Raw genomic sequence first — 57,671 nt, forward strand, 5'->3', positions numbered from 1 at the left:
ACTACAAAGAGCTGCAGCAGATATTTCTGTAGCTGAGATTATTTATGCCTTAGAAGGACAGGAAATGGGTTTAACTGAATGTAGTATTCATCCTAATGAATGTTCTTTACAAGGTGTATGTCATATTCAGGGTAATTGGCAATTAATAAGTCGAGCAATCAATACAGCGTTAGATAGTGTAAGTTTAGAAATGCTAGCCAAGCCTTCTTTACAACCTATTGAAATTGATAGAATTAGGCAGCTGGCAAGTGGAGTACATCGTGGCTAAAAGTAATGAGCAAATAAATACCCTTCTGGAAAGGGACTATCAGCATGGCTTTGTAACAGAGATTGAAGCTGAGACATTTGCGCCCGGATTAAATGAAGACGTGGTTCGTCGTTTATCGGCAATTAAGGGAGAGCCTCCATTTATTTTAGAATGGCGCCTTAAAGCCTTAGAATATTGGAAAACAATGCCTGAGCCTAAGTGGGCTAGCGTACATTATCCCCCTATTGATTATCAGGCCCTTTCTTATTACTCAGCGCCTAAACAAGCTAAAGATGCACCTAAAAGTTTAGAAGAGGTTGATCCAGAATTACTACGGACTTATGAAAAATTAGGTATTCCTTTAAGAGAACAAGAGCTATTAGCGGGTGTTGCCGTTGATGCAGTATTTGATAGTGTCTCAGTAGCGACAACGTTTAAAGCAAAATTAGCGGAAGTTGGCGTTATATTTTGTTCTTTTTCGGAAGCAGTTCATAATTACCCGGATTTAATTCGTCAGTATTTAGGTTCTGTTGTACCTTACCGTGATAACTTTTATGCTGCTTTAAACTCAGCAGTATTTAGTGATGGCTCCTTTGTTTATATTCCTAAGGGTGTACGCTGTCCTATGGAATTATCCACTTATTTTCGAATTAATGCGGCTTCAACAGGACAATTTGAGCGAACTTTAATTATCGCAGACTGTGATAGTTATGTTTCCTATTTAGAAGGTTGTACAGCGCCTATGCGTGATGAAAATCAATTGCATGCTGCCGTAGTAGAATTAGTGGCACTAGATGGAGCTCAAATTAAGTATTCTACAGTACAAAATTGGTATCCTGGGGATAAAGAAGGAAAGGGTGGTATTTATAATTTTGTAACTAAGCGTGGTGCTTGTCGAGGTAAGCGCTCTAAGATTTCCTGGACACAAATCGAAACAGGTTCAGCCATCACCTGGAAATATCCAAGTGTTATTTTACAAGGTGATGATTCAGTAGGGGAATTTTATTCAGTTGCTTTAACGAATAATTTTCAACAGGCTGATACGGGCACTAAAATGATTCACCTAGGTAAAAATACACGTTCAACGATTATATCTAAGGGTATAAGTGCTGGCCGCTCGCATAATGCTTATCGTGGTTTAGTTAGAATTGCGCCAACTGCAACCAATGCTCGTAACTTTACTCAGTGTGATTCATTGCTCATGGGCGATGAATGTGCTGCACTCACTTTCCCCTACATAGAGGTTAAAAATGCAACGGCTCAGCTTGAGCATGAAGCAACAACATCAAAAATTAGTGAAGAGCAACTTTTTTATTGTCAACAGCGTGGCATTGATACGGAAGATGCTGTATCCATGATCGTGAATGGTTTTTGTAAGCAAGTTTTAAAAGAGCTCCCTATGGAATTTGCAGTAGAGGCAACAAAATTATTAGGTATTAGTTTGGAAGGGGCAGTAGGTTAAATATGTTAAAAATTAAACAACTAAATGTAGCTATTAATGGACAACCTATTTTAAAAGGCATTGATCTTAACGTAAATGCAGGCGAAGTCCATGCTATTATGGGCCCTAATGGTTCAGGAAAAAGTACGTTATCTAAAGTATTGGCAGGTCATCCTGCTTATGCCGTAACAAGTGGTGAGATTAATTATTTAGGGCAAGATTTATTGCCTCTTTCTGCCGAAGAACGTGCTCGCGCAGGCATTTTTATGTCGTTTCAATATCCAGTGGAAATTCCCGGTGTAACTAATATTAATTTTCTTAAAGCATCCGTTAATGCTGTACGTAAAGGACAAGGGAAAAATCCTTTGGATGCTATCGAGTTCTTAAGCTTTATCCGTAAGCTATGTCAATTATTAGATATGGATGAAAGCTTCTTATATCGCAGTATTAATGAGGGCTTTTCAGGCGGGGAAAAGAAACGCAATGAAATTTTACAACTTCTTGCACTTGAACCTCAGTTAGCTATTTTAGATGAAACTGATTCAGGTTTAGATATTGATGCTTTAAGAATTATTTCACAAGGCGTTAATGCGATGCGCTCGGCTGAAAGAGCCATTATTTTAGTAACACATTACCAACGTTTATTAGATTACATTGAACCTGATTTTATTCATGTGTTAGCTAATGGCCGCATTATTAAATCAGGTGATAAGTCACTAGCATTAGAATTAGAAAAGAAAGGCTATAGCTGGCTTGAGGAGAAAGAGCAGGCATGAGTGAAATCTTTGAGTTTTACCAAGAGCAAGCAAAAGCAAGCAGTTTACCTGAGCCTTGGTTAGCATCCTTGCAAAGGGAAGCTTTAAATGATTTTAGCCATTACGGGTTTCCCAGTCGCAAAAATGAGGAGTGGAAATACACCTCATTGGATCCTTTTATGCAACAGCGATTTTATAATTCTTTAAAGTCAGGTTCTGGAAGTCAAAATAAGGCACAAGATTTATTACCATTAGGTCACCAGTTAGTAATCTGTGATGGCCAAATAATTAACAACCTTCATGAGTTTGAGCAGCAGTTACCGAAGGGTATGCTAGTATTGCCTTTACTTGAGGCCGTGAATCAACATGCTGACAAAGTAAAGCCCTATCTTGCTCAATTATTAAAACATGAGCATGGTTTTCATGCGTTAAATACAGCCATATTGCAAACAGGAGTATTTATTTACTTGCCAAAAGGTGTGTGTTTAACAGAACCTTTAGTTTTAGCTCATTGGCAAAGTAAGCAAGAGCAAGCTGTCTATCCGCGTCACTTAATTGTGGCTGAGCCAGAAAGTGAAGCTACTATAATAGAAACGTTTAATGGCCAGGAAAACTTAAATTATCTGACTAATGTCATAACAGAAATTGCTTTAGCTCAAAAAGCTAAATTGGTTCATTATAAAATTCAAAATGAAAGCAAAGCAGCCTTGCATATTGGTCATTTAGCAGTAAAGCAGGCCAAACAAAGTCATTTTGAAAGTCATTCTATTAGTGTAGGTGGGCGTTTAGTTCGCAGTGATATTTCCATTTCACTAGAAGAAGAACAAGCTCAGTGTTTAATGAATGGACTTTATTTGCCTAGGGATAATCAACATATGGATCATCATACAACGGTTTCTCATCATGTCCCTAGTTGTCAAAGTAACCAAGATTATAAAGGGGTATTAGCAGGTCGCTCACGTGCTGTTTTTAATGGTAAAGTGATTGTTGCAAAGGATGCTCAACATTCTGAAGCACGCCAGCAAAATAAAAATCTATTGTTATCAGCACAAGCGGAAGTAGACACTAAACCTCAATTAGAAATCTTTGCTAATGACGTTATTTGTACACATGGCGCTACTGTTGGGCAGTTAGATGAAGATGCATTATTTTATATGGCTAGTCGGGGTATCTCATGTGAACAAGCTAACCGCTACCTAATACAAGCTTTTGTTACTGAAAATTTAAATCGGATACCGCATTCTAAAATGAGAGAATGGATAGCCAATTTAATTAACACGCAGTTGGAGTGAAGTATGAATTCAGCAATTTTAAATACTAGCTTCGATGTTAATGCTATTCGCAAAGATTTTCCTATATTACAGCAAAAGGTTAATAACCATCCTTTAATCTATTTTGATAATGCTGCAACAACACAAAAGCCCAAAGCCGTTATTGAGGCAATAAGCAATTACTATATGCAGGATAATGCTAATGTTCATCGCGGTGTACATGCATTAAGTGCTCGAGCAACACTTCAATTTGAACGTGTTAGAAATAAAGTACAACGATTTATTAATGCTCAATCAGTTAATGAGTGTGTCTTTGTACGTGGTACCACAGAGGCAATTAATTTAGTTGCTCAAAGTTTTGTAGCACCTCGTATTAAGCCTAATGAAGAAATCCTTATAACCCATATGGAGCATCATTCTAATATTGTGCCTTGGCAGATGGTTTGTAAAAAAACAGGTGCAAAATTAGTAGTAGCCCCAATTTCTTATTCTGGTGAAGTATTGCTCGATGAGTTTGAAAAAAAATTAAATGAAAATACAAAATTTGTAGCCATTACTTATGCGTCGAATGCATTGGGTACAGTAAATCCTATTAAGCAAATGATTGAAATGGCCCATGCTTATGGCGCTGTTGTTTTAGTAGATGGTGCTCAGGCAACGGCCCATTATCCTGTTGATGTACAGGATTTAGGTTGTGACTTTTATGCATTTTCTAGCCATAAAATGTATGGACCAACTGGTATCGGTGTTTTATGGGGTAAAACACATTTATTAGAGGATATGTCACCTTATCAAGGTGGTGGAGAAATGATTAATTTCGTTACTTTTGATGCGACTGAATATGCGCCTATACCTTACAAATTTGAAGCCGGTACACCTAATATTGCTGGAGTTATGGGGCTAGGAGCGACCTTAGATTATTTGGCAACTTTAGATATGGAAGCGGTTTCTGCTTACGAAGACTATCTCTTGCAATATACAACAGATGCGCTACTTGCTGTCAAAGGTTACAACATTATCGGTACAGCCAAACAAAAAGTCCCTATTATTTCATTTGTACATGGTAAAATACATGCGCACGATATTGGTACTATTTTAGATAATGAAGGTATTGCGATTCGCAGTGGCCATCATTGTGCAATGCCCGTGATGGATTTTTTTGATGTTGCAGCAACAACCCGGATTTCACTAGCATTTTATAATACGACCTCTGAAATTGATTCTTGTATGAAGGTCTTGCAAAAAGTAAAAGAGGTGTTTGCATGAGCATGGAATTACGTGAGTTATATCAGGAAATCATCATTGATCATAATCGTAATCCGCGTAACCATTACAAAATGGAAGGAGCGACGGCTCAAGCAAATGGTTATAATCCTTTGTGCGGCGATAAATTAACAGTTTATCTACAGATAAAGGATAATATGGTTGAAAATGTAAGTTTTGTTGGCTGTGGTTGTGCTATCTCACAAGCTTCTGCTTCTTTAATGACTGAAGCTTTGAAAGGAAAAACGATTGCAGAAGCAAAAAATATTTTTGAAGGATTCCATCACATGTTAACGAGTGATGAAGAAAGTGATTGGGTAACTAGTGATAAGTTATCCGTATTAGCAGGCGTTAAAGCATTTCCAGCTCGCGTTAAATGTGCAACGCTCGCTTGGCATACCTTTAATGCAGCCATTAATAATAACCAAAATCCAGTCAGTACGGAGTAGTGTTATGTTTGGCTTAAAAAAGAAATCCAATGAAGAGGCGTTAAAAGAACTGGTTATTGCTGCCCTAAAAACTGTCTATGATCCAGAAATACCGGTTAATATTTATGATTTAGGTTTAATTTACGATATCAATGTCGATGAAAAAAGTCACGTTCACATTCAAATGACATTAACAAGCCCTGGTTGTCCTGTTGCTCAAACTTTTCCAGGTACGGTAGAGCAGGCTGTCAATCAAGTTGAAGGGGTCAGTGATTGCACAGTAGAATTAGTTTGGGAACCCATTTGGACGCAAGATCGCATGTCAGAAATCGCAAAACTTGAATTAGGAATTTTTTATTAATGTCTTGGCAGCCTTCCGCAACTATCCCTACATTACGTCAACGTGCTGAACTTATTGCACAAATCCGCGATTTTTTTAATAAACGTGGTTACCTTGAGGTTGACACACCTTCTATGGCACGTTTCGGTATTACTGATGTTTATTTAAGTAATATTAAAGCAATCTTTCGTGAAAAAACTTATTATCTACAAACTTCTCCCGAATACCACATGAAAAGACTACTGGCCGCAGGGAGCGGCCCTATTTTTCAATTGGCGCGGAGTTTTCGTGATGATGAATTAGGACGCTGGCATAATCCTGAATTTACCATGCTTGAATGGTATCAATTAAATATTGATCATCATGGATTAATGACCGAGATAGATGAGCTGCTACAATTAATTTTATCTTGTCCTCCTTTAATTAAGAAAACCTATCAACGAGCCTTTATAGAAATTTGTGATCTAGATCCATTCATTGCTTCAATTAAAGATTTAAAATCGTGTCTTAAAAATTATGATTTAGATAATGTTTTAGCTAGCGATGAAGAGGATAAGGATCAATATCTATTTTTATTAATGAGTCACATAATAGAGCCTGGATTTGCTCATTTAAATGCGCCTGTCGCCATTTATAATTTCCCGCCCTCTCAAGCGGCTCTTGCGCAAGTGCATAATGGTGTTGCTGAGCGTTTTGAAATCTACTTTAAAGGCATTGAGCTTGCTAATGGTTTTCATGAGTTAACCGACGCTAAGATGCAAAGAGAACGCTTTGAAACAGACAACGTGCTCCGCCAAACTAAATCCTTAGAAAGGGCGGAAGTGGATGAATATCTCTTAAGTGCTCTAGAAGCAGGGCTGCCACCTTGTAGTGGTGTGGCTTTAGGCATAGATCGATTAATTACTTTAGCCCTCGACAAAACAGCTATAAGCTCCGTGTTAGCTTTTAATTTTATAAAAGCTTAGTAAGCAGAAATATAAGAATGATTTAGTAGAGTAGTAAGCCTTTAAGTTCGCATGATTTATATGATATGCAAAAAGTAAATATATCTTTAGCATAAGCCATTAAGGCTTAAATTAATAAATTTTAATTATTAAAATAGATACCGCTGAAGTTAAAAGAAAACTAAAGAGGCGTTGGCGAGCTATTAATTTCCAAAATTTCATCAGAGCTGTAACGATAATCTGGAGGCCATAAAGAGTTACTCCAGTTGAAATTAAATGTAGTAGTATTTTTATAATGCTTATTTGCCATTGCAAATATTTCACGAATATCAGAAGGTGAAAATTTACAGTCCATTAGTATCCATGGACAAGAAAGATGAGAGGCGTTTATAACGCACTGACCCAGGTTTTTATAAAGTTCAGCTTCAGATAAATTAGAGGATAGGTGAGAGCTTGGAATAATTATATGTACTATAAGCTGCGGAGCATGGATTTTATGTTCATTTATAATTTGAATTATTGCTTCTTCGCTAAAACCAACCGGGATAGGTCCTGATTTGCTTAATTTATTTAAACATTTTATAAAGTAATCTAAATTAATTGAGGGAAGTTTATTAGGTAGGTTGATAGTATCATAATGAAAAAGTGCGGCAGATTTTTGCTCATCAAAAGGCAAGCTAATATAGCAATTGATTATTTCAACAGGTTTTTTTTTGAAAAAATTAAGCTGTTCATTTGTTCTTGTAAGGGATTTGTTAAAATTAAAAACAAAATAATATCTATTTAATTTTTCTTGTGTATCCAACTTATTAAATACGAAGTTTAGCTCGTTAATTTCTTTATTGAAATCTTTGTCTAAATTGTCTTCATACTTTAGATGAGTAAATAGAATTTGTTTAAAATAAGCTTTATTTATCTTTTCTAATTCTGTAGTGGGCTCTATTTTTAATAGATCAAAAAAATTTAATAAATCTTTCATTTTGTTATAAGTCTTTCAGAGAGTGCTAATATTCTCACTTTGAGGCGAATGTTTCAATTATCTTTGATTAAAACAAAAATCTTAAAATTGCTATTCAATTTATTTGTAATCATTTTCATGTCTGATTGTGTATTTTTTTAATATCTAACTTTAGACGCATATTTTTAATAGTTATATTTACATGTTTTTATTTGGTTTTTCTAAGCACTTTATTGAGAATATTAGCAATAAAGCTTATAGTGACTATTTTTAAAAGTTGCTCTAATAAGCTTATTTTCAGGGATTTTCATGTTGAAGCACTTTAATTTATCTTCTCAAGCCAGTACGCCTAAACAATTGAATCAGAAAAAAGCTTTAATTATTTTTACTTATAGCCTCTTACTAATTAGTTTAATTTATTTTTTTTATTGGTTATTTTACGGACGTTATTTTGAAGTTACAGATAATGCTTACGTGGCTGGCAATATCATTCCTATTTCTACTCAAGTTATAGGTAATGTTACTAAGTTAAATGCAGAGGACACTCAATTTGTTCCTGAAGGGCAAAGTCTGATTGAATTAGATCCAACCGATAGCTTAGTAAATCTTGAACAAGCTAAAGCTAATTTAGCACTCGCTTTAAGGCAAACCCAACAATATTTTATTAACAATAGTCAATTACAAGCACTTGTTCAATCAAGACAATCAGATTTACAAAAGACTAAAATTGATTTACAACGACGGCAAACCGCAATTCGCCGAGGGGCAATTTCACAAGAAGAATTAACTCATGCTCAAGATAATTACAATGTAGCCAATGCAGCCCTTTTACAATCGCAAGCTCAGTGGGAAGCTAATATTGCGCTTACCCACAAAACCAGCATTATTAATCATCCTCATGTTAAACAAGCCATGGCTGCGCTAAGAAAAGCTTACCTTGATTATATCCGCAATACTGTTCGCGCACCTTTATCAGGTTATATTGCGAGGAGAGCGGTACAGATAGGCCAGCGTATTACACCAGGGCAAGTATTATTAGCCATTGTTCCCTTAAACCAAATTTGGGTTGACGCTAATTTTAAAGAAAAGCAATTGAGTAAAATTCAAGTTGGACAATCTGTGGTATTAACTGCTGATATCTATGGGAAAAAAATAAAATATCATGGCTATATTAGCGGTTTTTCAGCAGGTACAGGTAGTGCTTTTGCTTTGCTGCCACCACAAAATGCTACGGGTAATTGGATTAAAGTGGTACAGCGCTTACCTGTTCGTATTCTTGTTGATGAAAAAGAATTAAAAGCACATCCTTTACGTATTGGCTTATCAATGAAAGTAACTGTTGATACCTATCGACAACCCAAAAAACTAAACACATTAACTCGGCAGTCTTTTTATGAAACTACTATTTTTAATAATTTAATGGCGCAAGCAGACCATATTATTAATGAAGTTGTACAAGAAAATGTTCTTAAAACAACCGATTTAAAGGTTGCGGGTAAAGAGCCATTTATTAATATTAAAGCTATAAATAACCATGCAAAATTCTAATACGGTTAGTTATCCACCTTTAGAAGGTGGTAAGTTAGTTATAGCAACTATTGCTGTCGCTTTAGCGACTTTTATGATTGTGCTTGACTCTTCAATTGCAAATGTAGCAATTCCAACCATTGCCGGATCTTTAGGGGTTTCAATCGATGAAGGAACTTGGGTTATAACGCTTTTCGCGGCAGCAAACGCCGTTTCAATACCTTTAACTGGCTGGCTCACTCAACGATTAGGGCAAGTTAAGTTGTTTATTATAGCCATTGCACTCTTTGTTTTTGCCTCATTTTGTTGTGGTATTGCAACTAATCTTACTATGTTATTAGCAGCCCGTGTTTTACAAGGTTTGGCAGCGGGTCCCCTTATTCCTCTTTCGCAAGCCATTCTCTTAAGCTCTTACCCTAAAGAAAAAAGTTCGATTGCCTTAGCACTATGGGGAATGACTGCTACTGTGGGGCCTATTGCGGGGCCCGCGTTAGGCGGCTGGATAACTGATAGTTACAGTTGGTCATGGATTTTTTATATTAATTTACCTATTGGCTTTTTCGCCGGTATTGTAACTTGGATTATGTATCGCAAGCGAGAAACACCAACTTTACAATTACCTGTAGATAAAATAGGCCTATTTTTACTTATTCTTTGGGTTGGTGCTTTTCAGATTATGCTCGATAAAGGCAAAGATTTAGATTGGTTTAACTCTACAACTATTATCCTTTTAGGATTAATCACCATCATTAGTTTTGGTTATTTTTTAATTTGGGAACTAACAATTAAAAATCCCATTGTTGATCTACGCTTATTTAAACGGCGCAATTTTACTGGCGGAACAATTGCTATTTCAGTTGCTTATGGTGTTTTCTTTGGTACTTTTGTTTTATTACCTCAATGGATACAGCAAGATTTAGGTTACCCGTCTTTGCATGCGGGGCTAGTCATGGCGCCTTTAGGTATTTTTGCCGTTATTTTATCACCTTTGCTTGGTAAAATTTTACCAAAAACTGATGCTCGTATCATTGTAACCTTAGCTTTTATCCTATTTGGCGCTGTCTTTTATATGCGTTCCATGTATGTATCAACCATTGATATTAGCCATTTAATATGGCCTACTCTTTTGCAGGGTATCCCAACCGTTATGTTTTTTATTCCGCTAACTACTATTATACTTTCAGGTCTTAGTCCTGATAAAGTACCTGCAGCAGCAGGGCTATCTAATTTCGTCCGTATTTTTGCAGGTGCAATTGGTACCTCAATTACCAATACGCTTTGGAGTCATCGTGCTATTGTGCATCATGCAGACCTGACCGAACAAGCGTCATCGTATACCTTTATCTTTACAGATTTCTTAGCTCAACTAAGAGACATTGCTGGCCTTAATCAGGAACAACAATATGCTGTTTTTAATTATATGGTAAATAATCAATCTAATATGCTTGGGCTTAATGATATATTTAGAGTATCTGCATTTATCTTTATTACTTTAATTCCTTTAGTTTGGATTACTAAACCTAATAAAGCTAAATTTAATGACTTAAGTTCTGCGGCTCATTAAAACATGATTAAATCAAACGCCTATAATTTTTAGCACATTACCAAAAAATTAACTATAAAAATTAAAGTTATACTCAGGTAACAAAAACTCTACTATACCCATTTTTATTACGTTTAAGTTTTAAATTATTTACCAAACAGTTCATAAAACCTTAAGTTTAGCTAATTATAATCCAACGGCTATAAAGACTGCATAATAAAATTAAAATGACAATAAAAGAAAAAACCAGTGGACTAAATGAAATTCCTATTGTTCATTATTTATGGGTAGGCCCACCCACTAGAAATAATCTTTCAAGTATTGCAGGCCATGATCTTGTAGGCCCAATACAAATGGCAAAGGCACTTCAAGGACAAAAAAATAATAATATAGGGACTATTAATCCAATAAAATTTTGGTGCTTAAAGAAATATCTAAAAACCTATGAAGATGAATTTGCCCGCGAAGGGGCGAATATAGAAGTTTGTGCTATAGAGGATTTGTTAGAAAAAGAACGTAATGATTCTATATTTATAAAGCATATAACATTGATTACCAACCTTCTAAACACTAGTCTTTTAAAAAATGATAAAGAAAGCTTTGTAACCTTTAAAGATTGCTTTTCGTTATTTTTATTAGCTACACAAGGTGGTTATTTTTTTGATACCAATATTTTTCCTGTTTCAGGTAAAACAGTAAATTTGCCGCAGCTAGATACAGTCAAAACAGCACGTTCAGGTTTTCAAAGTAGTAATGACTTTTTTATGATGTTTTCGCCTAGGCGTGCTGATCCTATTATGTTAAAAATTTTGGAAAAATGGGAACAATATCCCATCCTAGGAGGACTACACGCATTTTCTATTGATACAGAAATCCCTTTTTTTGATAAATTCAAACAAATTGATGAAAGTATGGGCGTGGAAAAGAAAAGTTATAAATCTTATCTTATACAAAGTGATGTATGGGGTTTATTTTATTGGACCAAACGGCTATATCTTACTTCCGATGAGTACGAGAATTACCTTAAATATAGTGATATTGATATACAAGCACCTTATCCTGAGAGTAGGAGAGTATTAGAGCTCTGTAGCCTATGCTATGATGCAGACCCAAAGAAAAATTGGCGCTCAATTCCCTTTCTTACTGATAAAGCATTTATATCAGATAGGAATAATATTTATTACGTCGATAAGAAAAGAGACATATTTGTACCGGTATACCAAGGTACAACAACGATACATGATAATTTTCCTCATCCCTTAGAGCCTAAATTAAATCATGTGGTATTAGCGACTGTACATAAGTTAAGCAATATAATGAGGAGCGTGAATACTGCCCAAGTTAGCCTTCCTTACATGGTCAATATTGATAAATGCACTATTTTACATCAAGCCGTTTTACTTAATGATTTTAACAAGGTCCAATCTTTACTAAAGGCAGGGGCAGATTTAAAATTAAAAGCGACTTATGAGCTTACACAATTTCCTAATCCCCCGGTTCCTTTACATTTAAGTGCCAAAGAGCTTGCCAATTATGTAGGACATATTAAAATTGAGGAATTAATAGCCACCTACGAGCCTACGGAAACATACAAACAGCCCATATCTATTGAACAGGATGAGCGATTTCAAGAACAATCTAAGCACTTAATGGAGCAAGATCCTCAGTTTTCTCAACTGTGCGCAGACATTCGTCGTGTTATTGACAACTTTAAAAAAAGAAGCTTAAGCTTTTTCTCCTTTAATATGATGAAAAAAGCCACATTAATTGAAGAGGCATTGCAACAAGCTGAAAATATACATAAACAACTACCATTTAATTCCTTAGAAGATTTTTTAAATTATAAAACCTTTACTATTAATGATTTTGGAGGCGATAAGATGATGAGTATTAAAGATGCTCTAAATTTTTGTCGCTTAACTCAAGTACCTAAAACAAGAACATTAAAAGAGATAGAGTCTCTATATCAAATAACTATTTAAACTTAGAAAAAATATTTCAAAACCACTTCTACACGTCTGCCTTGCGGCTTGTCCGCGGGATCCAGTAAAGTTAGCTAGCTTTATTTAAAGTTAATCAGTGACGACCCCAAACCGACAAAGGCTTTGATAATCACATTGTTGGCAGATAGAGAGATGAAGGGGATTAGGAGGACAATGTCCTTCACTGTATTCTTGAATTAATTGATAAAGTTGTGCCTGCCATGAAGCTATGCGAGAAGACCATGTTTCACCTTCATCAATACAGGCAAGACCTTCAATTGGCCAGCGGTTTTCACTTAAGCCTTTTGCTATCACTTCACCTTCTTTAAGACCGGTAAAAATTAATGTATTGATTGCTTCATCAAGTAAGGCATAAAGTAATAATTGAGGTTCACGTGGGCGTTCCTCACGCCAAGGTAAATAATTAGGAATATTAGTTTTATAATCAATCACGCATTTTTTACCATCTGGAAACTTATCTAGTCTATCGATGCGCAGATTAAAATCAATCCCAGCTAACTGCACTGTAAAAGCATGCTCAAGTGCTTCAACTTCAAAAGGTGGGCGTTGTTTTTCCCACTCAAGGCAACAAGCTACTAAAATTTTAATTCGTGTTAGTTCAATTTCTTGAATCAAAGGTGGAAAAGAATATTGTCGTAATTGTTTATAAGGTGCAAGAGCCTTTTCTATTGAGTGTTCAATTAAGGTATTTAATTCATCTTGTGGTAAAGTTAATAGTCTTTGTTGATTCTTAAGATTTTCCCAAATAAGCTCTAATACGCGGTGAATAATTTGACCGCGTTCAATAGCACTGGGACCATGGGAAGTCTCTAGTGCTTTTTTAACATGTAAACGATGGGCAGCAAAAGCACGAAAGGGGCATTTTGCTTGGTTAGCTAACAAAGCAGTGCCTCCCGTTACCTGTTCTTCGTTTAGTAAAGCTATTTTATATTCTTCGTGATAAGTTTCCCAAGCAGTCTTTAATGAATCTTTTTGTTTAGGATGGTAGTTCATTTTAAAATTAGCCACTAAAGGACTTGGCAGATTCGCTTTGTCTTTAGATAAGCGGGAATAACTCAATACACATTGCGTGCTACAATGTTTTAAGCGATTAAACATTTTTTGAGCTAATTCTAGTTGAAAATTCGAATTTATAAGAGGAATCTCTTTTTCTTGCTGTAATTTTATAGGAACAAAGGCAGATAATTTAATTTTAGGCGGCATATTCTCATCCGTGAGGCGCATAATCCAGAGTGCATCAAATGTAGCGCCATTAGCGTCCAAAACATTATGAATTTGAACGGGTGCAGGCTTTCTTTCTGGTTGAAAAATGGTTGTAGCAGCTAATGTTTCTAAAGAAATAAGTGCCTCAGAAATGGTCATTTTTTCGGTTAATAAACTTAATTGCTTAAATTCCTCAAAAAGGGCTAAAAAGCGCTGATAACATTGATAGTTGTCAGAATCTAACGCATATTCTCCAGGAAACCCTAATAGAGATAATCGTTTGATAAATAAATTAATCCATTCTTGCGGTGTAGCTGAATGAGGGTAGCTTAGTAGCGATTGTAATAGCTTAGTTAAGCCCGGGGCTGTCATTTGTAATTCATCGAGCCAAGCTGTTTGATCAAAAATTTCTTCTTGCAAAAAACGAGATTCTTGCATGATTTGGCTGCGACAAAATAATTCTGAGTAGGAGCCACTAAGATAAGGCGAGTAGAGTAATAAACGCGCTTGATGATTTGTTAATGTTTTCCCGTTTAAGTTTAACCAACAAAGTGCATGCGCCACTAATTCATAAGTATTTAAAGTTTGTCCTAATGAAATATTAAATGTTGTAGGAGGAAAGTGTTGATAGAGGAATCTTTTTAAAGGTTGGATTTGTATTTCTAGATCGGGAGCCACAATACCAATTTTAATCCCATCCTGAGCTAATTGTTCTTTAAGCCAATAAACAAGCTGGTAATATTCATCATAATCATCGTCTGCTACATAAAAGAAAGGCACTACTTCTTTAGGTGATAAATCTAGATGATGAAGTTGGCAGCCCTGTGTTAATAAATAATCCTGGAAAGTTTTTTGCTGTGGCGTGTAATAATCGAAGCAATACCAAACAAGGTTATCTACCTTTATCTCAAATTGCTGCTGTAAAAAAAAGGGAATTAATTGCTCTTCTGTCATTGCTGGCATATTAGATAGCGCAATTTGTAGTTGCTGTACCCAGTATTGAAATTTTTGTGTTTGTAGCGTGTGTGTAAAATAGGAGTGTTCGATATCAAGCTGCCAGCGTTGACAATAGATCCATGCATTTTGTACTTCATCAATGAGAGTTTGATTTAAAACATCCTGACTAATAATTTGCTTTAATAGATGGCGTAACTGTTGCGAGCTAAGGAGTAGTGGATTGCTGGTAGAAGGTTGTGAGTAGCAATATTTTTTAAAAAGCGTTAATAAGAAATCAGAATAGGAAAAGCACAAGGGTTTAGTATACCTAAACTTTGGGTAAGCATGGTAAAAATCAGCAAGTAGTGTTTGAGCCAAGCGTTGGTTAGGCGTAATAATCGTTGCGCCTTGCTGCATAAAATTAAAAACGGTGGCCCGTTGATCCATTGATAGCCTCTAAGGATGATTAGATTTAGAATGAGCTTTATCAATGGCTATAAGAGCAGGCCAAAAACGCTTACTGAAATAAACGGCAGCTAAACCGGTAAATAACATAAGCCATAGACCTATGATTAAAAGTAGCGATAAAAAAATACTTCCATAAAAAATAAAGAAATCTTGCCAGTGGTGCAGGCGATGGGTAAAAGTGGGTTCAAAGAAATAAAGATTAAGAAAGATCACAAGACTTATAAGAGCAGTAGCAATTAAAGCCATTAAGATGCCTATTAGAAAGGCATAAATCCAGGATTTAGGATAAGTAAGGTATTTAGTAAAAATAGCACCTAAGAAAATACCTGTAATTAAGGCGACTAAGAGCGCTGGAAAAAAAGGTAATACTGTACTTTGCTGCAAAGACAGTAGAACATACTTAGTAAAAAGTAAAAAACAAAAAGCAAAAATTGCAAAGAAAATTGCCCCTACCCAATTAGGATTTAATGGGTTCTTATTTTTATTATTATCCATTATCTTACCTTTATAGGCTTGATTAGAGCTCTTTAATTGTTATTGGCGTTTAATGAACTAAAGCGTATAACCACTGTACTTTTAGTGAATTTAGTTTTAATAACAGTTTAAAGGTGCACTATAGTTTATTATTATTTATTATAAATTTACGACTTTAAGCTATTTTTATTATTTAAAGCGTTGTTCACACATTATCTTTACTTTTCCACGGTATAGCGGGATCTGGATCCCGCGAACAAGTCGCGGGACGTTGGCGAAGAAGTAAATCGCTTTCTGATTTGTATCTGCCCCTTTACCACACTCTACACTTTGTCTTTTACTGTCACTGCCTCCCGCGGTATGCCTAGAGCTCGCGAACAAGTCGCAGGCGGAGAAATAAACCACCGCAGTTTTGTTCCTCACTATGCCTTCTTCGGCAGGTTTATCTCCTTATGCCTACTTCCCGCAGCTTGTCCGCAGGATCCAGTAGTTGGCTAGATTCTATATTGAGAAGGAAAGTAGGAGAGATATCAAACCAATCTCAAAATAACTTACTAATTTCTTATCTAGCATAAAGTAGAAACCTTCTAATGTTAAACTGGATAAGCGGACAAAAAAATAGTTTTTAGTTAATTTATTTATAAGGCATCAGGAAAGGTAATAGCGGGAAGGCATTCAAATCCTGGTTTAGACAATAAATAGCCTTGAAATAAAAAAACACCTTGTTCTTTAAGCCATTGATATTCTGAAATATTTTCGACTCCTTCAGCGATAACATTCGTATTAAGTGATTTGCAAACTTCTAAAATAGCTTTAACAACTGCTTGTCGCGCGGGATGGGCATCAATTTTTCGAATTAACTGCATATCAAGCTTAATAAAGTCTGGCTGTAAATTAAGTAGTAAATTCAAGCCGGAGTAGCCTGCACCAAAATCATCAATGGCGATGCGAATTCCTTTGCTTCGGCATTGTCTAACACTGTATAGAAAATCTTGCTGGTGATGGATAATTTCAGATTCAGGTACCTCAATGATAAGTTGGCTGGGATTTAGCTGGTTTTCTTTTATAGCATCAAGTGTTTTATCAATATAGCTACCGGCAGACAAACTATTAGGTAAGAAATTAAGGTTAATATTGCATGTTAATCCTAATTGCACCGCCAATTTAATGGCAAATTCTCTTGCTTGCTGATCAAAATCAGGCAGGCTTATCCTACTTACTTGTGCAAATATAAGCGTAGGAGGTTCATTATTAGGTCCTCTAATTAACGCCTCATAAGAGTATGGCACTTTGTTGATTACATCAACAATGGGCTGAAAAGCATAAGAAAAATTCACTTGTTGAGTCATTATGCTTTAACCTTAAAAAAATCACTTTTATGAGCCATTAGAACATTCTAAAAAGTCAATTAGTGGCTATAAAATATTCTAATAGGTTCATCCCTTATCAATAATGTAGCTGAAATTTACAATTTTAGCCAAAAATATTCATTTGCTTATATTCAACTAAATTGCGCTTTTTCATATTTTATCTACACTTTTAAATAGAAAAGGAAGCATAGGTGATAAAGTGGATATTACGCCTTTCTTTAAACTCATGGTTGATAAAAGTGCCTCAGATCTATTTTTTAGTGTTGGGGTACCGCCCTATATTAAAATCCAGGGTGCAGCTACGCCTGTCGGTCAAACACCATTAAAATCAATGCAAATGGCTGAGATTGCCGCATCAGTCATGAATGATAGCCAACGTAAAGAGTTTGAATCGACACTTGAGCTTAATATGGCTATCTCAATAACGAATGTTGGCCGTTTTCGGGTTAATGTGTTTAGGCAGCGTGGCGAAATTGCAATGGTGGTCCGTTACATAAAAGGCGAGATACCGCCTATGGAAGAGCTACAATTGCCACCTATATTAAAACAATTAATTATGGAATTACGCGGTTTAATACTCGTGGTAGGTTCAACTGGATCTGGTAAATCAACTACCTTAGCCTCCATGATTGATTATCGCAATGAAAATCAACGTGGCCATATATTAACAATCGAAGATCCAATTGAATACCTCTATAAGCATAAAAAATGTATTGTTGATCAACGAGAAGTGGGAATTGATACCTTAAGTTATGAAAATGCCTTAAAAAATGCCATGCGGGAAGCGCCTGATGTCATTTTAATTGGGGAAATTTTAGAAAGAGATATTATGAAACATGCGATTTCTTACGCACAAACTGGCCACTTATGCTTATCAACCTTGCATTCAAATAATGCCTATCAAGCGCTTGAGAGAATTGTTAACTTCTTCTCCAGTGAAGCAAGACCGCAGCTATTACAGGACTTAGCGCAGAATTTAAGGGCTATTATTTCCCAACGCTTAATTCCTGGTATAGAAAAAAGTAGAGTACCTGCAGTTGAAATCCTTATAAACTCACCTTATGTTGCGGATTTAATTGAAAAAGGTAAAATAGATGAAATTAAAGAGGCTATGGTTAAAAGCCGCGATTCAGGCATGCAAACCTTTGATCAGGCATTGTTTGATTTATATAAAGCAGGAAAAATAACGAAAGAAAATGCCATACGTTTTGCCGATTCTAAAAATAATGTAGGCTTACAAATTCGTCTAACTGAAGAAAAGGGCTTTGATCAGGATCAAAATAATCTATCTATTGAGGAAGACATTGAGTAAACATTGTCACATCAAATCTGAGCCACTATATAAATCATACCATTTTTTTATCTTTATCAAATTCTTTCTCTAGAGCTTTTGCTAATTCATTATGTTCTTTTTTAGCTGTAAATAAAGAATAATAATTTTTGGCAGGTTTTGAGGAGCGCCAAGTAATTTCTTTTTTTCGACCTAACTCTAGATATTCAGTTTTAGCTTTTGCAAAACTAATGGTACCGGCTTCAGCTTGTTTTATAAACTTTAGTTGTTCTGCTATGGTTGCTGGAAATTTTTTAACTTTACCATCTACAACTTCAGTGTGTGCCTCTCTTTGATAGCCAACGTTCCAATCTTTATGAAGCAGATACTGCTTTGCTTTATCTAAATAGAGCTTAGCTTTATATTCTTCTGAGGATTTAATTTTATCTTGATTTCTTGTTATTTTTTCAGAAAGATTAGAAATTTGTCGTTTATAATCTTTTTTTGGCTGTTCTCTAAAATTATCCAACCAAGTTTGATAAGGAGCAATTGACTCTAAAGCTTCGCAAAGTTCCTTGGCTTCACTTAATTGATTATAGCTTGTCAATGGTTGCTTATCTGTGTTAGAAACTATAATTTTTAACTGTTGTTCAAGGGAAGTTAAAAGATTTTGTAAGAGAAGATTTTTATCATCATAGTTTATTATCGTAAGCAGAGAAAAATGCTCTTTTGTACAATATTTCTCGATAATTTCTGTTAAATTTTTAAAGATATAACTTTCATATTGACTAGATATAAAATCTTTATCAAATTCAGGTATTTCCTTTAAAATTGGATGAATAGCTGGAATCTCTTTAGTTTCTTCTCGTAGATAAACTTCAGGTTTTTTTTCGGTTGCTTCTATATAAAATTTTGTACGAGTTTCATCATGGCTCTTCCTTACTTTACTATTTTTTTCTTGTTCCTTTTTGATTTCTTTTTCTTCTTGTATTTCTTTTTTCTCTTCTTGCTCTAATTGTTCCTCTTGGGTTGATTGATCCACTTTTAAAAATTCGAAATTTCCTGACTCTTTATAGCTAGTAATCCTTGATTTTAATAACATCGCTTCACAACTTAAAAAAGTTGGCGAAATTTTCTGGGAAAATTTATCATCCATTGCAATAATTTTATCCATTTGGATTTTTAGATCGTTCAACTTTGTTAAAGCATCTTCCTGTAATCTCTTTTTATTTTCTAGTTGGTTTAATTCTTCCTGTGTTGGTTGTGTCTGAGATTTAATGTGTTTTTCTAAATTATTTACATCATTTGAAATTTTATATATCTCAATAAGCGTCTCGTTTGCTTTATTTAAAACTCCATATGCATCTAGATAATAAGTGCGCACAAAATCATTTTGTAACTCTTTAGGCAGTTCTTCATAACGCTCAATAGCTGACTCTAAAAATTGACGTTTATAAAGAGCTTGTTTGTCAGGATTTTTACTGAAAGAGTCTAATTTAGAAAGAATTGTTGACATTTCTACATGTTTAACTATCGGTGTATGTGCAAAACCATGTTTTGAGAAATTAGGTATATTTGAATCTGTTAAGTAATGACTTAAGGGATAATCTTTGTCTTGTGGATATCGGCCATCTTCCTTTAAAAAGGAAATACAAACATTATAAGCGCCTAATTCATAATTGATATCAACTAAGTATTTAAAAGAGTTTTCGCCTCTAGCACTCGCCTTAATAGCGCGATAGTTAGTTTCTTCAAGTGCAGACTTAATAATATGCGGATTATCATCTACAAACACAACCTCATCTTCTTGTAAAACACCTATTGCGTAATTTTTAAAAGCCTGATAATGTAACCTTATCTCATCAAGCTTTAGGTTTTTACCACTTAGTAATCGATTTTCTCTTTGCCTTAATTTTTCCTCCGCTTTTTCTAGTTTTTCTAAAATTTCTTTCTTTCCTTCGAAAATGGCCTTTTGTTTCGCTATTTTAATTTGCTCAAGTCGTTTACTTATTTCATCTCTAAACTCTTTTACTTCACTTGTAATACTATCAAAATCCTTAAATGTTAGCATGATAGGAATATCAATGCCGGTTTTCTCTCTAATAAGAGTCTTTACATCCTCAACAAATCGGTTATCTTCCGCACTTTGGCCTCTATTAGTAGCGATAGCAACGTCAATACCTAATTTTTTCGCATAGTTTATGATAGTAACTAATTCTTCTTGTCGTTTTAAAGCACCAGGTTTTTCCAAATCGACTAGTGTATCGTCAACATCAAAGACAAGTAACTTGGGTGTTTTAGCATAAAGGGACCGTTGTTTTTTAGGTTCAGCTATTGACTCTAAGGTTTGTAAGTTTGCCATTAATGTTTTCTTTTTAGACGCGTTTGCACTATCTCTTAGAATTTCTAATTCACGAGCATTAATTTGTGACTGTTTAAACATTAAATCGCTTCTTGTCTCTTGTTCTCTTTTTTGCTCTTCATATTTTGCTAGATCTTTATCAGAAATGATCTTTTTCTCTAAATCCTCAAGGTATTTTGCCAAAATTGGAATATGATTAGGAGTTTGTGCTGTAAAATCGGCTTCCTTAATGATTTTTAGTACATCCTCTAGTATTTTTTTATATTGCCGTGGGCCAGGTTGTGCAGGTATTTTATCATCACTATTAAGGTCTTGTTCCTTATAAGTAGTTATTAACCTTTCAAGGGCAGCCTGAATTTCATCAAATGGCGGTATAAAATTTTTATTATCATCTACTAGGTAAAGTAAATCTCTCAATTGCGCTAAATAAACATCCAGTGGCTGGTATTTAGTTTCAATACTAGTTAACGCATTAGTTAAGATTGTTTTAGCACGCTTAATCAGTTGCTGTTGATTCTCAATAATCTTCTTTTCTTCTTTAATATGCTCTATCTGTGCATTCTTTGTTTTTAGATCTGCAAGAAGTGTTATCATAATTGGAATGTGACTGGGATCTTTTGGTGTTAAATCTACCTTCTTAATGATGCTTAGCACTTCATTAAGATATTAAGGAAATATGAAAAAAGAGCTCAGAATATAGCTTATATAGAGGGAAAAATGTCAAAATATTATAAAAAGGCAAATATCAGATTAATAGATAATAATTTTCAATAAATAAAGCCTAAGTATTAAATTTAGAAGTAACCATCTAATTTAATACTTAGTCACTTAAAAATAATATTCTACAATCCCCTAAAAACTCCAGTCATCAACATAAACACTAGGGCCGATATATCCGCCATACCAAGTGCTATAAGCATGGCCGCCATAATAGCCATTTCCCCAATAAGGGCTTGTTCCATAATAACCAACATTAGTAACATAATCAGTGGTTGCTACGGCAGGGACATAATTTGATTCGACAACGGTGCAGCTTGCAAGGAGTACAACAGGCGTTATTAAACTTAATAAAGTTACTATTTTTTTCATAATGGTTCCCTCCAATATGCCTGTATATAAATTATACATCAGGTTTTTAAATTAACAAGGAAACTTAATACATTGTATCTAACCTAATCTTGCTCTAAAATTAAACTAGGCTCACAAGAGGTAATAAAGATGAAAAAAAACGATAAAAATCTCGATCATCCTGAAGTTGAAGGTCTTAAAAATATTTGCCAAATAACGCCCAAAACTGATTCAACAAAAGATGTTTGCGACACGTTAAAGAAAAAAAATAAACCTAAATCATCTAAGACAACTAAAAAAGAGTCTTAAACTTCTTACCAGAAGTAATAAGTATTAGTTATTGTATAGATGAATCGGGCTAGCATAATTTTTAAAAAAGGGGCTTAATCTTCTTCTATACTAATTAGTATACTTTATGCTGCTAAGGAGCAGTAATGTGTCGCTTAGTTGCTTATATTGGCTCAGAAGTTTTATTAGATGAAATTTTAGTAAAGCCAAGTAATTCTATCGTGATGCAAAGTTTAAAGGCTCGAGAATCAACTGTACCTACGAATGGCGATGGTTTCGGCCTGGGTTGGTATAATCCAACCGTTAGCCCAGAACCCGCGTTATTTGTGTCAATTTTTCCAGCTTGGAGTGATCGCAATCTTTTAAGTTTAACAGCCAAGATAAAGTCAGATACGTTTTTCGCCCATGTTCGAGCCGCCAGTGTAGGCGGAACTAATAATTATAATTGCCATCCGTTTGTCTATAAACAATGGATGTTGATGCACAATGGTGGCATTAGTGATTTTATGTCAGTAAAGCGACACCTGCGTCACTTATTAGATGATGATATTTATAACTGGATTCAAGGTGAAACAGATTCAGAACATCTTTTTGCTTTATTTTTACAGCTTGCTAAAGATAAAGATTTATCCAATATTTCGATAATAGCAGATACCTTAGAAGAAACCTTTAAGCAGATTAAGTTTTTGGTAAAAAAATACGGTAAAACAGATGATCCATCCTTATTTAATATTTGTCTTACCGATGGCTTGCGCATTATTGCTAGCCGTTATTCTTCGAGTAAGAAGATAAAACCCGAATCGCTACATTATTCGGCAGGATCGCTTTGGCTGACGCCAAATGATAGATATTATCGACCTAAACGTGCTGAAGTGCATGATTGTGTATTAGTGGCATCTGAAAAATTAACCGATTTTGGCGCAGAATGGCAATCGGTACCTCCTAATCATCTTCTATTAGTTGATGCAGAGCGCCGTATTCATTTACATAAATTAAAAGTTTAATTTAAAGAGGCTATTTAAAAGAGTGCATTCATTTCATAATTTCGATAAAGTTGCTAGCTATTAAATTATTAAGGGGAAAAGGTGTTTACTACAATTATTAGTTTATTAGCCATTGCTATCGTTTGGAATCTTATTTATCGAGTGATACGGGGGCGAACGTCCTTTAGTCGAAAAGTTAAAACGACCATCGTTGTGTTACTTTTTTCCTCTTTAATTATACGTTTTAGCCATGATATTTATGCAAGCGTCTCTCGGTTGATGTTTTCTTTTAACAAACAAGGTGAAGTTGAGCTAGTAAATTCCCCTCTTAAAATACCACCCAATCAAGATGCAACTTATTGCCGTCAGTTTACTGACCAAAAGGGGCGGGTGATTGAAGTGGTTTCGTCTAGAGACGATGGCCGCTATTGCGGTGAATTTTGGCATTTTAAGTCGGATAAATCGATTCTTATTCCTTATAAGACTTTAAATAACAATCAAACTATTTACTGGGCTTCTCCATCATTGAAAATTATTGGCCCTAAATTTCAATAAATTTAAGTAAATCAATTGCCTATAAGGCCTAATAACAAGGCCTTACTACTTTTTTATCTAGGTAAAATGTAGTGAATTTATTTATAATAAATTCATTTTGATCTATTAAGAAGTTAAATGCCCAATTTTAAATTAATTGCGATTTGTTCTGATTCAACTATAGCAAATAGGGCCACAAAAGAGACATGGCGACAAAAGTTATTAGAGCTTAAGTTTTGTGAAATCAAAGAAATTAATAAAAGTGAGGGGATAATTCCTAATCTTAATGGGTACAATCCCAAAGATATTAAGGTCTTATTAATTACAGGTGAGCATGGCAGCATTGATTTATCAGTATTTAATGAAGTGTCATTGATAAAATGGCGTGAGTGGGTTGATAGGCATAAAAGTCGAGCCCCTCAGTTTGATATTATTATAACTGATTTATGTGATTCAACAGTCTTGTTATCTATTGGTATGGTCTCTTTATTAAAGCCTTCAGGATTATTCATTAGTTCTATTTCAACTTGTCATGGTATGCGAGATGCAATTATAAAGGAGGATCCGACTTGTTTGTATGATATACAAAAAGCGCTTACAAATTACATCCAAAATACAACTATATTAGGTGGTTGTAATATTTCCTTTGCAAAAAAGAGAGTCAATCCTTTTCCTCGTTCATTATTTTTTTCTGAAAAAATATCAGAAATTCATGATAAAAAAGTACCTATGACTTTTGAAGTGGATGAATTATTACAAAGACGAAAAGTAATTACGGTGATAAGATCAGAAGGGATTTTATCTAAAGAAAAAGATTCTCTTGTTGATTTTATTACCTCAGAGAAGGCACTGGCAGAATTATATTCTAATCAGCTTAGCTGGATGAAAGTAGGTTTATGGGTTATGGGTTTTCTTGTTTTTTTAGGAATAGTAAAATTATATGCCATGATTAATTCAGCTAAAGAAAATCTTGATACCTGTGACATCAATCCGTATCAATTTTAACTGTTGCAGTGTTTAACCGTGGCAGACAACTGCTAAGTGTTATGCACGCAATGACCTTTAAATTGTAACACCAATAAATTGTCATACCCGCCAAATCAATCCTACTCGCCAATTCTGTCATACCCGCGTAGGCGGGTATCCATTAATAGCCTAGCACCAAGTAAATAATAAAATTCCTTACTTAGATTAAACTACCTAGTACAATTCACTATTCATTTAACTTGCAGAATGAATACCTACGTAGGCATGACAATAGATTTTACCAAGCTTATAAATTAAAACCGTACCGCGCATAACGCGCGGTATCTAACAATATTGGAATTAAAAAGGCTTATTTAAGGTAATCATGAATAACTTTACCATAAGGTAATGTCAAATCAGATATAATATGAACTGCAGAGACAACTCTTTTTACTGGCAGTGATGCAACAGGTGCCATGGCGTGATGAAAAAGTTCAAGTTGAGCAGGGCCAGACCAAGCTCCTTTAATGATTACATCAGAAAGCCGATATTCCACTAATTCACAAATTCGAGTTGTACCATCAACATGAGGGATTATTTTTAAAAGATAAGAGGGACTGGTTAGGGCTGATAAGACTTTTTCCTCTTCTACCGATTCATATTTGTATCCCATTGTTGCGGCTGCAATACGTGTAGAGCCATAATCAAGTGTACCAATTAAAGTTTCTTGCTCAACAAAAAGATTAGGATTAGCTAACTTTTTAGGAAAACCCCATATTTCCCGCCCACCTGCAATAGGTGATAAATCATCTAAGTACATAGCATGCGTATAGCCTCCCGCAGCTCCATTAAAATACACTGGAATAACTTGACCTGATTCAGTATACGAGCCAAATCCAGTACTATCCGGCATACGAATGACTTCAAATTTGACTATAGGTTCAGTAACTTCTAAGGGTGCTGGTACAACTTCGCGTAGAACATCCATGTCTGTTTCATAAGTAATAATAAAATATTCCCGATTAATAAATCGGTAAGGCCCACGCGGATAAGAAGGGCAATTTAGGGGCATTGCAAAAGCATTTTCTCTAATTTGTGATTCGTTCATAATAGACTCCACCTTACTCGATTTAGTATTAATCGCTATTCCATAACCCAGCCATGTGAAACAATTAAGGATTGACCGGTTAGTGCATTCGATTCAAAAGAAGCAAAAAAGAGCGCTGTTTGGGCCACGTCCTCAGTTGTAGTAAACTCACCATCAACTGTATCCTTTAACATGACATTTTTAATGACTTGTTCTTCCGTAATGCCAAGCTCTTTGGCTTGTTCGGGTATTTGCTTATCAACTAGTGGTGTACGCACAAAGCCTGGGCAGATTACATTCGCCCGAACACCATGGGCAGCACCTTCTTTAGCAACAACTCGGCATAAACCTAATAAACCATGTTTGGCAGTAACATAAGGTGCTTTAAGTTTTGACGCTTCTTTTGAATGCACCGAACCCATATAAATAATACTACCTCCACGGTTAGAGGCGTACATATGCTTAAGAGAGGCACGAGTTGTAAGGAAAGCCCCATCTAAATGAATAGCTAGCATTTTTTTCCAATTGGCATAAGAAAGATTTTCAACAGCGTCAATAATTTGTATTCCTGCGTTACTAACTAAGATGTCTATGCCACTGAATTGATCTGCAACGGAATTAATTCCCTGATTCACTTGCTCTTCATTGGTGACATCCATCGCAACTGCTATAGCAGAATGACCCTGACTCTTAATTTCCTCAGCTACAAGTTCTGCTTGGGCAAGATTTAGATCGGCAATAGCTACTTTAGCGCCTTCGCGAGCGTAAACGAGCGCAATTTCTTTACCAATTCCGCTGGCAGCGCCAGTAACAACAGCTACTTTATCTTTTAAGCGCATGTCTTAATATCCTTATTTAAAGTAGTACTGTTACCAGTATAGCAACGATTTTATGATTTGGTTTTGCGCTAATAAAAAGACTTTTAGTGAATAAGGGCAATCACTAAAAGTCTTGAATAATATACGTTAGAGAAATAATAACAGATTAGTAATAATAGTAAGGATAATTGTTATAGCCATAGTAACCATTATAACCATTATAATAATAACGGTCTTGAGATTGACCAACTGCATTACCAATTAAAGCACCGGCGCCAGCACCTACAGCAGTTCCCCAACCGCTACCGCCAGAAGCAGCATAGCCAATACCTGCACCTGCAAGGCCGCCACCAACTGTACCTACTTGAGCGTTTGTACAGCCTTCAAGTAAAGGCATTGATAATCCCACTACAAGCAAAAATGGTAATGTTTTTCTCATGATTTTCTTCCTATTTTTAGTTCCCTCAATAAACATATTAGTACATTTTTATATAAAATGACTAAAATAAAATCAAAGACATATGAATAACCTTGTTAAATTGGTATTCCGCCAGTAGTATTAAAGAAGGGATTTTTTGGGAGAAAACATTATGTTTCGCGGTAGTATGGTTGCATTAGTGACCCCATTAGAAAATGATAAAGTAGATGTAGGGCGCTTAAGGGAATTAGTTGAGTTCCATATTGAAGCCGGGACGCATGCAATCGTTGCTGCGGGTACTACAGGTGAAGCAGGAACATTAACTCACGATGAAAAATATTTAGTCATTAAGACTGTTATTAATCAAGCTCGCGAACGAATTCCAGTGATTGCAGGCACAGCTGCAAATGCAACGAAAGAATGTATTGAGTTAACCAAAATGGCAATGGAATGTGGTGCTCATGCTGCTTTAATTATGACGCCTGCTTATATTAAGCCGACTCAAGAAGGGCTTTATCAGCACTACAGTCAAATTGCAGCTGCAGTACCTATACCCTTAATTCTTTATAATGTGCCTAGTCGCACTGCCTGTGATATGTTACCCGAAACGGTTGCAAGGCTTGCTCAAATTTCTAGTATTGTCGGTATAAAAGAGGCAACCGGTAAAGTAGAGCGTTTGAAGGAAATTTTGCAATTATGTGATTGCACACTTGATATTTATAGTGGTGATGATGATACTGCAGCTGAATGGCTTATCGAAGGTGCTAAGGGTGTCATTTCAGTCACTGCTAATGTGGTACCTAAGCAAATGGCGAAATTGTGTGAGGCAGGTCTTGCTGGTGATAAGGAGCAAGTAATTAATATCAATAAAACAATTCAATCCTTACACCGGCTGCTTTTTCTTGAAGCTAACCCCATTCCTACTAAATGGGCTTTAAGCAAGATGGGATTAATAGGGCCGGAACTGCGTTTACCACTTACGCCTTTATCTAGAGAACATCAAGAACCTTTAGAGCAAGCCTTAAAGCAATTGCAATTAATTTAATGAGGTAAGATGTGAAAAGAATTGTTTTAGCGATGTCAATCCTAGGACTTGTAGCATGCTCGCAGTATGCAAGTACGGGAGAAAAAATTTATTTACAAAGTAGAAACGGTGCCACTATCAATGTACCGCCGCCGCTAACGGCAGCTAATATTGGTCATTTTTACGATTTACCTACACCAGCGGCAAATTTTAATATAAAGAGTGTTGAACCGTCCTCTGCAATAGCTAGGACTACTTAAGGTTATAAGTTAAGGTAAGATTATGGAATCGACTGAGTTAGCTGTTATTCAAGAATTATCAACTCGTCTTGTTGAAGCACAGAGTCAAATACGTATTCTAGATAGCATTAAATGGGATGATTCCATACGTCAGCAATTTTTTAATGATAAAGCAAGTAAACTGCCAGCAGTCGATAAAGCTTACTATGATGAGTATCGGCCGCTGCCATTTGATCCTCAAGAAAAACAAGAAGAGTTTCGTTTAATTTTACGGGATGCGCAGAATCAATTAGGACAGTACTCACCAGTTACACGTTTACTTAAGCGTCAATGCGAAGAGTATGTTAAAGCAGTAGATATGCTAGCATATCGAGGGACCCCAGGGTTTAGTCAGCTTGCTACGGAATTATACGGTAGTCCCGATGATGTATTTTATTCAGGTGGACCTCGATTATGTGATCTAGGAACAGTGCTTTTTGATGTATTAACAGCGCTTGATGTTCAGTTGCAATCAGATGCTGACTTAAAACGTTACACGCCTGAAGAAGCACAACAAAATTTGCAAACGCGTTTAAGTAATTTTTTTAATCTGCACCCGGGCAAAATTACGGTCATGGTCAGTGATGATATGATTGCTGACGCCTCTGCAGGTGCTGATAATATTAAATTAAGTCAACATGCAAAGTTTAGTGATAGAGATGTAAAATATTTAGAAGTTCATGAGGGGTGGGTTCATGTTGGTACGACATTAAATGGCTCTGCGCAACCTTACTGTACTTTTCTATCAAAAGGCTCACCTTCTTGTAGTGTTATTCAGGAGGGTTTAGCCGTTATTACGGAGATAGTAACTTTCTCTTCTTATCCTGGGCGAATACGCAAAATCACTAATCGTGTTATTGCACTTGATAAAGTACGACAAGGTGCCGATTTTCTTGATATTTATCGCTATTTTATTGAATGCGGCTTAAGCCCTATGGATAGTTATAATCATGCGGTACGAATCTTTCGAGGTAGTACACCAACAGGCGGGCCTTTTACTAAAGATTTATCGTATGCCAAAGGCTTTTTGTTAATTTATAATTTTATTCGCTTTGCTATAAGTCAGCATAGAGTTGAGATGATTCCATTGTTATTTGTAGGTAAATTAGTGCTCGATGATTTGCCCTTGTTAATGGAACTTCTAGAAAGAGAACTTGTAACCCCTCCCATTTATTTACCCCCGCCTTTTCGTGATCTAGCTGCACTTAGCGCTTGGATGTGTTTTTCTTTATTCCTTAATAAATTTGATTTAAATGAAATTCAAAAAAACTTTCGTTTTTTATTAGCTTAATAAGGGTATAATTAATTTCTTTGTTAGTAATTGAGGACAGGCTATGGGGCTTTTAGTTGATGGGCAATGGCAGGACACTTGGTATGATACTTCAAAAACCAAAGGTGCCTTTAAACGAGAGCCATCTAAGTTTCATCACGAAGTGAGTGAAAAACCGGATGCAAGTTTTCCTGCGGCTGCCAATCGTTATCATTTATATGTTTCTTTAGCCTGTCCTTGGGCACATCGTGCTTTAATTTTTAGAACGCTTAAAAAATTAACTAATTTTATTGATGTCTCTGTGGTTCACCCTCATATGTTGGACCATGGTTGGGAATTTAAACAGGGGATGGGTGCTACAGGCGATAAGCTTTATGGCCTTCGTTATCTCTACGAGCTTTATTGCAAAGCAGATTCTAAATATACCGGTCGTGTCACTGTTCCTGTCTTATGGGATAAGGAAAAGCAAACAATAGTATGTAACGAATCTGCTGAGCTTATTCGCCAATTAAATAGTGCTTTTAATCATTTAACTGGCGATAAACAAGATTTTTATCCTCCTTCTTTATGTGCTGAAATTGATGCCATTAATGACAAGATTTATCACACCGTAAATAATGGGGTATATCGCTGTGGTTTTGCCACTTCTCAAGAAGCTTATGAAGAAGCATTTGAGCAGTTATTTGCAACCTTGGATGAATTAGAAGCCCATCTAGCGCAGCATAGTTATTTAGTTGGTGGCCAATTAACGGAGGCTGATTGGCGATTATTTACTACCCTTATTCGTTTTGATGCGGTTTATTACGGCCATTTTAAAACGAATAAAAAACGAATCGTTGATTATCCAGCTTTGCAAGAATATCTTAAGCGGCTTTATCATTATCCAGGTATCAAAGAGACTGTTAACTTTTTGCATATTAAGCAGCATTATTATTACAGCCATCAAACTATAAATCCTAGTCGGATCGTACCTATGGGGCCTGAACTTAAGTTAGAGGAAGGATAAATAAAACTAAGCTAGCCGAAACAAGGCAAGTTATGGTTTAATAACCATTATTCTTAAAACCTTGGCGATTTTAAAATGACTTTTGTTGTGACTGAAAGTTGTATTAAATGTAAATACACTGATTGTGTTGAAGTTTGCCCTGTTGACTGTTTTTATGAAGGGCCTAATTTCTTAGTGATTCATCCAGATGAATGTATTGACTGCGCGCTTTGTGAACCGGAGTGCCCAGTGCAAGCAATTATGTCTGAGGATGATTTAACGCCTGAGCAAAAAAAATTTCAAGAACTTAATGCTGAGCTTGCACCAAAATGGCCCAATATTACGGCCAAAAAAGATGGACCTCCTGATGCAAAAGAATGGGAAGAGGTTAAGGACAAATTGCAATTTCTTCAAAAAGAGTGGGAATAGAGCATTTAACTGATGATGTATCTTCGCATTGTCAGCATGTTTTAGGTGAGCAAGGACGTTTATCTACTGCGATTCCTGGCTTTATAGCGCGCGAGGCACAAATTACATTAGCAGCGGCAGTAGCTGAGGCAATTACTCAAAAAACAATGTTAGTTGCAGAAGCTGGTACAGGAACAGGTAAAACCTTTGCCTACTTAATTCCATCTATATTAGGTGGTAAAAAGACTGTTATCTCAACAGCAACGAAGACGCTGCAAGACCAATTATTTCAAAAAGATTTACCACTGCTTATACGTGCACTTGGACGCGCTATCAATGTACAAAATTTAAAAGGAAGAGCCAATTACCTTTGTCGTTATCGTATTGAGCAGCATGCAGAAGAAGGCTTCTTTATTGCACCGCATCTTATTCATGACATTTTAAAAGTTAAAGAAAAGGTGCCCCAGTTAACTTATGGCGAACGCAGCGAGTTGCTTGACATTAAAGAAGACTCAGCACTTTGGCCTTATATTACTTCTAACATCGATAATTGTTTAGGTAGTGAATGTAATTATTATCAAGACTGTTTTTTAGTTAAAGCAAGAAAACGGGCGCTTGAAGCTGATTTAATTATCATCAATCATCACTTATTTTTTGCTGATTCTCGTTTAAAAGAAGAAGGGTTTGGTGAGCTCTTACCGGGTGTAGAAGTTATTATCTTTGATGAAGCACATCAGTTGGCGGAAATTGCTGCTCATTTTAATGAAGAGCGATTAGGTACACGGCAATTGCGCGATTTAGTCGATGATGTGATCCATGAATGGCCAGTGCTTGATTTAGCTAATCAACCGCTTAAAAAATTAAGTTTAGAAACAGATCAAGTTATTGAACAATTGATTGCCAATTTAGCTACTAAAGAGGATAAGTTAAGTTGGGATGTCGTAGAACGCCATCAACCCTTTCAAAAAGCTTGGCAACAATTAATTGATTTAATCGATACATTACTTATCTGTATAAAAGAGATGGAAGATGAAGAAAGTGCAGGACTTAAGCGCTGTGCTAAACGTCTTGAAGCGTTTAAAACAACAGCTGTAGCATTTCAAAAATCAGATAAAACACTCATTCGCTGGATTGAACGTTATAAGCACTCGTTAGTTTTACATGCTACCCCTTATGATATTGCTGATTCTTTTAAAGCTCTTTTAAAACAGCAATTATCTTGTGCTTATATTTTTACCTCAGCAACACTTACCATGGGTTCCTCTTTTGATTGTTTTACTAAACCATTAGGTTTAGATACAGCTCAAACCCTACTACTACCCAGTCCTTTTAACTATGCAAGACAAGCCTTATTATATTTACCACGATTCTTACCTGATCCTAACGATCCTGCTTACTATCAAGAATTAGTTAAAAAGGCCTTACCCATTATTAAAGCCTGTAAAGGGCGCTGCTTTTTTTTATTTACCAGTCACCGTGCTTTAAAATTAGTTGCTGATCTTTTAATCGATACTTTAGACTATCCTTTATTAATTCAAGGAGAAGAAGCAAAACCTATTTTGCTAGCTCGTTTTCGTCAATTAGGTAACGCTGTTTTATTAGGAACGGCTACCTTTTGGGAAGGCGTAGATGTAAAAGGTGAAGCTTTATCCTGTGTAATAATCGATAAATTACCCTTCGCCAGTCCCGTTGACCCCGTAATGCGTGGTAAAATGGCTTACTTAAAAGCACGTGGTTTATCTGGTTTTGATGAATTATCGCTACCAAATGCGGTGTTGGCTTTAAAACAAGGTGTTGGCCGTTTAATTCGGGATGTGACTGACAAAGGGGTGTTAATGATTGCTGATCCGCGATTAACGGGTCGCTCTTATGGGCAACAAATTTTTGCAAGTCTTCCTCCTCTACAGAAAACGCGTGATGAACAAAGTGTTTTAAATTTTATTGATCAATGGGTGTTAAATCATGAAGTTGTTAGCGCTTGATACTTCAACCTCTGTGGCAACGATTGCCTTACTAAATCAAGGCGAAATACTTGAGCGCAGTCAAGTTGGTCAAGGCCAACATGCGCAAGTTATTTTAAGTATTATTGAAGAGTTATTAATTGAAGCAGCATTATCTATTTCACAATTAGATGGAATTGTGCTTGGTCGTGGGCCAGGAAGCTTTACCGGCCTTAGAATCGCTTGTAGCATCGCACAAGGCTTAGCTTACCCTCATGATTTACCTATATTTCCTGTGAGCAGTTTAGCTACTCTTGCTTATGCAATTAAGACAACTGAGAAGAATCAAGATACTCCAATCTTAGTGCTGATTGATGCGCGCATGAACCAAGTCTATTGGGCTTATTATAATAGCTCTTCATTAATTGATATACCTGAGTATGTTTCGGCTGCAAACGATATTAATATTATTCCTACATTGCCATTACAATTAGTAGGTATTAATTTTATGCCTTACTTTTCTAATTTACCAGAAATGTTAAGAGCTAGCATTATAAGACAACAAGAGATACCCTTAAAAGCCAGTACAATGTTACATTTAGTACAATCAGAGGCAGTTACCCCAATTACTGCCTCAGAAGCCTTGCCCGTTTATATCCGTAATCAGGTAGCACATCTTCCAAAATCAGACTAGTAATTTTAGGTTAGGCTAAGCAAAGCGCAGCCAACAATTCAATCATATGAAATTAGCTTATTCATAATTTGTTGGGCTGCACTTCGTTTAGTCCAACCTACTCTTGCTATGTGGAAATGGTAAATATGTAAAATGACATAAGTTAACTTGACCAATGTAATAAGAGCTCTTATCATCCTTTCTTAATTTAAGTTCATAAATCAAGTTAAGCCCTATAATTATAAGCTAGATTAAAGGAGCTCTTTTGGATAAACGTCTCTTAGAAATATTAGTATGCCCTCTATGTAAAGGGAAATTATTACTTAAAAATGAAGAGCTTATTTGTCGATTCGACAGGCTTGCCTACCCAATTAAAGATGGCATCCCTGTTATGCTTGAGCAAGAAGCACGCTTAATCCCACTTGAGGAAAAGGAATCCTTATGAACTTTAATTTCCATGTTGTCATCCCTGCACGTTATCAATCGGCTCGTCTTCCAGGCAAATTAATGATGGAGATTGATGGAAAAACAGTTATCCAACGTGTTTATGAACAAGCACTGCAAGCACAACCTAAAACTATTACCATAGCCACTGATAATGAGCAAATTGCTACTCATGCTAGAGAGTTTGGTGCTCATGTTGAAATGACGTTACCTTCACATGCAACTGGTACGGATAGAATTGCTGAGGTCATTTCCCGCGGGTTTTATACTGAAAATGATATTATTGTTAATGTACAAGGCGATGAGCCCTTTATTGAGCCTGCTTTAATTAATCAGGTCGCCCGTATTTTAACAAATCGAGAATTAAATATGGCGACATTGTGTTGGCCAATTGAGAAACAAGAACAACTCTTAAACCCAAATATCGTCAAAGTAGTTCGTGACCGTTTTAATAATGCGCTTTATTTTTCTAGATCACCTATTCCTTATAATCGCAATGAGCCTGATAGCATTAGTCATGTATTTAGACACATTGGTCTATACGCTTATCGTGCTAAATTTCTCGTTGATTTTGTTAGCTGGCTACCATGTAAATTAGAAATCAGTGAATGTTTAGAACAATTACGCGCTCTTTGGGCCGGTCATAAAATAAGAGTGGATGTGGCTTGTGCTGTGCCGCAACAAGATATTAATACGGCAGATGATTTGGCAAACGCAAGAAGAGAAGCTATAACAAGATCTCTAGAATAAGAGTAAAAGCATATTATAAATGCTGTTAGCTCTTAGTGGGAATAATAATAGCCATTAGTTTATCAGTAGCTGTGCCTAAGGCTTTCTCGGTACCACTTGCGCCTAAGGTAGGACTGTATGTAGTGTATGTAGAGTAACGATTCTTAGATAATTTTTTATCATCGGCCTCTTCCGATTTTTTGCTACCAAATACGCGAGCAAATACTTGAGCGATAGATCGTAAAACTTTAGCCCATCCAGGTCGAGCTTCATCAGAAATATTTTCCATCCCATTTTGTTGTAATTTTGAAACTTCTTTGACTAATGCTTTCTTATATTCTTTAGCAGCGATAGTGAGTCTTAGTTCGAAGTTATGATTATTAACTGCATTAGAGGGTTTTAGTTTTCTTGTTAAATAATTTTCGTTAATTTCTGTAAGCCGTTGATACATAGAGCTTAATTTAGGGAGCCTTGAATCCATTTTATCGGCCTTGAACCCTGTCATAAATTCTGATATTGAAAAATTTTCATCGACAGGTACCATGTTAGTTTTTCGCACAATCTCTTTAAATTCGTCCTCAATAATTCTTAAAACTTCAAGTGTTGCTTTATATTCCTTACTAGTTTGCTTAAAAAGTAACTCAGCTTTGTCGATAGCTTCCTCATGGGCGTTTATCGCCTTATAAAAATTATCTATGTCTAGATCAGTTACTCCTTCCCTTAATTTAATTTGTTCTATATTAGGGAAATGTATTAAATTTTCTAGCCATAGCTTGGATGCTTCGGTATATTTCTTATAAATATCATCTAAAGCTTTATAAATTGACTCTTTCTCTTTCTTGTCCCTATCGTTATCTTGCTCAAGAGCCTTCTTTATAAAAAAATAAGTTTCATGGAGCCAGTTGTTCTCAAGCTGATGATGTTTAGGTTTTAAAGATTTTAGGAGCGCTTCACTGAGTAGGCTTAATTGTTCTTCTAGATTTTTTATATTTTTTTTGATTGTGTCTAAAGACAACTGCTCGCCCTGATTTTTGCTTAGTTCTTCTAATTTTTCAACTCCCTCTGGTCTATTAGTGCTAGGCCAATACGTTGAGCTCAAAATGTTATTGATATTCTGAACAATAATATTATATTGTTCAATGAGCATTGTTTTTTGATTATCTTCTTCATTTTTAAGCGAGTTTAGGGTTTCCATATAAGTGTTTGCTACTCTAAATTCGTTTTTATCCCCGTAAAATCTTAAGGTAGATAAAAACCTTATTTGAGCATCGAGAGTTTTTGTAATATCTTTTTCGGTAGTCTTATTAAATTCTCTAACTGTATTCTCAAAGGAATCTAATATTGTAGCTAATAACTCACAAAGTTGCTGGGCTCCTTTAACAGTTGGGTGAGTTAGGTTATCTTTTTTAAAAAGCTCTAGCTGTTTATTTAAATCTGATTGAATAGTTGTAATTTTTTTTCTAACTTCTGTAGTTTGAGTTTCAATTTGTTTTTTCAGTTGCTCACTCATCTCCCTTTTTAATACTTCAAGTTCTTCTTTAAATTTTTGACTAAACTCTTTATCTAACTTCTGCAATTTAACCTTCGGCTTTTTCGGCTTAGCAAGTTGAGATTTTAGTGCTTTAAGATCTTCTTGTAATTTATCTGACGCAGGCTCCAATTTACTGAGTTTAGCTTCTAAACCTTCAAGCTGTTTGCTATATTCTTCAACGAATTGATGATATTCTAAGTTTGCTATTTGTTTAGTTACAATATTAATATACTTTCCAAATTCCTCGCTTAATTTGTTTAAATCGACTTGCTCTTCGCTAATTTCTTTGTATTTAGTAAGTTGATTATCTATGTCTTGCTGAATTTCTGTTACTTTATCAGAAGGTATTAATTGATTAAGCTTGATTTTTAAACCTTCAAGATGCTGACAATAATCTTTAATTAAACCCTTTTTTTGCTCAAAAAATGACTTGGTAATTTCAGTAAGGGTCGGCTCAGTATCTTTACATAATTCTTCTATTTCTATCTCTCGTTTTTTGAGTTCGTCAAAAAAATCTTTTTGTGAAACTGTACCTTGAGTATATTGCTCTTTAAGGCTGATTAATTCGTCTTTAGCATTCGTAAGAGAAATTTGATATTCTTTAGTTATCTTTTCATCCGTTAGAAACAATTTCATAATTGGGGCTAATTTCCCCAATTCTGTATCAAGAGTAGCAGTAAGTGATGCGTATAATTTTAGACTACTCGCTTTTTCTATTAAAAAGGGTATTTCTTTTTCTAAACTCCTCAATTCTGCTAAAAAATTTTCTTCTTGCTTAATAATGGCTAATTGGCCTGCAGAACTAGTTTTTTTATCTTCTAGTGTTTGACTATAGTTGAAATGGCCTATATTTAATGATGATTCTAAATTTTTGATATATTCGAGAAAGCTCTTATTCTCCTTAACAACAAGATGCTCAGAGCGTATTTCATATAATTCTAGAGATGCGTTTATGTTTTCTTTAATATCTCTAAGGCTCTTTGAAATCTCCTCATATAATGTTTCTATTAACCTATCTTGTTCAGCTTTAATCTCTGGGGAATTTAAACTCTCTATTAATTTTTTTTGTTCATAATCGGATTGAACCTGTGTTGAATATGAATTTGTTAACTCACTCTCTTGTTGTAAATTTGAATCATCTATTATTACTTTGGTTGGTTCTACAGCAGATCGAACCTCTACTTCATCTGAATTTGTTAACCTATTTTGCGCAGCTTCAGTTTGTTGTAAATTCAAATCATCATCTGTCGAAATGCTTATTTTTGGATCAGATTGAGGTTGTGGTAAATTGGAATGCATTAATTTACTTGGAGAAATTTCAGGAGCGAAAGCAAGCTCCATTTGTAAATTTCTTTTAAAACTAGTTAATTCTTCTCGTAGCGTATGGAGTTTAATAATATGCTCTATATATTGCTTCCTGTCTATATTTTGCCAGTTGGGAAATGTCCAACTTCTTTTCCGATTAGATTTCGGTGATATAAGATCTTCAGATTGTTTTTTTGAATTTGCTTTAAAAAACAATTTGCGTTTTGCATTAATATCCGTTGTAGCAAAGCCAAGATCAGACGTTAATTTTTTAGTAAAATTATCTATAAATATTTCTGTAGAACCTTCTAAGACAAGAGAAAATTTAGGATTTTCTCTAACATGCTTAAGAAATTGGGAAAAGCCCTCTAATTGTTTTTGGATGTCTTCTTTAGCCTGCATTCGCCGACTAGCTAGATTTTTGATTTCTCTAATCTCTGAACTTACAATTTCTTTACGCTGATTAATATCTACTAGAAAAATAATTTGATCTTTATTTAATTCCCTTAACTGGCTAAACATAATTGTTAGATTTCGTATAGTATCGTCTATAGAGTCATCTTTTTGTTCTATCTTACTTAAATAAAGCTTATTTTTTTTAATTGCTTCTTCTATCTCTTTTTGTTTAGTATTAAATTTGCCAACCATTTCTCTTAAGGGCCAATCAAGCTTAAATTCATCAGACTGAATTAATTCGGCAATAGCTAAATTTGAGTTACTATGGATAGTACTTAATGAATTAAATTCTTCTCTTAGCTTTTGAAGTTGTTCTTCCTTAGATGCATTATCTTGATTGGGCTCTCCTACCGCTGGTTCTAAATGAGAATCTGAGTTTTCATTAGGTACTTTATCTATTGATACACTAGATGGCTCATAATATACACTAGGTTTAATTTTAGAAGCAGTAGAGGGTCTAGAGCGCAAGCTTTGAGATTTATTTCTTTTTTTTGGTATTACTTTTACCTCTTCTATTTCTGGGATTTCTGCAATTTCTTTTATCGTTGACTCATAATATTTTATGATTGCTTCTAACGATTTAGATATAGTTTCTGATGAGACAGGCAATAGAACATTGTAATCTGGGTCTCTCTTTTTCGCCATTGCCTTGAGTCCATTTTCTATATCTAAAATTATTTGACTGTCCTTAAGTTTCGTCAGGACCTCTTCCTCTTCTATTTCTTTATCAGGGCTTTCGAGACGATAAGGCAACATAATCTTGTTAAGACTTTTCATAAAAACTTCGTATTCTTTTGAGTCTTTTTTCAAAGCTTCCAGAATAGTTTTCTGTAAAAATATTAATTTTTGTAATTGATTTAAAATAAATTCGTAAGATTTAAACATAATTAAAAGGCTAATTACCTTTGTAGTAAATAAAATATTACCATAAGAAAATTAAGGGATTATTAATTTTAAATCATATAATACAAAAATTAAACAATTTGGGAGGTGCTATTAAAAAAGTGGTAAAATTATTTATTGAAAGATATAAATTAATTTAAATTTCAACAAGTTAAAGAGAGAATAGCTGCGATCAAAACTGTTAAAAATTTAACTTTGCTTAATTAAACGTCCTATTTCAGCATTAATAGTTACAGTTGTACGCTTTTTTCGCATATAAAGTAAAAAAGCCGGCAGTAACATACAAACAATACCTAAACTAAACACGAGGCGAAAGTGATTGGCCCCGCCAATATCCATACTATTTTCTGGCGGAATAAAGCCAATAATAAGGGTAATTATGCAGCCTGTTAACCCTAAGGTGCAGGTCAGATAATAACCTAATTTACCCCCAGGAATGGCAAAGGGGCGAGGTAGGTGGGCAAATTTAGTTTTTAATTGCCAGGCTGCTAAAAACATAAAAACATACATTAATATGTAGAGTTCCGTACTTAAATCAGTAAATAACCAATAAATTGCATTCACGTTTGGAAAAAGTAAAAAACCACTGCAAAGAAGAGTAACTATAACTGCTTGTAAGAGTAAGACTCGTGAAGCGACTCCATGTTTATTTAAGCGATAGAGCCAATGCGGCAAAAAGCCTCGATCGGCTGCTAATAACAAGCCTTTGGCAGGGGATATAATCCAATTAACCATGCTTCCTAAGCTACCTAATAGTAGTAATACAATCAGTACAGGCATTAAAAAGTTTAAGTGATAAACTTGAAAAAAGTTATCAAAGGCTTGCATGACGCCACCGACTAAGTTTATTTTTTCTTTAGGCAAAACAAACGCAATAGCCAGTGAGCCAAATATCATGGTTATTAAGATTAAAATAACAGATAAAAACATAGCGCGTGGAAAGTTTTGTTGGGGTGAATGCACATTACGAACATGTACTGCAGCCAGTTCCATACCTAAGAAAGAAGTCATTATCGCTGTAAGCGATACCCACGATTGAGTATCAGTCCAATGTGGAAGAAGGTTAGCTAAGCTAAAATTAATGGCTAATGGATGACCTTTTATAAGCCAAATGAAGGCTAATAAAATGATAAAACCCATGGGTAAAATCATGCCCACAATCGTACAAAAACTTGCAAATGCAGCCGAGGCTCTGAGGCCTGATAATCCTATGAGAGTAAGTGACCAAAAGACAATTAATATCACGGAGATTAAATAATATTTATTTTGAATCAACTCTGGATTTATTAAATAAGCTAACGTTCCGGCAATAAAAGATATAATGGTTGGATACCAGACTAAAGTATTAATCCATTGTAGCCAAATAGTAAAAAACGCAGCGTTTTCACCAAAAGCTGATTCGACCCAACTATAAACCCCGCCTTCTTCCTCTGACCAAGTTGAGGAAAGTTCCGCTGAAACTAAAGCAACAGGAATTAAAAAGATAATTGCAGAAAAAATAAAAAAGAAAATGAGTGAAGAGCCAAATAAAGCAGTTCCCGGTAAATTACGAATGCTATCAATAGCACCTGTAATTAATAAAACAAGAGCAAAGACAGATATTTTTTCAGAAGACCATGCTTTCATTGCAGACCATACTTAGTCAATGGATTGCCCAAAGGTAGCCATTATAAGGTAAATAAGTGCTAGTATAAAATAATTTTATTAACGAAAACTTATTTTTATTATTTTCAAGCTGATATGAGAAGTATTTCTATGCCTTTAAATCCCTGAGCAGGCATTACAGAATTAATTAAAATGTTATACCCAAAAGAATCAGTTACTCTCAAAATTTTACAATTCTGTCATTCCCGCACAGGCGGGAATCCATCCTGCAAGTTAAATCTATTACTGAATTGAGTTAAGAAAGTTATTTTTATAGGAGGGTTGATATGTTTTATATTTACTTGATGCCAGAGCCTAAATAGATACCCGCCTGCGCGGGTATGACGGCTTAATGGACGAAGGGAGAAGTGTAGATAAAATTGATAAAGAATAAAGTTAATGATGGATATGGTATTGCTACCTCTATCATTTCCGCACAAACTGTAAATAAAACTTGATAAAAATAATCCAACTTAATAAACCAGCTACTAAACATAAAATAGGAATAAAATTATAGTGCACGGAAGCAATTAACCCAATGGAGGCTGGGCCAATAATAATGGCTAACGATAATAGTGATTGGGTTACGCCTAACACTTTACCTTGTACTTGAGCATCGACCATATTGGCAATGATCGCATTTTGTTGAGACCAAATGGTTGCACAAGTAAGGCCCACTAATCCATAAGCTAAGTAAAGCCAGTTTGCACTTGGTGTAGCAAGATAAAGAGCATATCCTAAACACAAGATACCACTGGCTAATAAAACGATAACATAAGAATTATATCTTTTACTAAGTTGTTTATTTAAATAGATAGAGCTAAAGGCTGCTACTAATGACCCAAAACCAAATAAATAACCTAACCAAGTGCTTGATACCTGAAATTTCTCAACCGCAAAGATAGGTAAACCCGTGAAAGTACTTTCAGTACTTAACACAAACAAGAAATAAATTAACAACATAAGATTGACATGCGGCATTTTGAAACATTCAACAATATTATGAAAACCAGTCGTTAAGCTTAAAGAGCGGCGTTGATAAGTACCTGTATCTTGGTAAACCACTGCAATAAGTAATAAGTTAAGTAAGAAAATAATAGCCATAAATAGAAAGGGCGTATACCAACTAAACCAAGATATTAAACTAGGGCTAGATAAATGTGAGCCTACCATAGGTGCTAACACACAACCTAAGGATGCAGCACCAGCGAGATAACCTAAATTAATCCCACGTTCAGTATCATTGCTACTCATATTGGAAACAGCGGCAAAAATAACAGAACCATTACCAGAGGCAACACCAGTTAAAAAACGGCCCAGGAATAGTAGCCATAAAATGTTAGCTATTAGGGCAAAAGCACCGAGTAAATTAGCAAATACTAAAACAGACAAACCGAGCATTAAAATACGTTTACGACCAAATTGATCCGATAATTCGCCTAGCAAAGGCCCACCAAAAAACTGCCCAACGCCATAAATCATCGTTAAGGTACCAACAATTAAGGTTCGCGTAAAATGAGATGTATTAGGGTCTAACATGGGGCTATTAGAATCTAAAAAGAGAGGCGCGAAGATGGGGTAAACCATAAATAAACCGACAAAATCCAGGAAAAAAGTTAACATCATGCTATATATGGTAAGTCGGTTATTAAGTTGCGTATTCATAAATATCTCTCAATCATAATTAAGACTTAAATTACGACAAAGTATTTTTCTCTAATAATAGAGTAGTTCGTTGAAATAAGGTAAGTTGGGCTAAACAAAGTGCAGCCCAACTTTTAGTCCTAACTGTATTATATTCATGATTTGTTGGGCTGCACATCGTTTAGCCTAGTACGTTTGCTTTTCTTTACGTTCCTAAGCGCCACGATGCAAATAGCTTCCCGCCTGCGCGGGAATGACAAGTGTTTTTGTATCGCAGGATAAAATTGATCTCATATACCTCCTAAGTATGCCAGATCATATAAATCTGTCATACCCGCGTAGGCGGGTATCCATCTACGTTATAACTCTAAATTATGTTAAAGAAAATTTTTAAGTAAAAACCGTATTCGCTTATTTATCTTATTTACTTATAATATCTTAGGCTTAACTTTTATCTTTCGATACAGCTTAAGCCTTAAAGGAAATTAATTTAAGTAAGTCCAGAGAAAACAATGGAAGAAAAACAATATTATGTTTATATATTGGCTAGTAAAAAATATGGAACACTTTATACCGGTATCACCAGCAATCTCATACAACGAGTAAGTCAGCATAAAGCAGATCTAGTTGAAGGATTTACTAAAAAGCACCGTATTCATCGATTGGTGTATTATGAAATTCACTTGGATGTTTATGAAGCAATAACTAGAGAAAAGTGTATCAAAAAATGGTACCGACAGTGGAAAATAAACTTAATCGAGCAACACAACCCTCAGTGGCTCGATTTATCAATTGGCTTGTTTTGAAGGTTGGATACCTGCCTACGCGGGTATGACAGGATTTAAAGGTGCCAGTGTTAGAGGCATTTCGGTATAAATACTTAACCTAGTCTTTGTCATTCCCGCACAGGCGGGCATCTATTTATGTTGGTACATCTAAGAATTGTTTTGTTGTGAGAAATAAATCATCTACGCGGCATAGCACATTTAAGGGGTGTGACAGATTAATGGGAGTGACAGATTGCAGTGGCATGTCAGATTAATTTTAACCCGCTATGCAAATACACCTGTCATTCCCGCGCAGGCGGGAATCTATTTATGTTCTAGCACCTAAGAAAGATAAAGAAGTATTTAACCTAATTAGTTGGAAAAATAAGTAAAAAACTATTACTTCATGCCTTGTAAAGTAATAACAATATGCCGCGCCGAAGCATGATTACGGTGCTCACATAAAAAAATTCCTTGCCAGCGACCTAATGCCATTTTCCCATTGGTAATGGGGATGCTTAAACTGCTGCCCAAATGAGCATTTTTAATGTGAGCTGGCATATCATCTGGACCTTCAATCGTATGGGTATAGAGTTGCTCATTGTCAGGCGCTAAGTGGTTTAAATGGGTTTCTAAATCATGCCAAACATCTTCTGACGCATTTTCACTTATTAAAAGGGAGGCGGAAGTATGCTGCAGGAACAGATGGACTAAACCTACATTTACTTCGGGTAATTTATTAATCGCTTCTTGGATTTTATCCGTAATTAAATGCACCCCACGCGTTTGTGGGTCAAGGGTACATTTAATTTGACTATAAAACGGTAAATGTTGCTCAGCCATGTTTAGATCCACCGCGACAAGCAGGTGATGCTGACACTTGCTCTTGCCTCTTTTCCCACTCGGTAGGGGAATAAAGATGCAAGCTTAAAGCATGTAGGCCTGTTTTAAGTTCATCAGCTAAGAGCGCATTAACTTTTCGGTGCCTATCAATGCGCTCTAAACTTTCAAATTCGCGAGTAACCACAACTAATTTAAAGTGTGTTTCACTGTTAGGCGGCACATGATGATTATGTGATTCATTTTCCACTTCAAGCAATACAGGGTCTAGATTATTTACTAATATATTTTTAATTCGCTCTTTGCGCATCATAGTTATAAGAATAAAAAATAAGTTAATTGCTTATATTTTAGAGGATAATGGGCATTTTAGATAGTTAAAATTTTTACCTTATGACGTAATAAGAACTAAGATAAAAATAAGGTTTTTATACATTAGATTGACAAAAAGTGACTAATTTGGTCAGTAACTTGGTAAGTTTGTAAAAACTTGTTAAACCAATGAGATGTTAAAGAATACTATCGCTTATAAAGGGGCCTAAGACTTAAAATTTCCTTTAAAATGAAGGCAGTAATTTTCTTTTATTCATGTTATGGTCAAGTAGCCAGATACGTGAAATATAGAGAATATAACAACTTTAGGCTATGGCATGTAACTTGCAATTTAAAATTAAAATTCATACTAAGGTTAGAGGAGTAGTATAATGAAACAGCGAGGTTTTACACTAATTGAATTAATGATTGTAGTAGCTATTGTCGGTATCTTAGCAGCTATTGCAATTCCTGCTTATCAAGATTATACGGTAAGAGCGCGAGTCACGGAGGGACTTAATTTAGCTGCGCCTGCTAAAGTAGCGGTTGCTGAAACTTATCAATCTACCGGAGGCACTACGCTGCCAGCTGATGCTGCGGCTGCAGGTTATACTCCACCGGCGGCTACTGATAATGTTGAATCAATCGCTATAGCTAACGGTGTTATTACTATTGATTATACCGATAGAGCTGGTGGCGGTACTTTAGAATTAACTCCAACTCCAGATGCAACTTCACCAGGGCATTTAAATTGGACGTGCAGTGGTGGCACATTAGATGCTAAATATCGACCATCTAATTGTCGTGCAGCTGCAGCTGCTGGCGGAGGTGGTGCTACTCAATAATTCACCTTATAGCGGTTCAAACCGCTACCTATTTAAATACCGCAGCTAAACTGCGGTATTTTTTTATTCTTTCATTAATGCTATAGCGCTTATGAATACCCGCTTAGGCGGGTATGACAGAATAGATGTCAGACAAAGTAGGTGTAAGGCAGATTGGTGAAAAGATAAATTTTTAGCTATGAAAGATTTGTAGCTATGGCAAATGATTAAAATCATTGTCATGCCCGCGCAGGCGGGCATCCATTTATCACGTTAAATGAGTTTTGAATTGCGCTAAGTAGGTTAATAGTCTTAAGGACAAAGCCACTTTTATTATTTTATCAGTGCCAAATCATCGATAGATACCCGCCTACGCGGGTATGACAATTGCTATACTATAATTTTTTCTCAACCAATTTATTTTGTAAGCGAACATACATCGGCAAACCATTCTTATAAGGCGGATAAGCCTCACCTTCAATTAATGGTGCTAAATAACGCTTGCAGGCGTCAGTTATGCCCATACCATCTTCGGCAATAAACTCGGCTGGCATTTTTCGTTCTTGGTTTGCTACATCTTTTAATTCAACATAATCAATTACCCAGCGATAAGGGGAATCTTGTTCACGTTTAACAATCGGCATAATCGCATTTTTACCTTCTATTGCTAACTCAACAGCTGCTTTACCTAGCGCATAGGCTTGGTCTACATCAACTTGGGAAGCAATATGTCTTGCTGCGCGTTGTAAATAGTCAGCCACAGCCCAATGGTATTTATGGCCTAAATTAGTTTTAATCAATTGGGCAATAATAGGGGCAACTCCTCCTAATTGAGCATGACCAAAAGCATCTTTAACACCCGCTTCACTTAAAAATTTACCTTCGCTATTTCGAATACCTTCAGAAACCACGACCACACAATAGCCAAAGTTTTTAACTGACTGGTCAACTTTTTCTAAAAATTGACCTTCATCAAAACTTACTTCAGGCAGAAGGATAATATGGGGTGGATCGCTTTCATTATTTTTAATTAATCCACTTGCAGCGGCAATCCAGCCTGCATGGCGGCCCATGACTTCAAGAACAAATACTTTTGTTGAAGACGCAGCCATCGAAGCGACATCAAAACCGGCTTCTAAAGTAGAAATGGCGATGTATTTAGCAACTGAACCAAAACCTGGACAGTTATCTGTGAAGGGCAAATCGTTATCAACCGTTTTGGGGATACCAATACAGGTAATTGGGTAGCCCATCTTATGCCCTAATTGGGAAACTTTATGAGCAGTATCTTGAGAATCCCCACCGCCATTATAAAAGAAATAACCAATATCATGGGCTTTAAACACCTCAATTAACCGGGCATATTCAGCTTCATTATCTTTTAATTTATAGCGACAAGAACCAAATGCACCGGAAGGGGTATGCATAAGAGAGGCAATGGCTTCATCAGATTCTAATGAAGTATCAATTAATTCTTCTTCTAACGCGCCAATGATACCATTTTTTGCTGCATAAACTTTGCCGATGTGATGAGGATGAAGACGTGCAGTTTGGATTACGCCACAGGCTGAAGCATTAATCACGGCAGTGACACCACCTGATTGTGCATAAATCGCATTTTTCACGGACATAGTAACTCCAATTTAAATTTATTTTTGAGCTAAATTTGCCTAAATATTTAATTTCTATAGGAAGAAATTTGGTATTTATTTTAATTCAATGTCTTTGCTTGATAAAAACTTTCAAATTCTTTAATGACTTCATCAGCACTTTGCATAAACTCAGTAAATGTTTCTTTTAATTCGTCAATATTCTGTGCTCCTTTTGCCTTTTTCTCTAAGCGAATAACTTGACTTTGTAGGCGGGGAACCCCACAAAAACAGCAAGCGCCATTTAATTTATGAGCAGCACTTTCTAGTCCTTTAATATCTTTGTTATCAAATAAAGCAAGGAATTCTGGTTGACTTTTAGTTAATTCTTCAACAAAGCGAGTTAAAAATTCTTCCGCTAAAATTTGATTACCAGATACCTTTTGCACACAAAGCGACCAATCAATAGCTAGCGTTTGCGTTTTATTAAGAATACGTAAGAGGTGGGTTAGTAATTCTTTTTCATCAATGGGTTTTTCTAAACAAAGATCAATGCCTGATTTTTTTAATTTTTCTTGATTAACATCGCTGGTATTAGCACTGATAACAACAATAGGCGTTCGGCGATTAAGAACCGATTCTTTTCGAATCCGACGTGCTGCTTCAAGGCCATTTAATTTTGGCATCTGCACATCTAAAAGAAGTATATGATAGCGTTTTTCTTGGCAAGCTCTTATCGTTTCTTCGCCATCTTCAACAAGTTCTATTGAGGCATGCTCTTGTAATAACGAACTTAAAAGCATGCGATTAACAGGATTATCTTCTGCAATAAGGATCTCAGGGTGAATAGCCCTTAGTTGTTTCCTTAAATTTTCTAATTCATGGTTGCTGCTAACTGTTTGCGAGGCCTCAGTCATAATAAATTCGATCGTATCATATAATTTTTGAATACTTAAAGGTTTATAAAGGAATGCTCTTGCGCCTAACGCTTGGGGATCATGGATTAACCATTTGGACACTAAAACAGAAGGAATGGTTTGTTTGCGAAGTAATTGTGCAACTTGTTTTTCACAACCTTCATTAACATTAATAAAGGCTATCTCACATTCTTTGTGTTCTTTAAAGGCTTCTTCTAACTGACTAAATGCGCTCACTTGAACACAGTGAATTCCCCAAAACCCTATACCATTACACACATGGCCTCAAGTTGTAGCGGGTTATCATCGAAGCAAATAGCTCTTAAATGGCCAAAGCGATGGCTTTGATTTTTTTCAACTTCATAAGCTGCTAATTTCTCAAGCTTAATCTTCACAGTAAAGGTAGAGCCTTTATGAAGTTCACTGGTTAATTGAATACGACCATGCATGGTTTCAGCGAGTTTTTTACAGATAACCAGTCCTAAACCTGTACCACCAAAACGTCTAGTAATTGATGTATCAGCTTGATTAAAAGCATTGAATAATTTGGTTTGATCCTCTTTTGAAATACCGATACCTGTATCAGTTACAGCAATCGAAACACAATAATCTTTCTCCTTTTCTTGTTCAATTTGGGTGCGAATTAAAATGTAACCATGATCAGTAAATTTAATCGCATTACTAATTAAATTAGTTAGTATCTGCTTAATACGTAAGGGATCGCCTAAAACAGTTTTAGGCACATCTACACCCGTAGAGGGAATTAAATCAATTCCTTTTTTATGGGCATTAGGACCAGCTAAAGCTAAAACCTCATCAATACAACCGCGTAAGTCTAGGGGAATACAATCTAAATGTAACTTTCCTGCATCCATTTTTGAATAATCGAGAATATCATTGATGATATTTAATAAATCTTGTGCGGACGATTTAATTGTTTTGACATAATCAAGTTGTAATGGGTCAAGTTTGCTTTCTAGTAATACATTTGTAAAGCCAATTACACCATTCATGGGGGTGCGAATTTCATGACTCATATTGGCTATAAAGTCAGATTGCTGTTTACTTTTTTCTTCTGTTTTTTTCTTTTCTAAAGAAAGCTGAATATTTTTTTCTTCTAATAACTCAAGGCTATTTTGTAAATCTTCTGTAGCAACTTCGATATGATGATTTAGATCATGAATAGTATTTAGATATTGCCGTTGTAGATGAGCGCAGCCTTTTTCAATTTCGCCTAATTCGCTATCGCTAGAAACAGCAATATGCGTTTCAAATTCATTTTGTAGAATTTGTTTCATGCTCCGGCGCAGGCGCGCAATAGGTAAATAAATACGCTTTGAGAGAAAATAGTGAATAGTTAAGCTGATTAATAAACCAAACAGGGTTATAAAAATTGTTATGATATACATTTGGTAACGCTTAATCAGCATGGATTTCGTATCAATATCAATGGATAGCCAGCCAAGAATATCATCTGCTTGTAAAGGAATATAATCAGCTGTTTTTTTAAAGGTAGTATTGGAATAAAGATTAAATTTAGGGATGGTGATAGGAGCTAGAAAATTAATAACGTAAGGTTCAATTTGCTTGCTCTCAATGTAGTCACCGGTAAATTCAGGCGGTGTAAAGGGCGTATGAATAGAGTGTTTGCCACCACGATAAGCCATTAAATGGCCATCGCCATCATAAAAGGCGAGCGCAATTACTTCAGGATTAATCGTTGAAGCATTGATAAGGCCTTGCAGTGTTCGCCTGTCATTACGCATCAGCGCCAATTGCGCCGCAGGTAGAAGCTGGCGAATATAAGCTTCACCTAAACGGAACATATGTTGATTTAAATCCTTGTTAAACTGACCATTATAAAAAACAGCAAATAACAGAGCAACAACTAAAACAGGAATTAAAGTAGTAAGGCGAAGCTGATATTTTATACTCAAGCCTTTCATATAAAATAACCGCCGTTAAATAAAAAAAGTGCTTCTTGCATAGTTTTTATAAATTTGGCAATACATTTGTTGGCTTTTCGTTATATATAAAGTCCGTTATTATAGCCCGAATATTTTCCTGCTTACAACGGAGCTTTTTTAATGGTTGTTAGAACACGTTTTGCCCCTAGTCCCACGGGCTTTTTACATGTGGGCGGAGTACGAACTGCTTTATTTTCTTGGTTATATGCTAAAAAGCATCAAGGTCAGTTTGTCTTACGTATTGAAGATACTGATCGTGAACGTTCTACTGAAGAGTCCGTGCGAGCCATTATTGATGGTTTAGCATGGTTGGGTATGGATTACGACTTAGGTCCTATTTATCAAACTGAACGATATGATCGCTATCAAGAGATAGCAGAGCGTTTATTATCGCTAGGTCAAGCTTATCGCTGTGTATGTTCCAAAGAACGTTTAGAGCAGTTACGCGAAACTCAATTAGCAGCAAAACAAAAGCCTAAATACGATGGACATTGCCGAGATTTAAATTTATCAACTACCGATGAGCCTTTTGTTATACGTTTTAAAAATCCGCAAACTGGTACGGTATCCTTTAAAGATGAAGTATATGGTGATATTGACGTAGAAAACAGTGAGCTAGATGATTTAATTTTAATTCGCTCAGATGGTCATCCTACTTATAACTTTGCTGTAGTAATTGATGATTGGGATATGGGAATAACCCATGTTATTCGAGGTGATGATCATATTAACAATACACCCCGCCAAATTAATTTATTTAAAGCTTTAAACGCACCTTTACCTGTTTTTGCTCATTTGCCTATGATTTTAGGTGATGATGGTAAGCGCTTATCTAAACGTCATGGCGCAGTGAGCGTTTTACAGTTTAAAGAGCAAGGTATTTTACCACATGCATTACTTAATTATTTGGTACGTTTAGGTTGGTCTCATGGTGATCAAGAAATATTTAGTATTGAGGACATGTTTAAATATTTTGATTTAGCTAATGTAAGTCGCGGTGTGTCTAGTTTCAATTATGATAAATTAACTTGGTTAAACCAACATTATTTAAAAGCAGATTCTCCTACAAAAGTTGCTGAAGCTTTATTATGGCATTTTGAACGCGTAGGTATTAATCCTAAAAATGGACCTGAAATAGATAAAGTTGTCATGATTCAAGCCGATCGCTTTAAAAATTTAGCTGAAATGGCAGAAAAGAGCCGTTATTTTTATCAAGATGTTATTGAGTATGATGAAGACGCTATCAAAAAACATTTACGTCCTGTCATTCTTGAGCCCCTTACGCAAGTATATGAGCAGTTACAGCAATTAGATACTTGGAGTGCAGAGAATATTCAACACATTATTAATAATGTTAGTGCACAGTTTAATATTAATATGAGTAAGATTGGACAACCCCTACGTGTGGCGGTAACTGGTAGTAGTATGTCGCCTGCGATTGATGCAACACTTGCCTTAATTGGCAAAACACGTACGCTTTTCCGCTTACATTATGCTTTAGATAGAATAAAGCAACGTGTTGAAAGTAATGCTAGTTAACATTAAAGTGCTTAGATTTACTAAAGCTTGAACAATAAGCTAAGCTCTTTAGCTACAAGGATTTTATAGTCATATACACAAGTTTATCCACAGATTTAGTGGATAAGCTTGCTAATAAATTTTACTGTTAAAAACATAAAATAATTTTAAAAACAAAACGTTAGATAAAATATTGCCTGAAATTTGCTTAAGCCGAAAAGAAAATGGAAAAAGTTATGCACAACTTATTCTTATTTCTTTTGTAGGTACTTAACTCATAATGAAATTTATTTAAGAAGGTGTTTTTATCTTAGTGGGTGTCATTACAAGTGTAGGCAGGTATCTATCCATAAACTGAAGATAATACTCTCATTTAGTTTATTCTTCTTTTTACAATAACTGCATCACTTACATTAGAAAAACCATGCACGTTTAAATGAAAGGTATCTATTTTAGCATGTAATTGACTTGAACTACCTCCGTCTAAATTAAGTGCATTAATACAATTAAGAGGGGGCGCTTTCATTAACTGAGCTAGTTCAGTTGTTGATAAGGGTGCATTTTCTGTGACAAGGATAATAATATAGCCATCAGCGGTAATGCCTAAGGCTGAGCGTTCGGCTCGGCCGGGCTTTAAGGGTGGTATTTGCCCATGAATTAATAAGCGTGGACCACTTTGAATAGCGAAATCAATTTGTTTATTTCGTCTGAATTGGCTGACATTACTTAAGTAAGCATTATTATTTTTAATATAAAAAACGCCCCACCAGCTGATTTGCTTCAATGGGCTTTGTAGTTTTTTATTATTAATTCTTAATCCCAGGGGATGAAAATTTTGATCAAAAAATCCTCCGTTAAGCGAAATAAGCGCTTTGCTGTGTTGGGCATATTCCTCAGCTGAGGCATGCTTCATGGCTAATTCTTTTGCCATAACTAAATCAAGTTCATTTGATTTTAAATCAACTCGAAAGGCATGAATATGGGACCAGGGTGAAAGATAACTAAAGTTTAAATCTTGATAAAATAAACCCGGGCCCAATTTTTGCCAGTTTTTAGCTGCAATTGCATAATTAAGCAAGATTATAATAAATAAAACCGTAAATATTGATTTTAAACCTTGCCTCAACCATTTTGTGATCACAATGGTTTGACTGGGCATCGTATTCTTGTATCCTTATTATTATTTTTTATTTTGGAATAGTTATGCAAAATTCATTAGAAAATATTACCAAAGTGCAACAAAAACCGGCAAGTGATTTGTCTAATCTTATGCAGGATATATTAGATCGAGCTCGCGCTCAAGGTGCTACTGATGCTGCCGTTTCAGTAAATCATGACAATGGCTTCTCTGTTGATGTACGAATGAATGATGTTGAAACAGTTGCATTCAATGAAGATAAAGGATTAAGTCTGGTTGTTTATATTGGCCATCGTAAAGGTGCTGCAAGTAGTACTGATACTTCTCCTAAAGCCTTAGACACGCTTGTTAAAGCAGCTTATGAAATTGCCAAAGTTAGCGCTGAAGATCCTTGCTTTGGTTTGGCTGATCGTGAATTATTAACCAATAAATATCCCGAACTCGACTTATATCATCCTTGGGATATTAACCCAACTCAAGCAATTGAAATGGCTTTAAATTGTGAGTCACATGCACTTGGTCTTGATCAACGAATAAAAAATTCAGATGGCGTTAATTTAGCTACTTATAGTTTTATCCATGGTTATGCAAATACGTATGGTGCTCTAGGTATTGTTAGTGGCACCAGGCATAGTATAAGTTGTTCCTTAATTGCGCAAGAAGGCGAGGCTATGCAGCGTGATTATGATTATACTACTGCACGTCTGGCAAGTGATTTAAGTTCATTACAGCATTTAGCTGAGAGTACTGTTGAGCGCACTGTGAGTCGTTTAGGGGCTAAGCAAGTTAAAACACAGAAAGCGCCAGTTTTATTTTCACCGCGTGTATCAAGCGGTATTCTATCAAGCCTAATTAATGCAATTAGTGGCTCAAATTTATATCGTAAAAACTCCTTTTTATTAGATGCACTAGATAAGCAAATTTTTCCTGTCAATATTAAAATTTATGAACAGCCCCACTTAATAAGAGGCTTAGGCAGTGCGCCTTTTGATGGTGAAGGGATTCCTACTCGTAACAATATTTTTGTTGAGGACGGCCGATTACGCCAATATGTACTTAGTAGTTATTCCGCCCGTCGTATGGGTTTAAAAACCACAGCTAATAGTAGTGGTGTTCATAATTTAACAGTAGATCCAACTGCAGGTGGTATAAACGATTTAATAAGGCAAATGAATAAGGGTCTATTAGTGACTGAATTGATGGGACAAGGAGTAAATGGTTTAACAGGTGATTACTCGCGCGGTGCTTCAGGTTTTTGGGTAGAAAATGGGGCTATCCAATTTCCAGTAGAAGAAATAACAATCGCTGGTAATTTAAAAGACATGTTTTTAAATATTCAAGCTGTAGGAAATGATATAAATCCAAACATTTCCACCCGTTGTGGTTCAATTTTAATTGATAGTATGACTGTTGCAGGTCATTAACATGAGTGAATAGAGCCCATTTTATTCATTGGAAAATGGGCTCTACCATCATTAATTGGATTAAATTAACAATTAACTATTTTAAAATGCATTAAAAAAACTTAGTTTTTGTCGCGGAAAATGATACGTCCTTTAGTCAAATCATAAGGTGTTAATTCAACTTTAACTTTGTCACCTGTTAAAATACGAATATAGTTTTTACGCATACGGCCAGAAATGTGTGCTGTAACAATATGACCATTTTCTAGCTCAACACGAAACATAGTATTTGGAAGCGTATCTACTACCGTACCAAGCATTTCAATATGATCTTCTTTTGCCATGAGGTCTCTCAAGTAAATTAAATAAAAAGGTAGATAGTGCCCTAAAATTAGAAAAATGGCAATCAAGCAAGGGGTTATTATAGTGCAAAATTATTTATTCAATAAAGTGCGGGTGTTATTGTTTTATAATAGATAAATTAAAACACTAGCTAAATATATGTGATTGAAAATGGATTTTTACCTATGAGCTTATTAAATCTATCACTCATATCTTATTGAATTTAAAAATAAAAAATATTTTTAACTTTTACCTCTACCCTAATACTTATATTTAAATAATTAGGTAACCTTTCCTTAAGATTAATATCATATAATAGTATTATATTTGTATTTAATGGTTAATTTTAATGCACGAAAAATTGATTTTTTTTAAGTATGATTCACTAGAACAAGAAGAATTATGGAAAAAAATTCTTGTTTTAAAGGAGCCTATAAAGCGATCGGAGTTAATTAAATTAATCCGAGGTTGGGGCCACTTTGTTCGCATGACTATGAACATAGTAGACCAGCAGAATACAGATCCTAATCAGTTAAATTTTTTATTAAAATTGCTTAATTTTCTTGGTAAAAAACCAGCAGACCCCTTGACTATCGAAAGCTGCCGCATTGAAATTTACAAAATTACAACAAAAGATGTACTAGAAAAAGTACTAGAAAAGTTACGTATTTCAGAACCAGATTTTGATGAAAAATCAGATTTTTTTGAATCTTTAATATTTATAACAGATGAAATTAACTTTTTTCACGAAGCAAGTCACCTTCTATGTCAAATGAACGTTGAGCTCAAGGAAGAAATGTCTAAAACAGTGGGTAATATAATTGAAGATGCTAGGAAAGCTATTTCAGAGAATTTTTCACTTGAGGAAAGAAAAAAGATTTTGCAGGAATGTGATTTAGCAATAGATGAAGAGCTCGTTAAGATAGAAGAAAGAATTAGTAAACGGTATTTTAATTTAGATAAATATTGTGTTAATCGCAAAGCTCATATGCAAAATTTACTTGTTAATTGGAGGCCACAAGGTAAATTCTTGGAGAATGGTGAAAAATTAAAGGAAGAAACCTGTGAGCAGATACGCCAGATGATAAGAAAAACAAAATTAGATTGTATGCATGTTTTTTTAGGTGGTGATAAAAAAGATGATAAAGAAAAAGCGAGGTGTTCGCTTTTTAGTCAGTTAGTTAAGGACATTCAAAAGCCTTATATTATTTTCTATGAGAAAATAGCAGAAGAACGTGATCCCATTTTGGCAGAGCTTCTGTCAATTAAGGCAGAAATGGAAAATATACACGCTGAAATACTTGCTAGAAACCCTAATCATTCTCACTTAGAATTTATTGATCAAGTTTGTTCAAAAATTGATGCTGCAAAAAAGGAATATACAGATACACTAATGGCAGCTACCAAGATCAATGAAACTAAACTAAATAGTATTACGAAGAATTGCGTAATTGAAGTAAAAGATATTGTTCAGAGCAATTTAGTTGTAAGTAAAATACCTGAGAAACCTAAACATTATTCTACGTTTGAAAGAATTTTAAGAGTGCTCCGAAGTTTGCTAGAGAGTCTAGGTAAGCTGCCTATTCAGCCTCACCCACATGCAACAAGTGTTCCTGTAGGAATACATATTCATTTTTTTGAAAAGTCACAACAAGCAATAGAAAAAGTAAATTCCCGTCTTGATAAAGTTTCTATATCTGAAAGCCCCGAACTAAGTTAGTTCAGGGTTTAAACTGAAAGCTTTTTTGGTTCTAAAATCGGAAATAGCGATTTGCGGATGTCGTATGGTTTAGTTCAAATTAATCTCGTTAAATTAAAATCCTTGCATATTAATGATTTTTGAATTTAACTGGCTACCAGACCCCTTTTTTAGTTGGATATTGTAAGGTTTGTTTTAATCTCTTTAAGAATTCTTGGCGAGCTACAACAATAGCGCCTAAACTTTGTAAATGCGGTGTCGATAGTTGGCAATCAATAAAGTCGAAATGCCAATCCATCAATAATTGGCATAAATAAAATAAAGCTATTTTCGAGGTGTCTCGCTCTTTATGAAACATAGACTCTCCAAAAAATGCTCTACCCAAACTTATCCCATATAAACCACCAACCAATTTATCAGCAGACCAAACTTCAACAGAATGCGCATAACCTAAACGATGTAATTCGATGTAGGCTTGTTGCATGTCAGAAGTAATCCAAGTATGTTGTTTTCGCTTATCAATAGTTGCGCAAGCATGAATGACTTGCTCAAAAGCCTTATCAAATGTAACTAAATAATTTTTTTTTAATGATTTTTTTAAGCTTCGCGATACTTTGAATTCTTGCGGAATAAGTAGTAAGCGTGGGTTAGGTGACCACCATAAAATAGGGTAATCATCATCAAACCACGGAAAAATACCTTGACTATACGCTGTCAACAATCGGCCGGGCGATAAATCTCCTCCAACTGCCAACAAACCTTGATCATCTGCCTTTTCAGGATCAGGAAAAGTATAGGATAAATCAATAATCGCCATTAAGAGCAATTAAAATAATTAGATTAATTTAAGTTTACATGAAGTTATATAAAAGTATTAAATTAAAAAATTTATTTAATTGGAATAAAGTCCTTTTTAATTAGCTACATCATCTAGATATTTCTCAGCATCAAGCGCTGCCATACAGCCAAAGCCTGCTGAAGTGATTGCTTGTCTGTAGACATGATCAGCAACATCACCACAGGCAAAAACACCTGGTATCGATGTTGCAGTTGCCATACCCTCAAGGCCAGAGCGAATAATTAAATAACCATCATTAGTCATATTTAATTGGTTTTTAAATAAGCTGGTATTAGGGTCGTGGCCGATAGCAATAAAAACGCCATCTACTTTAAGATGGTTTACACTATTATCTTGTAGATGACGTAAATTGACACCGGTCACTTTAAGCCCATCGCCTAAAACCTCTTCTAAGGTATGATTCCAAAATAAACGAATGTTACCAGTGCGGGCTTTTTCAAACAGCTTATCTTGCAAAATTTTCTCAGCCTTTAAACTGTCACGTCGATGAATTAAAGTAACCGATGCGGCAATGTTAGAGAGATAGAGTGCTTCTTCAACAGCCGTATTACCGCCACCAATAACACAGACATCTTTATTGCGATAGAAAAAGCCATCACATGTTGCACACGCTGAAACACCGCGACCTTGATAAGCTTTTTCAGATTCAAGTCCTAGATAACGTGCAGAAGCACCCGTTGCGATAATTAAAGCATCACAGGTGTAAGTGTCGCTATCACCTTGTAAAGTGAATGGTCTCTTATTTAAATCAGCTTCAATAATATGGTCAAAAATAATTTTTGTATCAAAGCGTTCAGCATGCTTTTGCATTCGCTCCATTAAGGCCGGGCCTTGTAAACCTTCAGGATCGCCAGGCCAATTATCAACTTCAGTTGTGGTTGTTAGCTGACCGCCTGGTTGCATACCAGTAATGATAACTGGACGAAGGTTAGCTCGAGCTGCATAAACAGCAGCAGTATAACCTGCCGGACCTGACCCTAATATAATTAGCTGATGATGGTAGTTACTGCTTGTCATTGCTTTCTTCTTTATAAAATATGTTATTATGCCAAATAGTATGATAGAAAAACATATTTTAAAATAGTTATGACAAAAAGAGACGCAAGTATTAAAACTAAAAATAATAAAAAAACGCTACCGGCGTTTCTTATCAAACGAATCAGTGAAGGGAGCTTTATTCTCCTTTTAACAGGTGTTTTATTTATCCTACTTTCTTTGTGTACTTATCATGTTACGGATCCTGGCTGGACTCACAAAACTAAAAATAATGTAGAGATAGCTAATGCTGGTGGCCATG

At 35.4% G+C, this 57,671-nt stretch carries 50 protein-coding genes and 1 pseudogene (2 of these 51 running past the window's edge); 31 read left to right on the forward strand and 20 right to left on the reverse strand.

Annotated features, from left to right (window positions below):
* The 8 genes in view from E1P04_RS02360 to epmA are tightly spaced (at most 4 nt apart) and all read left to right on the forward strand, a layout consistent with a single transcriptional unit that may run on beyond the window.
* Window positions 1–268 carry the 3' portion of an SUF system Fe-S cluster assembly regulator gene (locus E1P04_RS02360; RefSeq protein WP_131781325.1) on the forward strand. 197 nt of this gene lie to the left of the window's left edge, so 268 of the gene's 465 nt are visible here — the last part of the coding sequence; its start codon lies beyond the left edge, outside the window; the stop codon is at window positions 266–268.
* Window positions 261–1,709 (forward strand): Fe-S cluster assembly protein SufB, encoded by a 1,449-nt coding sequence (gene sufB / locus E1P04_RS02365; RefSeq protein ID WP_131781326.1) that lies wholly within the window; start codon window positions 261–263, stop codon window positions 1,707–1,709. The genes E1P04_RS02360 and sufB overlap by 8 nt, the downstream gene beginning before the upstream one ends.
* Before the next feature lie 2 nt (window positions 1,710–1,711).
* Window positions 1,712–2,464, forward strand: coding sequence for a Fe-S cluster assembly ATPase SufC (sufC, locus tag E1P04_RS02370; protein ID WP_131781327.1), 753 nt, complete (start codon window positions 1,712–1,714; stop codon window positions 2,462–2,464).
* Complete coding sequence (gene sufD, locus E1P04_RS02375) at window positions 2,461–3,735, forward strand: Fe-S cluster assembly protein SufD (protein ID WP_131781328.1); 1,275 nt, start codon at window positions 2,461–2,463, stop codon at window positions 3,733–3,735. The genes sufC and sufD overlap by 4 nt, the downstream gene beginning before the upstream one ends.
* A 3-nt stretch (window positions 3,736–3,738) precedes the next feature.
* Window positions 3,739–4,980, forward strand: coding sequence for a cysteine desulfurase (locus tag E1P04_RS02380; RefSeq protein ID WP_131781329.1), 1,242 nt, complete (start codon window positions 3,739–3,741; stop codon window positions 4,978–4,980).
* A complete protein-coding gene (sufU, locus tag E1P04_RS02385; protein WP_131781330.1) occupies window positions 4,977–5,426 on the forward strand; it encodes a Fe-S cluster assembly sulfur transfer protein SufU in 450 nt (149 codons plus the stop codon). The genes E1P04_RS02380 and sufU overlap by 4 nt, the downstream gene beginning before the upstream one ends.
* 4 nt (window positions 5,427–5,430) lie before the next feature.
* Window positions 5,431–5,766, forward strand: a complete 336-nt coding sequence (locus E1P04_RS02390; RefSeq protein WP_131781331.1) for an SUF system Fe-S cluster assembly protein — start codon at window positions 5,431–5,433, stop codon at window positions 5,764–5,766.
* Window positions 5,766–6,710, forward strand: coding sequence for an elongation factor P--(R)-beta-lysine ligase (gene epmA / locus E1P04_RS02395; RefSeq protein WP_131781332.1), 945 nt, complete (start codon window positions 5,766–5,768; stop codon window positions 6,708–6,710). Before E1P04_RS02390 ends, epmA begins: the two co-directional genes overlap by 1 nt.
* A 160-nt stretch (window positions 6,711–6,870) precedes the next feature.
* Here epmA and E1P04_RS02400 read toward each other — a convergent pair whose 3' ends face one another.
* A complete protein-coding gene (locus E1P04_RS02400) occupies window positions 6,871–7,668 on the reverse strand; it encodes a J domain-containing protein (RefSeq protein WP_131781333.1) in 798 nt (265 codons plus the stop codon).
* A gap of 288 nt (window positions 7,669–7,956) precedes the next feature.
* Here E1P04_RS02400 and E1P04_RS02405 point away from each other — a divergent pair, with 288 nt between their 5' ends.
* From E1P04_RS02405 to E1P04_RS02415, 3 genes are all read left to right on the forward strand, one after another.
* Window positions 7,957–9,195: an HlyD/EmrA/EmrK family protein gene (locus E1P04_RS02405; RefSeq protein WP_131781334.1), complete on the forward strand. Its 1,239-nt coding sequence runs from the start codon at window positions 7,957–7,959 to the stop codon at window positions 9,193–9,195.
* Entirely contained in the window at window positions 9,182–10,738 is a 1,557-nt protein-coding gene (locus E1P04_RS02410) for a DHA2 family efflux MFS transporter permease subunit (protein WP_131781335.1), read from the forward strand. The genes E1P04_RS02405 and E1P04_RS02410 overlap by 14 nt, the downstream gene beginning before the upstream one ends.
* A 206-nt stretch (window positions 10,739–10,944) precedes the next feature.
* Entirely contained in the window at window positions 10,945–12,699 is a 1,755-nt protein-coding gene (locus E1P04_RS02415) for an ankyrin repeat domain-containing protein (protein ID WP_131781336.1), read from the forward strand.
* A 90-nt stretch (window positions 12,700–12,789) separates the two neighbouring features.
* Here the strand turns inward: E1P04_RS02415 and E1P04_RS02420 are convergent, their stop codons facing one another.
* The 3 genes from E1P04_RS02420 to E1P04_RS02430 form a co-directional block, all read right to left on the reverse strand.
* On the reverse strand, window positions 12,790–15,306 hold the full coding sequence (locus E1P04_RS02420; protein WP_131781337.1) for a PD-(D/E)XK nuclease family protein: 2,517 nt from the start codon (window positions 15,304–15,306) through the stop codon (window positions 12,790–12,792).
* A 9-nt stretch (window positions 15,307–15,315) separates the two neighbouring features.
* A complete protein-coding gene (locus E1P04_RS02425) occupies window positions 15,316–15,822 on the reverse strand; it encodes a hypothetical protein (RefSeq protein WP_131781338.1) in 507 nt (168 codons plus the stop codon).
* A 617-nt stretch (window positions 15,823–16,439) separates the two neighbouring features.
* Complete coding sequence (locus tag E1P04_RS02430) at window positions 16,440–17,150, reverse strand: EAL domain-containing protein (protein ID WP_242604369.1); 711 nt, start codon at window positions 17,148–17,150, stop codon at window positions 16,440–16,442.
* A 220-nt stretch (window positions 17,151–17,370) separates the two neighbouring features.
* On the opposite strand from E1P04_RS02430, the gene E1P04_RS02435 reads away from it, so the two are divergent.
* A complete protein-coding gene (locus E1P04_RS02435; protein WP_131781339.1) occupies window positions 17,371–18,483 on the forward strand; it encodes a PilT/PilU family type 4a pilus ATPase in 1,113 nt (370 codons plus the stop codon).
* A gap of 34 nt (window positions 18,484–18,517) precedes the next feature.
* Here the strand turns inward: E1P04_RS02435 and E1P04_RS02440 are convergent, their stop codons facing one another.
* Both E1P04_RS02440 and E1P04_RS02445 read right to left on the reverse strand, forming a co-directional pair.
* Entirely contained in the window at window positions 18,518–21,457 is a 2,940-nt protein-coding gene (locus E1P04_RS02440) for an HAD family hydrolase (RefSeq protein ID WP_131781340.1), read from the reverse strand.
* A 198-nt stretch (window positions 21,458–21,655) separates the two neighbouring features.
* Entirely contained in the window at window positions 21,656–21,892 is a 237-nt protein-coding gene (locus E1P04_RS02445) for a hypothetical protein (protein WP_131781341.1), read from the reverse strand.
* A 129-nt stretch (window positions 21,893–22,021) separates the two neighbouring features.
* Here E1P04_RS02445 and E1P04_RS17545 point away from each other — a divergent pair, with 129 nt between their 5' ends.
* The 4 genes from E1P04_RS17545 to E1P04_RS02460 all read left to right on the forward strand — a co-directional run bounded on the left by E1P04_RS17545 (window position 22,022) and on the right by E1P04_RS02460 (window position 24,681).
* The gene (locus E1P04_RS17545) at window positions 22,022–22,180 is read left to right on the forward strand and encodes a hypothetical protein (protein WP_165482656.1); all 159 of its coding nucleotides are present in this window, start codon (window positions 22,022–22,024) and stop codon (window positions 22,178–22,180) included.
* A 125-nt stretch (window positions 22,181–22,305) separates the two neighbouring features.
* Window positions 22,306–23,163, forward strand: a complete 858-nt coding sequence (locus E1P04_RS02450) for a class II glutamine amidotransferase (protein ID WP_131781342.1) — start codon at window positions 22,306–22,308, stop codon at window positions 23,161–23,163.
* An 81-nt stretch (window positions 23,164–23,244) separates the two neighbouring features.
* Window positions 23,245–23,697 (forward strand): hypothetical protein, encoded by a 453-nt coding sequence (locus tag E1P04_RS02455; RefSeq protein WP_131781343.1) that lies wholly within the window; start codon window positions 23,245–23,247, stop codon window positions 23,695–23,697.
* Between the two features lie 117 nt (window positions 23,698–23,814).
* Window positions 23,815–24,681 carry a hypothetical protein gene (locus E1P04_RS02460; RefSeq protein ID WP_131781344.1) on the forward strand — a complete coding sequence of 289 codons (867 nt, stop codon included), beginning with the start codon at window positions 23,815–23,817 and terminating at the stop codon, window positions 24,679–24,681.
* A gap of 331 nt (window positions 24,682–25,012) precedes the next feature.
* Here E1P04_RS02460 and E1P04_RS02465 read toward each other — a convergent pair whose 3' ends face one another.
* The 3 genes from E1P04_RS02465 to E1P04_RS02475 all read right to left on the reverse strand — a co-directional run bounded on the left by E1P04_RS02465 (window position 25,013) and on the right by E1P04_RS02475 (window position 26,986).
* Complete coding sequence (locus E1P04_RS02465) at window positions 25,013–25,750, reverse strand: acetoacetate decarboxylase (protein ID WP_131781345.1); 738 nt, start codon at window positions 25,748–25,750, stop codon at window positions 25,013–25,015.
* A 35-nt stretch (window positions 25,751–25,785) separates the two neighbouring features.
* Window positions 25,786–26,568, reverse strand: coding sequence for a 3-hydroxybutyrate dehydrogenase (locus E1P04_RS02470; protein WP_131781346.1), 783 nt, complete (start codon window positions 26,566–26,568; stop codon window positions 25,786–25,788).
* Between the two features lie 145 nt (window positions 26,569–26,713).
* The gene (locus tag E1P04_RS02475; protein ID WP_131781347.1) at window positions 26,714–26,986 is read right to left on the reverse strand and encodes a glycine zipper domain-containing protein; all 273 of its coding nucleotides are present in this window, start codon (window positions 26,984–26,986) and stop codon (window positions 26,714–26,716) included.
* 151 nt (window positions 26,987–27,137) lie between these two features.
* Between E1P04_RS02475 and dapA the strand changes: the two genes are divergently transcribed.
* The 9 genes from dapA to kdsB all read left to right on the forward strand — a co-directional run bounded on the left by dapA (window position 27,138) and on the right by kdsB (window position 34,737).
* Window positions 27,138–28,010 (forward strand): 4-hydroxy-tetrahydrodipicolinate synthase, encoded by an 873-nt coding sequence (gene dapA, locus E1P04_RS02480; RefSeq protein WP_131781348.1) that lies wholly within the window; start codon window positions 27,138–27,140, stop codon window positions 28,008–28,010.
* 11 nt (window positions 28,011–28,021) lie between these two features.
* On the forward strand, window positions 28,022–28,249 hold the full coding sequence (locus E1P04_RS02485) for a hypothetical protein (protein ID WP_131781349.1): 228 nt from the start codon (window positions 28,022–28,024) through the stop codon (window positions 28,247–28,249).
* Window positions 28,250–28,271: 22 nt separating this feature from the next.
* Window positions 28,272–29,558: a flavohemoglobin expression-modulating QEGLA motif protein gene (locus tag E1P04_RS02490; RefSeq protein ID WP_131781350.1), complete on the forward strand. Its 1,287-nt coding sequence runs from the start codon at window positions 28,272–28,274 to the stop codon at window positions 29,556–29,558.
* Window positions 29,559–29,601: 43 nt separating this feature from the next.
* Entirely contained in the window at window positions 29,602–30,543 is a 942-nt protein-coding gene (locus tag E1P04_RS02495) for a glutathione S-transferase family protein (RefSeq protein ID WP_131781351.1), read from the forward strand.
* A gap of 75 nt (window positions 30,544–30,618) precedes the next feature.
* On the forward strand, window positions 30,619–30,951 hold the full coding sequence (fdxA, locus tag E1P04_RS02500) for a ferredoxin FdxA (RefSeq protein ID WP_131781352.1): 333 nt from the start codon (window positions 30,619–30,621) through the stop codon (window positions 30,949–30,951).
* On the forward strand, window positions 30,942–32,912 hold the full coding sequence (gene yoaA / locus E1P04_RS02505) for a DNA repair helicase YoaA (protein WP_427853066.1): 1,971 nt from the start codon (window positions 30,942–30,944) through the stop codon (window positions 32,910–32,912). The genes fdxA and yoaA overlap by 10 nt, the downstream gene beginning before the upstream one ends.
* A complete protein-coding gene (gene tsaB, locus E1P04_RS02510; RefSeq protein WP_131781353.1) occupies window positions 32,893–33,564 on the forward strand; it encodes a tRNA (adenosine(37)-N6)-threonylcarbamoyltransferase complex dimerization subunit type 1 TsaB in 672 nt (223 codons plus the stop codon). The genes yoaA and tsaB overlap by 20 nt, the downstream gene beginning before the upstream one ends.
* Window positions 33,565–33,808: 244 nt before the next feature.
* Complete coding sequence (locus E1P04_RS02515; RefSeq protein WP_115331539.1) at window positions 33,809–33,988, forward strand: Trm112 family protein; 180 nt, start codon at window positions 33,809–33,811, stop codon at window positions 33,986–33,988.
* Entirely contained in the window at window positions 33,985–34,737 is a 753-nt protein-coding gene (gene kdsB, locus E1P04_RS02520) for a 3-deoxy-manno-octulosonate cytidylyltransferase (protein ID WP_131781354.1), read from the forward strand. The genes E1P04_RS02515 and kdsB overlap by 4 nt, the downstream gene beginning before the upstream one ends.
* A 25-nt stretch (window positions 34,738–34,762) precedes the next feature.
* Here the strand turns inward: kdsB and E1P04_RS02525 are convergent, their stop codons facing one another.
* The 3 genes from E1P04_RS02525 to E1P04_RS02535 form a co-directional block, all read right to left on the reverse strand.
* Window positions 34,763–38,893 carry a hypothetical protein gene (locus E1P04_RS02525; protein WP_131781355.1) on the reverse strand — a complete coding sequence of 1,377 codons (4,131 nt, stop codon included), beginning with the start codon at window positions 38,891–38,893 and terminating at the stop codon, window positions 34,763–34,765.
* Between the two features lie 207 nt (window positions 38,894–39,100).
* Window positions 39,101–40,537, reverse strand: coding sequence for an amino acid permease (locus E1P04_RS02530; protein ID WP_131781356.1), 1,437 nt, complete (start codon window positions 40,535–40,537; stop codon window positions 39,101–39,103).
* Between the two features lie 444 nt (window positions 40,538–40,981).
* Window positions 40,982–42,220 (reverse strand): MFS transporter, encoded by a 1,239-nt coding sequence (locus E1P04_RS02535; RefSeq protein ID WP_131781357.1) that lies wholly within the window; start codon window positions 42,218–42,220, stop codon window positions 40,982–40,984.
* Between the two features lie 491 nt (window positions 42,221–42,711).
* Between E1P04_RS02535 and E1P04_RS02540 the strand changes: the two genes are divergently transcribed.
* A complete protein-coding gene (locus tag E1P04_RS02540; RefSeq protein WP_131781358.1) occupies window positions 42,712–43,005 on the forward strand; it encodes a GIY-YIG nuclease family protein in 294 nt (97 codons plus the stop codon).
* 360 nt (window positions 43,006–43,365) lie between these two features.
* On the opposite strand, the gene E1P04_RS02545 is transcribed toward E1P04_RS02540, so the two are convergent.
* Window positions 43,366–43,809, reverse strand: coding sequence for a secondary thiamine-phosphate synthase enzyme YjbQ (locus E1P04_RS02545; protein ID WP_131781359.1), 444 nt, complete (start codon window positions 43,807–43,809; stop codon window positions 43,366–43,368).
* Window positions 43,802–44,119, reverse strand: coding sequence for a BolA family protein (locus tag E1P04_RS02550; RefSeq protein WP_131781360.1), 318 nt, complete (start codon window positions 44,117–44,119; stop codon window positions 43,802–43,804). The genes E1P04_RS02545 and E1P04_RS02550 overlap by 8 nt, the downstream gene beginning before the upstream one ends.
* A gap of 391 nt (window positions 44,120–44,510) precedes the next feature.
* Between E1P04_RS02550 and E1P04_RS02555 the strand changes: the two genes are divergently transcribed.
* Window positions 44,511–44,963 (forward strand): pilin, encoded by a 453-nt coding sequence (locus E1P04_RS02555; RefSeq protein ID WP_131781361.1) that lies wholly within the window; start codon window positions 44,511–44,513, stop codon window positions 44,961–44,963.
* 374 nt (window positions 44,964–45,337) lie between these two features.
* On the opposite strand, the gene E1P04_RS02560 is transcribed toward E1P04_RS02555, so the two are convergent.
* Window positions 45,338–46,573 carry a 6-phosphofructokinase gene (locus E1P04_RS02560; RefSeq protein WP_131781362.1) on the reverse strand — a complete coding sequence of 412 codons (1,236 nt, stop codon included), beginning with the start codon at window positions 46,571–46,573 and terminating at the stop codon, window positions 45,338–45,340.
* An 80-nt stretch (window positions 46,574–46,653) separates the two neighbouring features.
* Window positions 46,654–49,394, reverse strand: a pseudogene (letS, locus tag E1P04_RS02565) (two-component system sensor histidine kinase LetS).
* Window positions 49,395–49,535: 141 nt separating this feature from the next.
* Here letS and gltX point away from each other — a divergent pair.
* Complete coding sequence (gene gltX / locus E1P04_RS02570; RefSeq protein WP_131781363.1) at window positions 49,536–50,954, forward strand: glutamate--tRNA ligase; 1,419 nt, start codon at window positions 49,536–49,538, stop codon at window positions 50,952–50,954.
* Window positions 50,955–51,306: 352 nt separating this feature from the next.
* On the opposite strand, the gene E1P04_RS02575 is transcribed toward gltX, so the two are convergent.
* A complete protein-coding gene (locus tag E1P04_RS02575) occupies window positions 51,307–52,092 on the reverse strand; it encodes a phosphodiester glycosidase family protein (RefSeq protein ID WP_131781364.1) in 786 nt (261 codons plus the stop codon).
* Between the two features lie 44 nt (window positions 52,093–52,136).
* On the opposite strand from E1P04_RS02575, the gene pmbA reads away from it, so the two are divergent.
* Window positions 52,137–53,495 (forward strand): metalloprotease PmbA, encoded by a 1,359-nt coding sequence (pmbA, locus tag E1P04_RS02580; RefSeq protein WP_131781365.1) that lies wholly within the window; start codon window positions 52,137–52,139, stop codon window positions 53,493–53,495.
* A gap of 101 nt (window positions 53,496–53,596) precedes the next feature.
* Here the strand turns inward: pmbA and infA are convergent, their stop codons facing one another.
* Window positions 53,597–53,818: a translation initiation factor IF-1 gene (gene infA, locus E1P04_RS02585; RefSeq protein ID WP_094090461.1), complete on the reverse strand. Its 222-nt coding sequence runs from the start codon at window positions 53,816–53,818 to the stop codon at window positions 53,597–53,599.
* Between the two features lie 347 nt (window positions 53,819–54,165).
* On the opposite strand from infA, the gene E1P04_RS02590 reads away from it, so the two are divergent.
* The gene (locus E1P04_RS02590; protein ID WP_131781366.1) at window positions 54,166–55,536 is read left to right on the forward strand and encodes a hypothetical protein; all 1,371 of its coding nucleotides are present in this window, start codon (window positions 54,166–54,168) and stop codon (window positions 55,534–55,536) included.
* 133 nt (window positions 55,537–55,669) lie between these two features.
* On the opposite strand, the gene aat is transcribed toward E1P04_RS02590, so the two are convergent.
* Together aat and trxB are read right to left on the reverse strand one after the other, a co-directional pair.
* The gene (gene aat / locus E1P04_RS02595; RefSeq protein WP_131781367.1) at window positions 55,670–56,332 is read right to left on the reverse strand and encodes a leucyl/phenylalanyl-tRNA--protein transferase; all 663 of its coding nucleotides are present in this window, start codon (window positions 56,330–56,332) and stop codon (window positions 55,670–55,672) included.
* Between the two features lie 96 nt (window positions 56,333–56,428).
* Window positions 56,429–57,391, reverse strand: a complete 963-nt coding sequence (trxB, locus tag E1P04_RS02600) for a thioredoxin-disulfide reductase (protein ID WP_131781368.1) — start codon at window positions 57,389–57,391, stop codon at window positions 56,429–56,431.
* Window positions 57,392–57,460: 69 nt separating this feature from the next.
* Here trxB and E1P04_RS02605 point away from each other — a divergent pair, with 69 nt between their 5' ends.
* Window positions 57,461–57,671, forward strand: the beginning of a protein-coding gene (locus E1P04_RS02605; RefSeq protein WP_131781369.1) for a DNA translocase FtsK. Its footprint extends 2,189 nt past the window's final position; the window shows 211 of its 2,400 coding nt (coding positions 1–211); the start codon lies at window positions 57,461–57,463; the stop codon falls past the right edge of the window.

It is taken from the genome of Legionella gresilensis, from assembly GCF_900639865.1.
GTDB lineage: Bacteria > Pseudomonadota > Gammaproteobacteria > Legionellales > Legionellaceae > Legionella_C > Legionella_C gresilensis.

Coding starts and splice junctions, on each gene's coding strand:
- sufC (WP_131781327.1), top strand. CDS start 1,712: ATGTTAAAAATTAAACAACTAAATGTAGCTATTAATGGACAACCTATT.
- sufD (WP_131781328.1), top strand. CDS start 2,461: ATGAGTGAAATCTTTGAGTTTTACCAAGAGCAAGCAAAAGCAAGCAGT.
- E1P04_RS02380 (WP_131781329.1), top strand. CDS start 3,739: ATGAATTCAGCAATTTTAAATACTAGCTTCGATGTTAATGCTATTCGC.
- sufU (WP_131781330.1), top strand. CDS start 4,977: ATGAGCATGGAATTACGTGAGTTATATCAGGAAATCATCATTGATCAT.
- E1P04_RS02390 (WP_131781331.1), top strand. CDS start 5,431: ATGTTTGGCTTAAAAAAGAAATCCAATGAAGAGGCGTTAAAAGAACTG.
- epmA (WP_131781332.1), top strand. CDS start 5,766: ATGTCTTGGCAGCCTTCCGCAACTATCCCTACATTACGTCAACGTGCT.
- E1P04_RS02400 (WP_131781333.1), bottom strand. CDS start 7,668: ATGAAAGATTTATTAAATTTTTTTGATCTATTAAAAATAGAGCCCACT.
- E1P04_RS02405 (WP_131781334.1), top strand. CDS start 7,957: ATGTTGAAGCACTTTAATTTATCTTCTCAAGCCAGTACGCCTAAACAA.
- E1P04_RS02410 (WP_131781335.1), top strand. CDS start 9,182: ATGCAAAATTCTAATACGGTTAGTTATCCACCTTTAGAAGGTGGTAAG.
- E1P04_RS02415 (WP_131781336.1), top strand. CDS start 10,945: ATGACAATAAAAGAAAAAACCAGTGGACTAAATGAAATTCCTATTGTT.
- E1P04_RS02420 (WP_131781337.1), bottom strand. CDS start 15,306: ATGGATCAACGGGCCACCGTTTTTAATTTTATGCAGCAAGGCGCAACG.
- E1P04_RS02425 (WP_131781338.1), bottom strand. CDS start 15,822: ATGGATAATAATAAAAATAAGAACCCATTAAATCCTAATTGGGTAGGG.
- E1P04_RS02430 (WP_242604369.1), bottom strand. CDS start 17,150: ATGACTCAACAAGTGAATTTTTCTTATGCTTTTCAGCCCATTGTTGAT.
- E1P04_RS02445 (WP_131781341.1), bottom strand. CDS start 21,892: ATGAAAAAAATAGTAACTTTATTAAGTTTAATAACGCCTGTTGTACTC.
- E1P04_RS17545 (WP_165482656.1), top strand. CDS start 22,022: ATGAAAAAAAACGATAAAAATCTCGATCATCCTGAAGTTGAAGGTCTT.
- E1P04_RS02450 (WP_131781342.1), top strand. CDS start 22,306: ATGTGTCGCTTAGTTGCTTATATTGGCTCAGAAGTTTTATTAGATGAA.
- E1P04_RS02460 (WP_131781344.1), top strand. CDS start 23,815: ATGCCCAATTTTAAATTAATTGCGATTTGTTCTGATTCAACTATAGCA.
- E1P04_RS02465 (WP_131781345.1), bottom strand. CDS start 25,750: ATGAACGAATCACAAATTAGAGAAAATGCTTTTGCAATGCCCCTAAAT.
- E1P04_RS02470 (WP_131781346.1), bottom strand. CDS start 26,568: ATGCGCTTAAAAGATAAAGTAGCTGTTGTTACTGGCGCTGCCAGCGGA.
- E1P04_RS02475 (WP_131781347.1), bottom strand. CDS start 26,986: ATGAGAAAAACATTACCATTTTTGCTTGTAGTGGGATTATCAATGCCT.
- dapA (WP_131781348.1), top strand. CDS start 27,138: ATGTTTCGCGGTAGTATGGTTGCATTAGTGACCCCATTAGAAAATGAT.
- E1P04_RS02490 (WP_131781350.1), top strand. CDS start 28,272: ATGGAATCGACTGAGTTAGCTGTTATTCAAGAATTATCAACTCGTCTT.
- E1P04_RS02495 (WP_131781351.1), top strand. CDS start 29,602: ATGGGGCTTTTAGTTGATGGGCAATGGCAGGACACTTGGTATGATACT.
- fdxA (WP_131781352.1), top strand. CDS start 30,619: ATGACTTTTGTTGTGACTGAAAGTTGTATTAAATGTAAATACACTGAT.
- tsaB (WP_131781353.1), top strand. CDS start 32,893: ATGAAGTTGTTAGCGCTTGATACTTCAACCTCTGTGGCAACGATTGCC.
- kdsB (WP_131781354.1), top strand. CDS start 33,985: ATGAACTTTAATTTCCATGTTGTCATCCCTGCACGTTATCAATCGGCT.
- E1P04_RS02525 (WP_131781355.1), bottom strand. CDS start 38,893: ATGTTTAAATCTTACGAATTTATTTTAAATCAATTACAAAAATTAATA.
- E1P04_RS02530 (WP_131781356.1), bottom strand. CDS start 40,537: ATGAAAGCATGGTCTTCTGAAAAAATATCTGTCTTTGCTCTTGTTTTA.
- E1P04_RS02535 (WP_131781357.1), bottom strand. CDS start 42,220: ATGAATACGCAACTTAATAACCGACTTACCATATATAGCATGATGTTA.
- E1P04_RS02540 (WP_131781358.1), top strand. CDS start 42,712: ATGGAAGAAAAACAATATTATGTTTATATATTGGCTAGTAAAAAATAT.
- E1P04_RS02545 (WP_131781359.1), bottom strand. CDS start 43,809: ATGGCTGAGCAACATTTACCGTTTTATAGTCAAATTAAATGTACCCTT.
- E1P04_RS02550 (WP_131781360.1), bottom strand. CDS start 44,119: ATGATGCGCAAAGAGCGAATTAAAAATATATTAGTAAATAATCTAGAC.
- E1P04_RS02555 (WP_131781361.1), top strand. CDS start 44,511: ATGAAACAGCGAGGTTTTACACTAATTGAATTAATGATTGTAGTAGCT.
- E1P04_RS02560 (WP_131781362.1), bottom strand. CDS start 46,573: ATGTCCGTGAAAAATGCGATTTATGCACAATCAGGTGGTGTCACTGCC.
- gltX (WP_131781363.1), top strand. CDS start 49,536: ATGGTTGTTAGAACACGTTTTGCCCCTAGTCCCACGGGCTTTTTACAT.
- E1P04_RS02575 (WP_131781364.1), bottom strand. CDS start 52,092: ATGCCCAGTCAAACCATTGTGATCACAAAATGGTTGAGGCAAGGTTTA.
- pmbA (WP_131781365.1), top strand. CDS start 52,137: ATGCAAAATTCATTAGAAAATATTACCAAAGTGCAACAAAAACCGGCA.
- infA (WP_094090461.1), bottom strand. CDS start 53,818: ATGGCAAAAGAAGATCATATTGAAATGCTTGGTACGGTAGTAGATACG.
- E1P04_RS02590 (WP_131781366.1), top strand. CDS start 54,166: ATGCACGAAAAATTGATTTTTTTTAAGTATGATTCACTAGAACAAGAA.
- aat (WP_131781367.1), bottom strand. CDS start 56,332: ATGGCGATTATTGATTTATCCTATACTTTTCCTGATCCTGAAAAGGCA.
- trxB (WP_131781368.1), bottom strand. CDS start 57,391: ATGACAAGCAGTAACTACCATCATCAGCTAATTATATTAGGGTCAGGT.